At 40.6% G+C, this 57,671-nt stretch carries 47 protein-coding genes, 2 tRNA genes, 3 rRNA genes and 1 other RNA gene (1 of these 53 running past the window's edge); 11 read left to right on the top strand and 42 right to left on the bottom strand.

The window, feature by feature from the left end; translation table 11 throughout:
• Positions 1-664, bottom strand: the 5' portion of a protein-coding gene (locus TZ94_RS00340) for a glycosyltransferase (protein ID WP_036756316.1). The gene continues 167 nt to the left of window position 1, outside the view; only the first 664 of its 831 coding nucleotides appear in the window; the start codon lies at positions 662-664; the stop codon falls past the left edge of the window.
• A gap of 218 nt (positions 665-882) precedes the next feature.
• Between TZ94_RS00340 and TZ94_RS00335 the strand changes: the two genes are divergently transcribed.
• From TZ94_RS00335 to TZ94_RS00310, 6 genes are all read left to right on the top strand, one after another.
• On the top strand, positions 883-2,049 hold the full coding sequence (locus TZ94_RS00335) for a CynX/NimT family MFS transporter (protein ID WP_045613135.1): 1,167 nt from the start codon (positions 883-885) through the stop codon (positions 2,047-2,049).
• 376 nt (positions 2,050-2,425) lie between these two features.
• On the top strand, positions 2,426-4,483 hold the full coding sequence (locus TZ94_RS00330) for a retron Ec67 family RNA-directed DNA polymerase/endonuclease (RefSeq protein ID WP_045613215.1): 2,058 nt from the start codon (positions 2,426-2,428) through the stop codon (positions 4,481-4,483).
• Positions 4,484-4,691: 208 nt separating this feature from the next.
• A complete protein-coding gene (locus TZ94_RS00325) occupies positions 4,692-5,018 on the top strand; it encodes a PadR family transcriptional regulator (RefSeq protein ID WP_006149048.1) in 327 nt (108 codons plus the stop codon).
• Positions 5,005-5,598: a DUF1700 domain-containing protein gene (locus TZ94_RS00320; protein ID WP_045613133.1), complete on the top strand. Its 594-nt coding sequence runs from the start codon at positions 5,005-5,007 to the stop codon at positions 5,596-5,598. Before TZ94_RS00325 ends, TZ94_RS00320 begins: the two co-directional genes overlap by 14 nt.
• Positions 5,591-6,544, top strand: a complete 954-nt coding sequence (locus TZ94_RS00315) for a DUF4097 family beta strand repeat-containing protein (protein WP_045613130.1) — start codon at positions 5,591-5,593, stop codon at positions 6,542-6,544. Before TZ94_RS00320 ends, TZ94_RS00315 begins: the two co-directional genes overlap by 8 nt.
• A gap of 47 nt (positions 6,545-6,591) precedes the next feature.
• Entirely contained in the window at positions 6,592-7,596 is a 1,005-nt protein-coding gene (locus TZ94_RS00310; RefSeq protein ID WP_045613129.1) for a DUF6574 domain-containing protein, read from the top strand.
• Positions 7,597-7,752: 156 nt separating this feature from the next.
• On the opposite strand, the gene TZ94_RS00305 is transcribed toward TZ94_RS00310, so the two are convergent.
• The 10 genes from TZ94_RS00305 to TZ94_RS00260 all read right to left on the bottom strand — a co-directional run bounded on the left by TZ94_RS00305 (position 7,753) and on the right by TZ94_RS00260 (position 21,188).
• A complete protein-coding gene (locus TZ94_RS00305; protein ID WP_045613213.1) occupies positions 7,753-8,610 on the bottom strand; it encodes a DUF4299 family protein in 858 nt (285 codons plus the stop codon).
• 122 nt (positions 8,611-8,732) lie between these two features.
• Entirely contained in the window at positions 8,733-9,719 is a 987-nt protein-coding gene (locus tag TZ94_RS00300; protein WP_045613128.1) for a rhodanese-related sulfurtransferase, read from the bottom strand.
• 127 nt (positions 9,720-9,846) lie between these two features.
• Positions 9,847-10,536 (bottom strand): CPBP family intramembrane glutamic endopeptidase, encoded by a 690-nt coding sequence (locus tag TZ94_RS00295; RefSeq protein ID WP_045613211.1) that lies wholly within the window; start codon positions 10,534-10,536, stop codon positions 9,847-9,849.
• A gap of 157 nt (positions 10,537-10,693) precedes the next feature.
• Positions 10,694-12,187: an ABC transporter substrate-binding protein gene (locus TZ94_RS00290; protein ID WP_045613127.1), complete on the bottom strand. Its 1,494-nt coding sequence runs from the start codon at positions 12,185-12,187 to the stop codon at positions 10,694-10,696.
• 104 nt (positions 12,188-12,291) lie between these two features.
• Positions 12,292-13,212 carry a carbohydrate ABC transporter permease gene (locus tag TZ94_RS00285; RefSeq protein ID WP_045613126.1) on the bottom strand — a complete coding sequence of 307 codons (921 nt, stop codon included), beginning with the start codon at positions 13,210-13,212 and terminating at the stop codon, positions 12,292-12,294.
• A 13-nt stretch (positions 13,213-13,225) separates the two neighbouring features.
• A complete protein-coding gene (locus tag TZ94_RS00280) occupies positions 13,226-14,155 on the bottom strand; it encodes an ABC transporter permease (RefSeq protein ID WP_045613125.1) in 930 nt (309 codons plus the stop codon).
• Positions 14,156-14,357: 202 nt separating this feature from the next.
• Positions 14,358-16,238 (bottom strand): beta-N-acetylhexosaminidase, encoded by a 1,881-nt coding sequence (locus tag TZ94_RS00275; protein ID WP_045613124.1) that lies wholly within the window; start codon positions 16,236-16,238, stop codon positions 14,358-14,360.
• Positions 16,232-17,101: an ROK family protein gene (locus TZ94_RS00270; RefSeq protein ID WP_045613123.1), complete on the bottom strand. Its 870-nt coding sequence runs from the start codon at positions 17,099-17,101 to the stop codon at positions 16,232-16,234. Before TZ94_RS00270 ends, TZ94_RS00275 begins: the two co-directional genes overlap by 7 nt.
• An 84-nt stretch (positions 17,102-17,185) precedes the next feature.
• A complete protein-coding gene (locus TZ94_RS00265) occupies positions 17,186-19,831 on the bottom strand; it encodes an alpha-mannosidase (RefSeq protein WP_045613122.1) in 2,646 nt (881 codons plus the stop codon).
• 76 nt (positions 19,832-19,907) lie between these two features.
• Complete coding sequence (locus tag TZ94_RS00260) at positions 19,908-21,188, bottom strand: glycoside hydrolase family 125 protein (RefSeq protein WP_045613120.1); 1,281 nt, start codon at positions 21,186-21,188, stop codon at positions 19,908-19,910.
• Between the two features lie 171 nt (positions 21,189-21,359).
• Between TZ94_RS00260 and TZ94_RS00255 the strand changes: the two genes are divergently transcribed.
• Together TZ94_RS00255 and TZ94_RS00250 are read left to right on the top strand one after the other, a co-directional pair.
• Complete coding sequence (locus TZ94_RS00255; protein ID WP_045613119.1) at positions 21,360-23,447, top strand: GH92 family glycosyl hydrolase; 2,088 nt, start codon at positions 21,360-21,362, stop codon at positions 23,445-23,447.
• Positions 23,448-23,871: 424 nt separating this feature from the next.
• Entirely contained in the window at positions 23,872-25,320 is a 1,449-nt protein-coding gene (locus TZ94_RS00250) for an APC family permease (RefSeq protein ID WP_045613117.1), read from the top strand.
• Between the two features lie 118 nt (positions 25,321-25,438).
• Here TZ94_RS00250 and polA read toward each other — a convergent pair whose 3' ends face one another.
• From polA to TZ94_RS00205, 9 genes are all read right to left on the bottom strand, one after another.
• Positions 25,439-28,072, bottom strand: coding sequence for a DNA polymerase I (polA, locus tag TZ94_RS00245; RefSeq protein ID WP_045613115.1), 2,634 nt, complete (start codon positions 28,070-28,072; stop codon positions 25,439-25,441).
• 64 nt (positions 28,073-28,136) lie between these two features.
• Positions 28,137-29,258 (bottom strand): SH3 domain-containing protein, encoded by a 1,122-nt coding sequence (locus TZ94_RS00240; protein ID WP_045613114.1) that lies wholly within the window; start codon positions 29,256-29,258, stop codon positions 28,137-28,139.
• A 95-nt stretch (positions 29,259-29,353) separates the two neighbouring features.
• A complete protein-coding gene (locus tag TZ94_RS00235) occupies positions 29,354-29,620 on the bottom strand; it encodes a Veg family protein (RefSeq protein ID WP_006154753.1) in 267 nt (88 codons plus the stop codon).
• Complete coding sequence (dnaB, locus tag TZ94_RS00230; protein ID WP_045613111.1) at positions 29,617-30,975, bottom strand: replicative DNA helicase; 1,359 nt, start codon at positions 30,973-30,975, stop codon at positions 29,617-29,619. Before dnaB ends, TZ94_RS00235 begins: the two co-directional genes overlap by 4 nt.
• Positions 30,976-31,017: 42 nt before the next feature.
• Entirely contained in the window at positions 31,018-31,470 is a 453-nt protein-coding gene (rplI, locus tag TZ94_RS00225; protein WP_045613110.1) for a 50S ribosomal protein L9, read from the bottom strand.
• On the bottom strand, positions 31,467-33,314 hold the full coding sequence (locus tag TZ94_RS00220) for a DHH family phosphoesterase (protein WP_414308151.1): 1,848 nt from the start codon (positions 33,312-33,314) through the stop codon (positions 31,467-31,469). The genes rplI and TZ94_RS00220 overlap by 4 nt, the downstream gene beginning before the upstream one ends.
• 278 nt (positions 33,315-33,592) lie before the next feature.
• Positions 33,593-34,141: a ribosome hibernation-promoting factor, HPF/YfiA family gene (gene hpf, locus TZ94_RS00215; RefSeq protein ID WP_045613108.1), complete on the bottom strand. Its 549-nt coding sequence runs from the start codon at positions 34,139-34,141 to the stop codon at positions 33,593-33,595.
• 79 nt (positions 34,142-34,220) lie between these two features.
• Positions 34,221-34,883 (bottom strand): ComF family protein, encoded by a 663-nt coding sequence (locus tag TZ94_RS00210; protein ID WP_045613106.1) that lies wholly within the window; start codon positions 34,881-34,883, stop codon positions 34,221-34,223.
• Positions 34,880-36,178: a DEAD/DEAH box helicase gene (locus TZ94_RS00205; RefSeq protein ID WP_045613105.1), complete on the bottom strand. Its 1,299-nt coding sequence runs from the start codon at positions 36,176-36,178 to the stop codon at positions 34,880-34,882. The genes TZ94_RS00210 and TZ94_RS00205 overlap by 4 nt, the downstream gene beginning before the upstream one ends.
• Positions 36,179-36,233: 55 nt before the next feature.
• On the opposite strand from TZ94_RS00205, the gene TZ94_RS00200 reads away from it, so the two are divergent.
• Positions 36,234-36,869: a YigZ family protein gene (locus tag TZ94_RS00200; protein ID WP_045613104.1), complete on the top strand. Its 636-nt coding sequence runs from the start codon at positions 36,234-36,236 to the stop codon at positions 36,867-36,869.
• 143 nt (positions 36,870-37,012) lie between these two features.
• Positions 37,013-37,939, top strand: coding sequence for a cysteine synthase A (cysK, locus tag TZ94_RS00195; protein ID WP_045613103.1), 927 nt, complete (start codon positions 37,013-37,015; stop codon positions 37,937-37,939).
• A 53-nt stretch (positions 37,940-37,992) separates the two neighbouring features.
• Here cysK and TZ94_RS00190 read toward each other — a convergent pair whose 3' ends face one another.
• The 4 genes from TZ94_RS00190 to TZ94_RS00175 are packed head-to-tail and all read right to left on the bottom strand — an operon-like array spanning position 37,993 to position 41,156.
• Positions 37,993-38,229, bottom strand: coding sequence for an acyl carrier protein (locus tag TZ94_RS00190; RefSeq protein WP_045613102.1), 237 nt, complete (start codon positions 38,227-38,229; stop codon positions 37,993-37,995).
• 1 nt (position 38,230) lies between these two features.
• Positions 38,231-39,223: a phosphate acyltransferase PlsX gene (gene plsX / locus TZ94_RS00185; RefSeq protein ID WP_045613101.1), complete on the bottom strand. Its 993-nt coding sequence runs from the start codon at positions 39,221-39,223 to the stop codon at positions 38,231-38,233.
• Complete coding sequence (recO, locus tag TZ94_RS00180; RefSeq protein WP_045613100.1) at positions 39,220-39,990, bottom strand: DNA repair protein RecO; 771 nt, start codon at positions 39,988-39,990, stop codon at positions 39,220-39,222. The genes plsX and recO overlap by 4 nt, the downstream gene beginning before the upstream one ends.
• Positions 39,987-41,156 (bottom strand): pyridoxal phosphate-dependent aminotransferase, encoded by a 1,170-nt coding sequence (locus tag TZ94_RS00175; RefSeq protein WP_045613099.1) that lies wholly within the window; start codon positions 41,154-41,156, stop codon positions 39,987-39,989. The genes recO and TZ94_RS00175 overlap by 4 nt, the downstream gene beginning before the upstream one ends.
• 154 nt (positions 41,157-41,310) lie before the next feature.
• Between TZ94_RS00175 and TZ94_RS00170 the strand changes: the two genes are divergently transcribed.
• Complete coding sequence (locus TZ94_RS00170; RefSeq protein WP_045613098.1) at positions 41,311-42,321, top strand: YeiH family protein; 1,011 nt, start codon at positions 41,311-41,313, stop codon at positions 42,319-42,321.
• A 28-nt stretch (positions 42,322-42,349) separates the two neighbouring features.
• Here TZ94_RS00170 and TZ94_RS00165 read toward each other — a convergent pair whose 3' ends face one another.
• The 18 genes from TZ94_RS00165 to TZ94_RS00085 all read right to left on the bottom strand — a co-directional run bounded on the left by TZ94_RS00165 (position 42,350) and on the right by TZ94_RS00085 (position 57,485).
• Positions 42,350-42,787, bottom strand: a complete 438-nt coding sequence (locus tag TZ94_RS00165) for a CoA-binding protein (protein WP_045613097.1) — start codon at positions 42,785-42,787, stop codon at positions 42,350-42,352.
• A 142-nt stretch (positions 42,788-42,929) separates the two neighbouring features.
• Complete coding sequence (gene srtB, locus TZ94_RS00160; protein WP_045613095.1) at positions 42,930-43,772, bottom strand: class B sortase, LPKTxAVK-specific; 843 nt, start codon at positions 43,770-43,772, stop codon at positions 42,930-42,932.
• A gap of 77 nt (positions 43,773-43,849) precedes the next feature.
• Positions 43,850-44,488 (bottom strand): amylase-binding adhesin AbpA, encoded by a 639-nt coding sequence (gene abpA, locus TZ94_RS00155; protein WP_045613093.1) that lies wholly within the window; start codon positions 44,486-44,488, stop codon positions 43,850-43,852.
• A 273-nt stretch (positions 44,489-44,761) separates the two neighbouring features.
• Positions 44,762-45,730 (bottom strand): ribose-phosphate diphosphokinase, encoded by a 969-nt coding sequence (locus TZ94_RS00150; RefSeq protein WP_000010176.1) that lies wholly within the window; start codon positions 45,728-45,730, stop codon positions 44,762-44,764.
• 214 nt (positions 45,731-45,944) lie between these two features.
• Entirely contained in the window at positions 45,945-46,439 is a 495-nt protein-coding gene (locus tag TZ94_RS00145) for a beta-class carbonic anhydrase (protein WP_045613092.1), read from the bottom strand.
• Positions 46,440-46,601: 162 nt separating this feature from the next.
• Positions 46,602-47,297, bottom strand: a complete 696-nt coding sequence (locus tag TZ94_RS00140; protein ID WP_045613090.1) for a TIGR00266 family protein — start codon at positions 47,295-47,297, stop codon at positions 46,602-46,604.
• Between the two features lie 69 nt (positions 47,298-47,366).
• On the bottom strand, positions 47,367-48,728 hold the full coding sequence (radA, locus tag TZ94_RS00135; RefSeq protein WP_071788242.1) for a DNA repair protein RadA: 1,362 nt from the start codon (positions 48,726-48,728) through the stop codon (positions 47,367-47,369).
• A gap of 13 nt (positions 48,729-48,741) precedes the next feature.
• Complete coding sequence (locus tag TZ94_RS00130) at positions 48,742-49,257, bottom strand: histidine phosphatase family protein (RefSeq protein ID WP_045613088.1); 516 nt, start codon at positions 49,255-49,257, stop codon at positions 48,742-48,744.
• A 1-nt stretch (position 49,258) separates the two neighbouring features.
• Complete coding sequence (locus TZ94_RS00125; RefSeq protein WP_045613087.1) at positions 49,259-49,702, bottom strand: dUTP diphosphatase; 444 nt, start codon at positions 49,700-49,702, stop codon at positions 49,259-49,261.
• Positions 49,703-49,756: 54 nt separating this feature from the next.
• Positions 49,757-49,854, bottom strand: an RNA gene (ffs, locus tag TZ94_RS09375) — signal recognition particle sRNA small type.
• 32 nt (positions 49,855-49,886) lie between these two features.
• Positions 49,887-50,354, bottom strand: a complete 468-nt coding sequence (gene tadA / locus TZ94_RS00120) for a tRNA adenosine(34) deaminase TadA (RefSeq protein ID WP_045613085.1) — start codon at positions 50,352-50,354, stop codon at positions 49,887-49,889.
• 199 nt (positions 50,355-50,553) lie between these two features.
• Complete coding sequence (locus TZ94_RS00115) at positions 50,554-51,840, bottom strand: adenylosuccinate synthase (RefSeq protein ID WP_045613084.1); 1,287 nt, start codon at positions 51,838-51,840, stop codon at positions 50,554-50,556.
• A gap of 243 nt (positions 51,841-52,083) precedes the next feature.
• Entirely contained in the window at positions 52,084-52,317 is a 234-nt protein-coding gene (gene comW, locus TZ94_RS09990) for a sigma(X)-activator ComW (RefSeq protein ID WP_045613083.1), read from the bottom strand.
• A gap of 198 nt (positions 52,318-52,515) precedes the next feature.
• Positions 52,516-52,589, bottom strand: a tRNA-Asn gene (locus TZ94_RS00105).
• A 5-nt stretch (positions 52,590-52,594) separates the two neighbouring features.
• A 5S ribosomal RNA gene (gene rrf, locus TZ94_RS00100) occupies positions 52,595-52,710 on the bottom strand.
• A 77-nt stretch (positions 52,711-52,787) separates the two neighbouring features.
• A 23S ribosomal RNA gene (locus tag TZ94_RS00095) occupies positions 52,788-55,689 on the bottom strand.
• A gap of 125 nt (positions 55,690-55,814) precedes the next feature.
• A tRNA-Ala gene (locus TZ94_RS00090) sits at positions 55,815-55,887 on the bottom strand.
• A 50-nt stretch (positions 55,888-55,937) separates the two neighbouring features.
• Positions 55,938-57,485: ribosomal RNA gene (locus TZ94_RS00085) — 16S ribosomal RNA — on the bottom strand.
• The 16S, 23S and 5S rRNA genes sit together here with 2 tRNA genes alongside, the layout of an rRNA operon.
• Positions 57,486-57,671: the final 186 nt, after the last annotated feature.

Genomic DNA, 57,671 nt, shown 5'->3' with positions numbered 1-57,671 from the left:
GACCTCCACGTCGTTCAAACATCCCAGCTCCCACGCGCACCTTACATAGAATTTGATCCACATTTCCAGTTCGAGCTCCTGCACTAATCATATTGAGCCAGAGAAGATCATCTTCCATATAAAGGCCATCCTCATAGTTACCAGCCTTGAGCACCATTTCTTTTTTGAACATAACCGTCATATGATTAAAGGCACTTCTCATACGTTGGTAGGCAATGATATCCTCATGCTTAGTCGGTACACGACGGTAAGACACAATCTCGTCAGGTTGGTCGATAAACTCTGCGATATGACCACCTAGCAGGTCCAAGTTTTCTTTTTCCATCAATTCGAACTGTTGTTCGAAACGGTCTTCAACAGCAATATCATCTGTATCCATACGAGCAATGACGTCATATTGGCACTGTAAGACACCGTACTGAAGCGCTAAACCTAAGCCACGATTTTGCTCAAGTGGGCAACGTTTGATTGGAATACTTGACTGTGCTTCCAATTTCTCCAAAACTTGATACAGTTCAGGTGTCAGCGGACCATCTTCGACGATGACCACTTCGCTAGGTTTGAGCGTTTGATGTATGATACTCTCTACTGCCTCTTCCAGAAAGGCTGGATTTTCTTTAACATAGACTGACATCAGGACGCTAAATTTACGATTTTCAGACACAGTAGTTCTCCAATGTATAGATTTTCTTTCACTATTTTATCACAATTTTTCAGACTTTCCTATTTTTATTTGAATCCCAGAAAAAAACTAGTAAATATATTGTCCTTATTTTCTATGATTTCTATCGGCTACGTAGCGAATCACGTCAGGTCAACTTGACATCTTTAGGAAAAAAAATTAAAATAAGCTGTTATCAAAATCAGCTTATTGAGGTTCACATGAAAAAACGATCACTCTTTTTTATTCTAGGAATTATCTTAATTGGAGCGGTCTTAAGAGCTCCTTTCACAGCTTTACCAACTGTTTTGGGAGATATTGCCCAAGGTTTAGGCGTGGAAGTTAGTTCACTTGGTGTTTTGACCAGTCTCCCTCTCTTGATGTTTGCCCTCTTCTCCTCTTTTGCAACTCGTTTAGCTCAAAAAATTGGACTCGAGCATCTTTTCACCTATAGTCTTATCGTATTGACCATCGGTTCAGTGATTCGTATCTTTAATCTTCCTCTACTCTATCTAGGGACTTTACTCATCGGAGCAAGTATTGCAATCTTTAACGTGCTCCTTCCTAGCGCCATTCAGGCCAATCACCCACAAAAGATTGGCTTTCTGACAACCATCTATGTGACCTCTATGGGGATTACAACGGCTCTTGCTTCCTATCTCTCAGTCCCCATTACTCAGGCAACATCCTGGAAAGGCTTGATTCTCTGTTTATCCTTGGTCTGCTTACTAACTTTAGTTGTCTGGTTCCCCAATCATCGTCACAATCATTTTCTAAAAGGAAGTGAGAAAAAACAAAAAAAAGAGAATATCTTAAAAAACAAGGAAGTTTGGGCTATTATTGTATTCGGTGGACTTCAGTCCTTACTCTTCTATACCAGTATGACCTGGTTACCTACCATGGCAATCAGTGCTGGCTTATCTCACACAGATGCCGGTCTTTTAGCTTCGATCTTTTCTCTGACTAGTATCCCCTTCTCGATGACTATTCCAAGTTTAACGACTCGTTTGTCCAATCGTCACCGTCAAATCATGCTAACAGTCATCTCTATCGCCGGATTGCTTGGAATTGCCATGCTCTTATACCCGAGCAACAGCTTCCTCTACTGGTTAGTAGCGCATCTCTTGATTGGTACTGCCTGTAGCGCTCTTTTCCCTTATCTCATGGTTTGCTTCTCCATCAAAACTAGCTCGCCTGAAAAGACAGCCCAATTGTCTGGACTTGCCCAGACCGGAGGCTACATTTTGGCAGCTGTCGGTCCAACTCTCTTTGGTTACAGCTTTGACATCTTCCATTCTTGGATCCCAGCCGTACTGACTCTTTTAATGATTGATATCATCATGACAATCGCTCTCTTTATGGTGGATAGTTCGGATAAGATTCTTTAGTTTTTCAAAAATCCATCACCGCTATAAACAATACAAAGCCAGACATCTGTCTGGCTTTTTGTAAAATAATCTTTCCGAAATCAGATAAACAGTATTTGCAAAATGTCTATATTTATCTATAAAAAAATCTGTAGTAGATTAATAGATTATTTTATGTTAAAATAAAGTTGCGCATGATCAGATTTTTGACTTGTGTGTTCGCAAGTATTAACAAAAATGTTACCAGAGTGTTCAGCTCACTCCAGTAATCCCAAAACTAAGGCAAATAGGCTTCTTCTGGAAAAAGTTGCAGTATGTTTTATCTCTGCTAAAGGAAGATTTCTATACTGTCGTTCGCATAAGAGTTTTCATGCGCTTTTTTATTAAGGATAAGATAATGACTAAATTAAATCGATTAGAAACCAAGGATGACTTTGCAAGGCTTCTTGGTTTTAAAAACGCCAGATACATTAACTATTTATTATACATTATAAAGACAGATAATTTGTATGACTCTTTCACAATACCTAAAAAAAATGGTGGAGAGAGAGTTATACATGCACCTAAAAAGGAGCTAAAATTTCTTCAGAAAAAATTAGCTGATGTTTTATGGGAGTGTCACCTTGAAAGCATAGAATCTAAAAAAACTCTTCAGAAAAGATTGGCTGCTATCTTATGGGAATGCTACCTTAAATGTTTAAATTTTAATTATATAGAGAATAATTTAGCCAATGTTTTATGGGAGTGTTTTCTGAAAGTTTTGGAATTCAGACCTAAAGAAAAAAATCCTGTACTGTCTCATGCATTTGAAAAGGGTAAAAGCATTATAACCAACTCTCAAATGCATCGAAACAAGAAATATATCCTTAACATTGATCTGAAGGACTTTTTTGATTCTTTTAATTTTGGGAGAGTAAGAGGCTTCTTTATAAAAGATAGAGATTTCGCTGTTTCACCAGAAATTGCTACTGTAATCGCACAAATTGCGTGTTATCAAGGTAAGCTTCCACAAGGATCCCCGTCATCTCCAATCATCACAAATTTAATTACTAGAATTTTAGATTATCGGATTGTCAAAATTGCTAAAAAATATCGTTTTACATATTCTAGATATGCCGATGATATGACTTTTTCGACAAATCGTGAACTAAACTCTAATAAACTGAGAGCAAGCAAAGAATTAGATAACTTTTTAACTGAATTAGAGGAGGTAATCATCTCATCTGGTTTTGAAATTAATCCTAACAAAACACGATTGAGTAATAACATGCAACGTCAAGAAGTTACTGGACTGGTTGTCAACAAAAAGATAAATGTAAAAAGAGAGTACATAAAAAATACTCGCGCAATGGCCTTTCAATTATACAAAGATGAAGCTTTTGAAATAGATAAGAAACCAGGAACGATCAATCAACTAACAGGACGCTTTGCTTTTATTTTCCAAATAGATCAATACAACAACTACTTACTTTATAAAAAGTCCCTGATACAAAATAATCTGGATTCACAAAAATATTTATTAGGCAGAAACTCATCAAAAAAATCTGAATCGAAATATTATTGGAAGTATATCTTTTATAACAAAGATTTACGAAAAGAATTATTCTATAATAAAAAACATAATACTTATAATTTACCTAAAGAATTTTACAGTATAGGTAAGGAAGAAAAGAAAATGTACATGTCTCTATTTAACTCTAGAGAAAAAGAGTACAAGAAATTTCTATTTTATAAATATTTTTTCGAAAATGACAAACCTATAATTGTAACGGAGGGGAAGACCGATCCACGATATATTAAAGCAGCTTTAAAAAAACTTTATAAAAAATATCCAGAACTTATTCAAAAAGTAGGAAATAATTTTGTATTTAAAATTGAATTTCTAAATCATACTAATACGATAGAGTATCTTTTTAATGTTCCTGAAGGGGGAGAAGGATTTAAATATTGGTATAATTATTTTTCTGACAAAGAGGGGGTACAAATGAGTGATAATGAAAAGGTACTATATTTGAATTATATCGATTATTTTGAAAAGCTAACAAAAAAAAGTCCTAAGAATCCAACGATTTTTTTATTTGACAATGAGCCATCAGGTAATCCTCTTTTTAAATTTTTTAATTATGCTACAGATTTAAACGTTAGTAGCAATAATCTTGGTCAAGTTAGAGGTACATCATTTAATAGGATTACTAAGAAAAATAATTTGTATATAATGGCAACGCCATTATTATCTACTAGAAATAATGGAAATTCCTCTGATATTGAATATCTACTATTATCTCGTAATCCATCACCTATTTTAAAAGGGAAGACATTCTCCAAAGGTGGTGGTGCTAATCATTATGGAAAAGATATTTTTTCAAAGTATGTTCTAAAGAATTATAAGAAATTCGATTTTACTGAGTTTATTCCATTACTAGACGGCATAAGAGATAATATCCTAAATTATTAATCATGATTCTTGCTTATTTTTAAAATATTGACTTCTATCAAATATCAAATTTATACAAGGCATCCTCCAATCTTCTAGTTTTCACTAGGAGTTTTTTATATATAAAAATTTTACACATATTACTTGACAGGGCTTACAAATAGATGTATGATGTATGTGTAGAATAATTATATATAAAATTTTTACATACTAAAAAAGGAGGTGCCCCATGTATTTTCCAACATCAGCGGCCTTGATTGAATTTCTCATCTTGGCCATCCTAGAACAAGGGGATTCCTATGGTTATGAAATTAGTCAAACCATTAAACTCATTGCCAAAATCAAGGAATCTACCCTCTACCCCATCTTGAAAAAACTGGATACCAACCGCTATCTGACTACATACTCTCGCGAATACCAAGGTCGGATGCGGAAATACTACTCCTTAACAGAGATTGGGGAGGAGCAACTATTTGTACTCAGGGAAGAGTGGACACTCTACACTGACACTATCAACGGCATCATAGAAGGGAGCATTCGCCATGACAAGAACTGAATATTTGAATCAGCTTGAAGCCTATCTGATGAAGCTTCCTCAATCTGATCGCATCGAAGCCATGGACTACTTCAAAGAACTCTTTGATGATGCTGGTCCAGAAGGTGAGGAAGAGCTAATGACTAGTCTGGGAAGTCCTAAAGAGGCTGCCCATGACATCCTGACTACACTTCTTGATAAAAAAATCAACGAAGAAAATTCCAATAAGAACAACCGTCAGGTTTTACAAATCGCAATCCTCGCACTTCTGGTTGCACCTATTGGGATTCCAGTCGGTATCGGCATCCTCATGGCTATCATCGGGATTTTTATCGCTGCGGTTAGTGTACTTTTAGCCTTCTTTGCTGTATCAGCAGCTGGACTAATCCTAGGAGGCGTTCTCCTATTTGAAAGCTTCTACGTTCTGGCTGAATCGACATCTGCTTTTATGCTGATTTTTGGTGGAGGTTTGCTAGCTATTGGAGCTTCATCTTTAGTTCTGCTGGCGACTTCCTATGTGACCCGTTTCTTTGGAATACTAATCCTTCGACTTATTCAGTGGATTCTTAATAGAGGAAAGAGAGGTGAAAGTCATGCGTAAATTAACAAAAGGATTTCTTATCTTTGGTGTTGTTACTAGTATCATCGGTTTTGCCATGATGATCATCGGCATCCAAACCGATGGTGTCAGAAACCTCCTTGCAATGTCACAAAAACCAGTCTTTGAGAGCCGAATGGAAGAGCTCGTTTTTGATCAAGATATTGAAAATCTTAACATGTCACTGACAGAACATTCGTTAGTCATTAGAGAATCTAGCGATGACAAGATCCACATCCAGTATCATCCAACCTTCTCTGAAAAAGAAAATCTTCAACATTCTCTCAAAGAAAAAACTCTTGAGATTTCAGACACCAAGTCAACTACACGTCGTTCTGTGGGTTCTAGTATCGAGGGAATCCTATTTATCGCAAGCGGAGTCTCTAGACGTAATGATGAAGTCGTTCTATCACTACCGAAAGGAAGAGAATTAAAAAACCTAACAGCGCAGGTTAATCATGGTGTCCTTTCGATTGCCGATGTAAAACTCAGCAATGCCAAGATTCTGTCAAATGGCTTTCTTCTTCGTATCACTAATAGCGAAATCAAAAATAGCCAGCTGACCACAACTGGAATTGTCAATGTATTTGGAACAAGTCTAACAGATAGTCGCATCCAAGCAGACCATGAACATATCACTACAGACGATATCCAAGTGCACGGTAAGGTAGAGCTAAAGGCAAAAAAAGATATGGTCATCCAGTTATCCAAAAAAGAACTTGAGAGAATCAATCTTAACCTCTCATCTGAACACGGCGCTATTTATCATCGAACTCGAGAAGGAGTTCATCCTGTCCAGGGAAATCATGAAAATAAGGACGAAGAATTCTCCAATCCTTACAACGTAGAGAAAAAAGATACGCAAGATCTCCTCGTCGCAAAGGCAGGTCAAGATATCAACATTCCAGACGAACCGGATCGCTCACCCAATGCGAGAAATTATGAATAATAGTTAATCATTACTACTCAAACAAGAAATAAAAAGGAGGTCTCATCATGACTCAAGAATGGTTCGAAAGTGCTGATTTCGAGAAAACAGCCAACAATGAGAAAAAAGATAACCCATCTGACTCAGTCATTCCCCAAGAAGAGTTAAAAGAAAAAGAAGAGTTGCCAGTGGTTGAAGAAAGCCTTCAAGCCAATCCTGAAGAACAAGAAGCTGACCTAGAAAAAGTAGAGAATGGCGAACACGAAGAAATCGTAGCAAATACAGACAAGTCAGAAGAACCTGTAGAGACTGAAGAACATGAAGAACTGGCAACAAAGACAGACCAAGCAGAAAAACCAGTTAAGGAAGCACCTCAGCCTAGCAAATCTTTGGAAAGTCCATTTGTTCCAGATCCTGTCCCTACAAAAACTGCAATCTTCAAAGAAGAATTGGCTGATTTTTGGGTCTGGTTACAAGGTGCTCTTAAAGAGCCAACAGCAAGCATTGATACAGATAAAAAACATAGTTATAATGCCTTTACCCTGCTGACTATCTTTTCTGCTCTTAGTTTCTTCTGTGCGATTTATCATATCAAGCATAACTACTACGGCCATATGGCGGCTATCAACTCTCATGTCAGCGAGCAGTTCCCTTCACTGAATCTCTTTTCTATCTTCTCCATCTTGGTAGCGACAAGTTTATTCTTCTTTTCTATCCTTATGGGTGGATTTGTAGTTAAACGTTTTGTCAATCAGGACAATGACTGGACGCTGGAAAAAGCCTTGCAAGAGTACAGCAGACTCTTCGCCCTTCCTCTCCTGCTCACAGGTATTGCCAGTTTCTTTGCCTTCTTTAATAGTCTACGCTTTGCGGCTCTTCTCTGCCTCATTAGCATTGGTCTGGTACTTCTTGCCAACCTCTATATCATCTCCAGACCAAGTAAAGATAGCCAAACTGATCCCTTCTATCGCCTTCTCTTGGCATTTCTAGTTAACGGTGGTATCCTATTTCTCTTCTTCCTAGCAGAAATGACTCTAGTTTTTGAATATCTACGAATCCTAGCTTTTATGTAAGATAAAGGCAGCGAGAAAGAAAGATATTAGCTTTAGAAGATCATTACTATAAAATTTTAGAAACAAAAAAGCGAACAAGACAGAATTCTGATAATCAGAAAACTAATCTTGTTCGCTTTTTAACTTATATTTGGACTTTTACTCCAAATTTCTTTTTTATCTATTTACTAAGGCTTCAAAATCCTCTCCTGAAACAGGACCTACTTCTACTTGGTTAGCATCTAAGTCCTGATAAAGTTCTTTTGGCAAAGCTCCTAAAAAGGCTTGGTAATCCAGTCTAGCTACTGCTTCATAATCTTCTGGTTTTGAGCCATCCCCAGAGATTTTTACCAAATCAATCTCCCAAACAAGTTCCTTGCCTACCAATTGCTCAACGTAAGGCACAGGAACAACAGGACCTTTTGGCAAAATAGTCTTAACCCCCTGAGCCAAGTGATAGATGCCGTGGATCTTACCCTCACCATCTGGATAAAATTTCGCACTTGCAGGGTAGGCATCTGACTCTTGAACCTTTTTGACTAATGCTTCAAAACGTGCCACTCCATCTTCTTCCAAAAAGCTTTCTAAGTCCTTCTTATCAAAGTAAATAGTTGAAAGAATTCCTTGGCAGAAGGCCAAATGAGCATCCTTATCAGCTAGATAGTTTTTAATAGTTTCTTGGAAATAGTTTTCCAAATCAAAGTCTGACAATCCTTCAACTGCTTCACCAACCTTGCTAGACAAGGCTTGTAAGAGAGCTTCTACAATCTCCCAGTCAGCTCTTGTAATCAAATCAGGAATGATTACTTGATAGCCTTTTTGAGAATCTACATAACGAACTTTAAAGAGAAATTGAGACTTGCCTACGATTCCACACTCGATATACTCAAGGCGATTGAGGGGTTGACGGAGATAGACTGCATCATAACTATGTGACTCTAAGCCATCTACTAGGGCCAAGACTGACTTAGCTGTAAGAATCTCCTGTTGTCCTAAAATACTTTGTTTATTTGGAATAAAAAATGTTTTCACTATAAATAGTCTCCTTTGAAATCGTTTACATATAGTATACACCATTTTCCTGAAAGATGCAGAAACAAATTTAAGATTTTTTGGTCAAAAGCATAGAAAAACAGCCCGTCAGGACTGTCCTACTTTTATACAACTTCAGAATGATCCAAGTTCTCACCAATCGCTGCTAAACGCTCGATGACTTGATCTTGTGTCAATTCATGCTCTAAAACATAGCGATTGCGTGGGTGGACACGGCACTCGTGCGAACAACCACGGAGATATTTATCTTCGTTGTCTTCTGATGCCAAGATACGACGGTTACAGAATGGATTTCCACAGTTGATATAACGTTCACATGGTGTTCCATCAAACCAATCTTTTCCGACGATTGTTGGGTTGACATGGTTGACATCGACTGCAATACGCTCATCAAAGACGTACATTTTCCCATCCCAAAGTTCACCTTGAACTTCTGGGTCTTTTCCGTAAGTGGCGATTCCTCCATGCAATTGGCCAACATCTTTGTAGCCTTCACGAACCATCCAACCAGAGAATTTCTCACAACGGACTCCACCAGTACAGTAGACGACAACACGCTTGTCCATAAATTTTTCCTTGTTATCACGAACCCATTGTGGCAACTCGCGGAAATTGCGGATGTCTGGGCGGATAGCACCACGAAAATGACCTAGGTCATACTCGTAGTCGTTACGAGTATCAAGGACAACTGTATCTTCGTCTAGAAGAGCTTCTTTGAATTCTTTTGGAGACAAGTAAGCACCTGTTGTTTCAAGGGGATCAATATCTTCGTCAAAGTTTTCATCTTCTAAACCAAGGTGGACGATTTCCTTTTTGTAGCGAACAAACATCTTCTTGAAAGCTTGTTCTTCTTCCTCATCAATCTTGAACCAGAGGTCTTCCATACCCGGAAGGCTGTGAACGTAGTCCATGTATTTTTGCGTTGTTTCGTAATCACCAGAAACGGTTCCGTTAATTCCTTCGTCAGCGACTAGGATACGACCTTTCAGGCCGATTGATTTACAGAAAGCCAAGTGGTCAGCCGCAAATTGTTCTGCGTTTTCGATAGGAACATATTTATAGTAAAGTAAAACACGAATAGGTTTTGCCATAAGATTCTCTTTTCTAAGATTAAATTATCAGAATTTTTTATTCAACTACACCAGTATACTCCCCCAAGAAAGCGAATGCAATTTATTTGACCGAAAAATGAAAACAAGGCCTGAAAACAGGTCTTGTTTAGCTGAATATTCGATGAAGAAAAGTTATCAAAAATGGCAAGGTAGCCACAATATTATTGATAACATGAACGATATAACCGGGATAGATACTCTTGGTATAGCGAGTTAGACCCGCATAAAAGATTCCAAATGTCGCAAAAACAAGAATATCTAGTACACTGGGAAAGCTTGTAAAGTGAGGAAGAGCAAATAAAACCGAAGGAAGAATCAGATCAAGCCCAAATTTCGAATCTTTAAAGAAGGCATGTTGGAGCAATCCTCTATAAATCAACTCTTCCATCAGAGGCCCTAGAAAAAATAAGGATAGGTAGAGTCCCAACTCGGCAAAATTTGTCTCACTATAACCAATCAACACAGCCCAACCTTCATAGGTAGACTGAACATGTCTAGCCGTTTGGAAATTAAACGTTATATGAAGCACAGCTACGAGAATTGTCAGCACTGTATACCACAGCCATTTTTTCTTAGGAATAACAAAAAGATATCCATGACCTGTCTTGACTAATATCCATACCATCAGTCCGATGAAGACTAGACTGACAAGATTTCGAATCCAGAAAAAATTGCCAATTTGAGAAGAAAATTGCCAATAGCTTTGGATTATAAGTGTTAGCTGAGAAAGTCCATATACGAAAAATAAGTAGGATAAGATTGCACTGATTTTGAAAAGAGGATGGTATTTTTTCATATGTCTGTAACCTATTTTAAATGTAAGAGCAAAACTCTGAACAAAATGCAGATAATTATATGCAAATATTGAAAAAAGAATCACCACCTTATCTAGAAGACTCTAGACAAGGCAGTGATTGCAATTTTTAGGAATGAATACACGAAATCAATTATTCTTATGATTTTTTGCTTTTCAAGAATTCGTCGTATTGTTTTTGCATTTCATCCAATACTTTTTGATAAGCACCTTCAGATTTAAGTTTTTCCATCAATTCTGGAATAGCTTTTTCTGGGTCTACAGTACCAGTGTTGATAGCTGTATCGAATTGTTGCATAGTGTTAGTGATAGCTGAGATTTCAGATTTCACGTTGTCAGTGTTGAAGATGAATCCAAGCGCTGGAGATTCTTTTGCAGTTTCCAAATCTTTCTTAGATTGTGCAATTTGTTCATCTGTAACGTTTTCGTTGATGTAAAGAATCCAGTTGTTACCAGTGTTCCATCCTGACATATGAGTGTTTCCTTTGTATCCATCAAGGACTTTAACACGGTTTTCTTTACCTGCAACTTTTTCCCAGTTCTTGCCTTCTGGTCCATAAACAAGTCCGTTCAAGAGTTCTGGGTTAGTGTTCAAGAGGTTCAACACTTCCATTGCTTTTTCTTTGTTCTTAGAGTTGTTTGAGATTACAAAGTTAGCAACTTGAGTTGTTTGGTTTTTCTTGATGAAGTTAGTAAATGGTTTGATTTGGATATCTCTGTTAGCAACACGAGAAAGCAAGCTGCTACCGTAGTCAGCTGGTCCTACTGTTTCTTCGCGAACAAACCAAGTATCTTGAGTAAGGTCATATGAAGTTTCGCTTGTTGCTACGTCTTTTGGAATGTATCCTGCTTCATAGTATTTGTGCATAGTCTTCAAGTGTTCAACGAAACGAGGAACTTCGTAACGGTTTACGATCTTAGTAGTGTCGCCTTCAAGGTCGATGACGAATGGAAGACCATTTGCAACTGGGTAGTCAAAGTTTTCTGATGGGATAAAGTTTTTACCAACAGCGAATGGCATTACATCTGGAGCTTTTTCTTTGATTTGTTTCAATACTGGTTCAAGTGTTTCGTATGAAGTTACACCTGAGATATCGATTCCATATTTTTCAAGAAGTGGGCCGTTGAAAGCAAAGTTTTGTGAAGATGCAACGTTGGCTGCAACTGGAACAGAATAAATCTTACCGTTTATAGTGTTACCTTTGATGTAAGCTGGGTCAAGTGCTTTGTAAAGGTCAGCTCCTTCTTTCTTGTACAATTCTGTCAAGTCAGCATAAGCACCTTTTTGAGCGTTTACGACATAGTTATCTGCAAAGGCGATATCATAGTTTTCACCTGATGAAGTGATAACTGACATTTTCTTGCCGTAGTCACCCCAACCAAGGTATTGGATATCCAATTTAGCACCAACTTTTTCTCCGATGATTTTGTTTGCATTTTCTAGCAATTCATCCAAGTTATCTGGTTTGTCACCGATTTGGTACATTTTAATAACAGTCTTATCACCTGATGACGATGATGATGATTCAGCAGCTTTTTGGTTGTTTCCTTTAAGGTTACCACAAGCTGCAAGTCCAGCAGCCAAAGCTAGAAGGCTAGCTGAAGTAAAAGCATATTTTTTCCAGTTTTTCATGATAAAAACTCCTTTTTTTATTTTTAAATTTAAAACAATTTTAGTGATCTACTTTTCACAAGAAAAGTTAGATAGGGTAGAGAAAACTTGTTTCTCAGTGTCTCTTATTCTTTAACACCACCGATGGTTAAACCTTTTACAAAGTAGCGTTGGAAGAATGGATAGAGAATCGCAATCGGAACAGTCGCAACAACGACCATGGCCATACGACCTGTTTCTTTTGGTAAGGCAACAGCAAGTTGTCCTGACATACCAACTGACTTAGCAATGTAATCCATGTTGTTTTGAATTTGCATCAGCAAATATTGCAATGGATACAAGTTATCACTCTTGATGTAAAGTAGGGCATTGAACCAGTCGTTCCAGAATCCAAGTGCTGTCAAAAGTGTGATAGTCGCAATTCCTGGAAGAGAAAGTGGTAAACAGATTTGGAAGAAGATCCGAGCCTCACTAGCCCCGTCGATACGAGCTGATTCGAGGATTGCTTCTGGGATAGTCTTCTTAAAGAAGGAACGCATCAACATGATGTTGAATGGTGATAGAAGCATTGGAACAATTAAGGCCCAAATAGTATCACCAAGGTGAAGCAATTGAGTCACCACGATATAGCCTGGTACCAAACCAGCATTGAACAACATACTAAGAAGAGCAAAAACTGTAAAGAATTTGCGATACTTAAACGTTGAACGTGAGATGGCATAAGCGTAGGTTGTGGTGATGAATACGTTTGTTAATGTACCAACCACTGTCACAAAGGCTGAGATAAAGAGCGCTTGTAGAATCTTGTCCTTGAACTGAGCCAAGAACTCAAAACCATCTAAACCAAATTGTGATGGGAAGAAGCTATATCCATATTGAACGATACTCTTCTCATCTGTAATTGAGATAATGATTACAAAGATGAAAGGCAAGATACAAGAGAAGGCCAGCAAACCAGATATAATACTAAAGAAGATATCTGCTTTTTTGCTGAAGGAGTGTATGCCAACATTATCAATTTTTTCTTTTTGAATTTTTTTTGCCATATGCTCCTCCTTTCTAGAATAGTGCTGAGTTAGGATCAACACGTCTTGCAAGTAAGTTTGATAGGATTACGAGAATCAATCCGACGACTGACTGATAGAGACCGGCTGCTGATGCCATACCGATATCTGCTGTTTGGGTCAATCCGTTAAAGACATAAACGTCCAATACGTTTGTTACACTATAAAGCTGACCAGCGTTGTGAGGGATTTGGTAGAAAAGACCGAAGTCTGCGCGGAAGATGTTTCCGACTGCAAGGATGGTCAATACTGTCACAAGCGGTGTCAACTGAGGGATGGTTACGTTACGGATACGTTGCCATTTGCTAGCACCGTCCACTGTCGCTGCTTCGTAGTAAGTTGGGTCAATACCCATGATAGTTGCATAGTACATCACACTACTATATCCAAAGCCTTTCCAGATACCTAAGAAGAGAAGGAGGTACGGCCAGATGCTGATATCAGCGTAGAAGTTGATACCCTTCATTCCGAGAGCTTCTAAGGTATGGTTGATAAGCCCTTTATCGATATTTAGGAAAGCATCTGTAAAGAAACTGATGATAACCCAAGATAGGAAGTAAGGGAACAACATAGATGTTTGGTAGATTTTAACCATTTGCTTAGAGCGAAGTTCACTAAGGATAATGGCAATACCAACTGACACAACCAAACCGATAAAGATAAATCCAAGATTGTAAAGTACAGTATTTCGAGTGATGACAAAGGCATCTTTGGAACTAAACAAGAATTTAAAGTTATCTAGTCCGACCCATTTACTATTTATAATACTGTGGACGAATCCTTCACCAGTCATATGGTAGTCTTTGAAGGCAACCACATTTCCAAATACTGGGATGTAGAAGAATAAAATCAACCATAGTGTCCCTGGTAGAACCATTAAGAGAAAAATCCAATTATCTCTTAAAGTTTTTGAAAACTTGTTCATAATTTCCTCCCTTTTAATTTTCTAAAACTTCATAATCTCACATTTTTTAATCTTGATAACGTTTACAAAAATAGTATACTCTTATTTTTAGGACAGTTTAAACTACAAATTATAGAAAAAACTCCACAAATTATTTTATGTGGAGAACTTTTTTATATAAGAATAGGTTTCACGGGAAACTTTCTTCCTGAATAAAGTTTTTCTAGGTCGTATAAATAGTCGAAGCTGTCGCAATAGTATGCCACTGATTAGCCGTTGTGGCTGCGAAGTCCTTATCTGCGTAGAAGTCAGTAAATGGCAAGATGTCTACTTCTAGTTCGTCGATACGTGAGATAGAACCAGCCAGATAGGCTTCAATACGACTTTCTGCTCGCTTGATGCGTTGCAAGAGCCCACCCATACGGATATCTACTGTATCCAAGCCAAAGACCTTGTTTTCTTTCAACCATTGCTGACTAAAGAGAGCATGGAAGTGTTCAATCTGACTTCTGAGTTTTGGTAATTCTTCCCTAGCGATTTGTTGCAAGCTCTCTTTATCATCTGCTTGATAGGCTTGACGGATACGTCGTCCCACATCAACCTTGCCACTTAAAATAGCATTCAACTGAGCCTGAGTCTCAAAGAGATAGGCGTAAGCGCCCGCTTTTTCTTTGATAGCAGCAAGAGTCTCAGCTGCTTGGGCAAAGTGAGGTTTGTCCTGTTCAGGAGTCATGTGTTTGTCAAGAATTGGGCAGAGAACATCCTGATAAAAGACATAGCGGTTGGGGTTGATACCATGTATATTACCTGGTAGGTCTGGCAATAGGTTGGCAAGATCAAGTTGCATGAAGTCCTCAACGGATAGACCTGTATTGGTCTTGAAATGGGCAGATAGACGCTCTAAATCATTACGATAGCTGAGTTCCGCCCAGATTTGCAAGCTAGGCAGAATAGAGAACTGGGCTGTTTCTCCACCATTATCTGCCCAGCCAGTCACAATAACTTCCTTAATCTGATTGGCACGGCAAGCTTTATTGGCTTCAAGAGCGATTAGACGACTGAAATGATTGTGTGGTGTGAAGCCAATCCACTTCCAAGCACCACCTGCAAAGGCGATATCCTGGCTAATCTTGTGGTGATTATTAAAGTTACGGTTGTATTTTTCCTCGCTATCTTGGTAATAATCCCAGTAAACCAAGGTCACACGGTCTTTGAGACGGTCAAGGTAAACACGAGTTTCTTCTGGAATTTCCACCTCACGGTCGTACTGGCCATCTGCTGACATGAGCTTGAAGAACATATCGCTCCACATCTGGCAGTGGAAACCATACTTGTCTGCAATATCCAACACACGCTCCAAGTGTTGGCACATGAGGAGGCTACGATCAACCACACCGTTTAGGATAAGGTAACGTCCCAAACCAACCAAGTGGGCTTCGTCCATGCCGATATTGACCTTGCGTGTTTGTAGCTTAGACAAAGTGGCAAACATACCGTCAATCAGGTCATAAACCTTTTCTTCACCGATGAGGAGAATATCCTCTACATCGCGGAGTTCTTGCACTTCTTTGACGCCCCATTTGACAAAGGCTGACAAGTGGGCCAAGGTCTGGATGCATGGGACAAAGGTCATGTCAAACTGCTGGGCGTATGCTTCAATTTCCTGTAACTCTTCAGCTGAATACGCTCCACGGAAATAACCAAAGTAAGGTTGCCCCTCAATCTGATAGGTGTCTTCCATATAGAGCTCAAAGGTTGAATAACCCATGAGAGCCAAAACTTCAATCATCTGCTTGGCAGATGCAACATTTAGAACCGCATTACGGGAACAATCCGCCATGTAGGCTAAATCTTCATAAGCCGCTTGTTCTTCAATTTCTACCTTGTCCCCTTCTGCTAAAGCTGTTGCTAGCACAGATAAAGCACGGTAGAGTTGATGAGGTTTACGGTAGGTCAGTTGATACTGCCCCTTATCACCCTTGATAGAGATAGAAGCTTGGTCAGATTGAGCGACTGCCACCTCTACATCTGATAGAGAAATGTGACTTTTTAATACTTCGATAGCTTGCGCTTGTTTGGAACTAAGTCCTGTAAAACTTACCATTGGTTTTCCTCCTGTAACCAGTTGACAAGGGCACCGTAGAGATTGGCATCTGCCTGATAGGTGCAAGCTTGAATGACTGGCGCAATTGTATATTCTTCATATCTTTCCACAAAGGTGTCTACTGCTTTTTGCACACCTTTGATAAAATCTGGGTTTTGACTGATAGAGCCACCTAGGCTAATGACATCTGGGTCGATTAGATACTGGATATTGAGTAATCCTTGAGCTAGATTACGATTCATACGCTCAATGGCTTCTTGGCAAAGGGCATTGCCTGCTGCAGCCTCTTGGTAAACCTTACGTCCATCCCAGTCTGACTGACCTGATTTTTCAATCACATAATGAACCATGTTTCCTGTAGAAGCTAGTTGTGACCAGTTATTGAGTTTTTCTGCTGGTTCGATAGTTGTCATGTAACCAAACTCTCCACCCAAGCCATGGCGACCACGGTGAATTTTGCCATTGATAATCATAGCACCGCCAATCCCTGTGCCAATGACAACACAGGCTGCATTTTCAATCTCAGGATGAGCTAGCAGTTCACTAAGTCCAACACAGTTGGCATCATTTTCTAGATGGACAGGGAGTTGGTGATGAGCAAGGGTCTCATACCATGAAAAACCATGGATATAAGGAATGGCACTAATCCCCTCAATCACTCCTGTTTCTTGATTGACCGCTCCTGGCACACTCATGGCAATCCCACGATAGTCCTGTTCTGACAAGCGTTGGTCCAACCAAGCTAGCAAATCTTCTAAAGTTTCTGGAGTTGGGGTGCTGGTTTTATCTAAAATCTTTCCATCAGGAGTTAGACTAGCAAACTTAATGCCAGTCCCTCCGATATCAATCGTTGCAATGGTCATGGCTTTCACCTGCAAAAAGGAGCGAATCAGCAGTTGGTTCTTACTTTTTCGCTCCTCCTTTCTGTTTATGTTTACTTTTTGAAATTAAATTTCTTCTTTTTGAATGAGTTCTGTACGAATTTCCTGTGGCGCCAATAGTCCTGAATGGACTGGGTATGGGCGTTCCAGCAAGTCAAGAATGGTTTGTTGTTTTTCAGACACGCGGATATTTTCTTGACTCATGTTGTAGTAACGAAGAACGTAACCTTCTTCATTTTCAGCTACCTTAAAGGCTGTCGGACAGACTTGTGGAAAACTAAGAGCAGCATGGGTGAAAAGACTACCAGTAGCTGCAACACTTCCTTCTTGTTTTTCAACTTGAAGGGCTGTAAAAGGCACTTGGAAGGCTTTGGCACGACGGAAAGCAGAGAAGCGTTCGCCTGCTTGGTGACATTCTACTGCAAATTCAACTTCGATATCACGCAAGCACTGAGCTTCCGGCGTTGGAAAGTAACCCCAGTCACCGAGTTCGCCTGAAGCACGAAGAAGGGTTACAGCCATGGTGTCATCTCCAAGAATTTCATACTCGTGCAATCCTTTATTGGATACTGTCACTCCTTTAACATCATCATACAAGCTGACAAAGGCTTGTTGGTGTTGTGGATTTTCAGGATTTTCCCAAGAAGCTGCTGGTTTATTTGGTCTTTTCACAACTTCATAGATGCTTTCAGAATCATTGCTTGGACGAGTGTTATGAGTTTTCACCAAGAGACGGATGCGGTGATCCTTGGCTGTATTAGTAAAGCGAGTCTTGAAGCGAATCTGTGGATTGTCCACAAAGACGGTCATCTCAGTTTCAAGAGAAATAGTTGTCAACTCTTCTGAACGACCTGCATCTCGTTTCATGAACTCGATGATACCTCTTTGTTCTGCATCCAATTTTTCATCTGCACTGATTGGAATAGTCAAGTCATGTTTGAGCAATACCTTAGCATAGCGAGCATTGTTTTCTAGGACATCGTATCCCTTCAATTGAGCATAGATTGGATCAGTTCCTTTTGGTTGGAAGTAAATGTACTCGTTACCAATATCTCCACGGTCCTCGAATTGGATGAAATCTTCGTAGGCTTCGTTTGTAGTCTTGTCATAGACTGTGATTCCTTCATCTACACTCACTGTTACGAATGGGGTATCAATGACTCCGTTTTGGTAAATACCATCACGGTGATCTACTTGACCTTCGACCAATTGGAAACTTGCCCAAGAAAGCGGTGCAAGGTGGATTGGAATTGTCACGCGCACTTGGCGTGCAATATAGGGTTGGCGGAATTTATCCTTAGGCAAAGTATAGCCAAAACTTGCACCCAAGTCTTCAATCTTGGCTTCAAGGACATGGCCATCTAAATCTTCAACATGGTAATCTGGCAAGGTCACGGTTGCCATCTTCTTGTAACCTTCAGTCGGATGCAATTCTTTAAAATCACAAGTCACAACATCCACTACAACACTAACTGTATCAACCTTGTCATGTAAAGCTGTGTTGACAACGGTAAAGAGGTGGTCGCTTTGCGCTTCCTGAGTTGCTATTTTATGTTTCCATTCATTGAGAAGGTTTGTTTTGACGAATTTCCCAACTTGGTTGACCTTGGCAAAGCGAGTTTCCATTTCACGGTGAACTTCGTCAATACTACATCCGCAGATACTATCGTGTGGTGCATTTTGCAAGAGCACTTTCCAAGCATAGGTCAATTGATCCTTGTGGTTATGTCCACCAGTGATGATGGTTAATGGTTCTACTACTTGCTCAAGTAAGTTACTATTTTCCTGGAAGGCTTGTTTGAGATAAACACGTGAAGAAGAGGTATTGGCAAGGGTATACCAGCCATCCGTTTCCTGACTGGTCAATTCACCTGTAACTGTTGATAGGTGTTCAGGAAGTGCACTTTCGACAGCTTGAACGTATTCATCAAAGGAGCTATGAATAAAAGTCACGTCAGGGAAAAGTTCGTTCGCCACACGAATAGCTTCACTCAAGTTTCGTTGAACTGGTTGGTGGTCACAGCCGTTCATCATCAACCATTGGTTGGTCGATGCATAGTCACGAACATCTGCCAATTTTTGTTTCCAGAAAGCCAAGGCTTCGTCTTTATCTACTGGAATTTCGTTTCCGTTACTGTACCAGTTAGCAAAGAGAATACCGAGTACACGGCTACCGTCTGCACCTTGCCAGTACATTTCAGAAAATTGAGAAGTGAATTGCTCATCTTCGAGGACTTGGTTGTCAAATCCGATTGGTTTCACCCCGCGTCCAAAGGCTGCTACGTGAATACCTGATTTTTGAAGGATTTGAGGTGCTTGTCCCATATTTCCAAAGGTATCTGGGAAGTAGCCAATCTGCGTAGATTTGCCCCATTTGGCACATTCAGCTTGACCAATCAAGGTATTGCGGACATTGGCTTCACTGGAGATCAAATAATCATCCTGCAAGATATAGAAGGGACCAATCTTAAGCTTGCCCTCGTCAATATAACGTTGCACCTTGTCACGGTTTTCAGGGCGAATTTCTAAATAGTCATCAAGGACGATGGTTTGGCCATCCAAGTGGAAACTTTTGAATTCAGGGTCATTTTCAAAAAGATCAAAGAGATTGTCAAAAAGTTCCACCAATTGCATCCGGTGACTTTCAAAAGGTAGATACCACTCACGATCCCAGTGACTGTGAGAGATGATATGTACAACAACATTTTCCATGAGTAAAACCTCATTCTAACTTAAATTTAAAAATATATTTGTGATTCTTTACAAGAACCTATCGAGCTAAGGCTCATTAGCGAATATCTAGGTAATCCAAGACCAATTCGCAGAACATCATGTTGGCCCATGAGAACCATTCACGAGAGTAGAGAGTTGGATCATCTACGTGAAAGCTTTCATGCATGACACCTGTTCCGCCATCACAGGCAACTAGTTGGTCTAGCAAGTATTTTTTCTCAGCTTTATCTGTAGCTGTTAAGCCTTGGATAGATAGAGCAATCGGCCAGATATAACGATAGAAGGTATGTGAACTTCCGAGTCCACTTGCGTACTCTCCTTGGTAGAAATATGGATTTTCAGGGCTCAGGATAGTGCGACGAGTTGCTTGATACACTTCATCGTTAACATCACAGTAACCCAGATATGGAGCAGCCAACAAACTTGGTACGTTCGGATCATCCATGATGCTAGCATTTCCTAGACCGTCTACCTCAAAGGCATAGATCTTCTCGCCCTTACTATTTGTAGTGTAGGCGTAATTTTCGATTCCTTCTTGAATCTCAGCTTGGAGTCGTTTGGCATCAGCAATAATACTTTCGCCATCAGCTAGATTCAATTCTGCAAAGATTTCTTGCACATAACCCAAGACAACCACTGCAAACATATTTGACGGAATCAAATAGCTATACTGACAGCAGTCATCACTTGGACGAAAGGCTGACCAGGTCATCCCTGTCACAGCAAAGTCTGGGCCAAAGCCGTTATTGACCAAGGTATCTTCCTTACGATCGGTATCACGAACGAAGCGATACGGTGAGTTCTTGTGGTCTTGTTCAACCGTCCATAAATGAAGAATTTCCTTAGTCGCAGTGACAAAGGTTTCATCAAACTGGCTAGTCTCACCAGTTTCCTTCCAAAGGAGATAAGCCAATTGCAAGGGATAGCAAAGCGAATCCACTTCATACTTACGTTCCCAAATCCAGCCATTGAGGTCTGTGTGATCAGTCTCGTGATGACCCTTACAGTTCTCCTCAATATTGAAAGAGTTGGCATAGGGATCTTTGAGAATCAAGGTCATCTGTCGTTTGACCAAACCAGCAATGGTCTGACGCAAACGAGGGTCTCTTTTAGCTACATGAAGATAAGGTCTAAGCTGAGCAGTTGAGTCACGAAGCCACATAGCTGGGATATCCCCAGTTAGTACAAAAGTTGAGCCGTCTTCTAAGATTTCAACTGTATTATCCAAGGTGTCTGTATAGCAACGTTCAAAGACATCTACCCATTCAGGATGATCTTTAGCACGCTCTGCCACCTCATCTAGCCACTCTCTAACAATTTCTTTTGAATAAACCATAAATTATTTTGCCTCTTTCAAACAGATTTTCATTTTCAGTATATAGCTTTTAGTCCAGAAAATATATACACAAATGTTAGTCATTTCTCTACAAAATTGTTATATTTGAAAGTCATTTTCTAAAAGTCTCCTTTTTCTGATATAATGTAGAAAACTACTGAAGGAACTACTATGAAACCTATACTTGAAAGCATTGATACGCGTTTTGGAACAGCCAGTAAACACGCTTTTTCTCGAGGCAATACACTACCCTACACCGGAGTGCCATTCGGCATGAATTACTTTGTCCCCCAAACTAGTGACCAGGAAGGATCTTGGTTTTTTGATCCCCATCTTCCTATCTTTCAGGGTATTCGACTAACTCACCAGCCTAGCCCTTGGATTGGCGACTACTCTTGGCTCTTGCTGACACCAGTAACAGGAGAAATCAGCGGCGACTCGCTCTTCCATCGTCAGTCTTCCTATAATCTTGAGCGTGCTATTTTCAATCCTCATTACCTCAGGATTTTTTCAGAGCGTTACCAGATTGAAACTCACTTAAGTCCTACTTGCTATGGAGCTTCTATTCAACTAAGACAAACACAAGGCAAGAACCTCTCACTCTATGTTCATGCAGCTGATGATTTAACATTAGAGCAAGTGGATCATCGTACTATCGACATTCGACAAAGCGGATTAACGGAAACAAACAAAAGTCCCCTAGCCATGTTCACTGCCCTCACATTTTCAGTAGAAATCTTATCTATCAAGCAAGAGGGACAGGACTGGCGTATTGATTTGGCTGGAGTGGAAACTCAGGTTCAACTAGCGACTTCCTTTATTTCCAAAGAACAAGCCCTCTTTAATCTTCCTAAACAAGATTTTGAAGACACGAAAACAAACGCCAAAGCGAGTTGGGAAGATCTTCTAGGTCGTTTTGATGTCGTAGAAACTGGGCCAGTAGATCGAACATTTTTTGACCACTGCCTCTACAGACTTTTCCTTTTCCCGCAAACCTTTTATGAGGTGAATGAGCACCGTGAAAACATCCATATAGACCTAGCTTCAGGAACTATCAAGCCTGATCTACTCTTTACCAACAATGGCTTTTGGGATACCTTCCGTACTTCATTTCCACTCTTTGCCTTGATCATTCCAGAGCACTATCGTCAATTTCTCGAAGGCTTCCTCAATAGCTATCGTGATACTGGATATCTGCCTAAGTGGCTTGCACCTGACGAAAGAGGAATGATGCCTGGAACCCTGATTGATGGTCTGATTGCAGATAGTGCTTGTAAAGATATGGCGCCTGAACTTGAGGAGGAATTTCTCAAAGCTATGCTTGAAACTGCGACTAAGGCTGATCCAAAAGCTATCAACGGACGACACGGTCTGGCCCAATACCAAGAGCTAGGCTACCTATCCACAGACTATCACGAAAGTGTCAGTCACACGCTAGACTATGCCTACAGTGATTTTTGCATCTCTACTTGTGCAGCAAAATTAGGTCAAGAAGATCTAGCAAAAACCTATGCTCACTATTCTAAAAACTATCAGAATCTATTTGATCCTGAAACAGGCTATATGAGGGCGCGTGATGTAGATGGCAATTTCCGTCCTGACTTTTCTCCTTATAGTTGGGGCCGTGACTACGCTGAGTGTTCAGCTATTCAAGCCAGTCTCGGTGTTTTACATGATATTTCTGGCCTTAGTCAACTTATGGGTGGAAAAGAAGCCTTTAGCAACTATCTCTTAAAAGCTTGTCAAAGTCTCCCACTCTTTGAAACGACGGGTTATGGATATGAAATTCACGAGATGAGCGAAATGGCAACAGTGCCATTTGGTCAACTAGCCATTTCAAACCAACCAAGCTTCCACATTCCTTATCTCTTCCGCTACAGTAATTATCCTCAGTACACCAGTCTCTTAATCAAGACTCTCCGTCAAAAAGCCTTTCGAGCTGGCTGGGATGCCTATCCAGGTGATGAGGATAACGGTAGTCTCTCCGCCTGGTATGTCTGGTCTGCTCTCGGATTTTATCCAACCTGTCCAGGAAAAGCATCTTACGACCTTGGGATTCCACTCTTTGATCATCTACGTGTCTATCTGGCAGAAAAAGAACAGTGGTTAGATATTCACGCGCATCAAAATCATGAACACTTCTATTTTGTAAAAGACTGCCGACTGGATGAAAAAGAAGTTCAAAGTATTAGTCACCAGGATTTGTTAAACGCCCAATCTCTCGATTTTACTCTCAGTTGGCTACCAAACCATCAATAAACTAACCCCCTTTGTGTCTGACAAAGGGGGTTCTCTTTTATACAAAGTTATCCACAGGTTGTGAATAACATTCAACCCTTTTTCAAAAATCATTTTCAAGCATTTCCAAAATATCTTTCCAATTCTATTCTCTATGTTTTAGAATAGAAAGCATCCAACAAAGCTTGTTATATCAAGATTTATACTAGTTTATCATCTCTTATAATTCCTAAATTTCTTGCCACCTTCCAAACCATTGCTATAAAAATATTTTTGATAGGCTAACGTCGAGTTATCCACAAGTTGTAGATAATCTTTTTCTCAATCAACAAGCCCCACTCTCTATCTGTTAGCTATCCTTTACATTTTTTATAGTAAATTTTGAATTTTGTTAGGCGCTTTCAAAAAAACATGATATACTGAAATTATCAGAAAAGGAGACATTATGAAAAAAGATCAACACCAACTTAATTGGCTGATGGTTTCTCTGATCGCTTTCAACATGGTTTGGGGGCTAGGAAACGTCGTCAATAACTATTCTCAACAGGGAATTTCAGTCGTCGTATCTTGGGTTTTAATCCTCGCACTCTACTTTATCCCTTATTCTCTCATCGTTGGACAACTAGGTTCCACCTTTAAGGAAAGCGGAAGCGGTGTTAGTGACTGGGTTGAAAAAACATCAACCAAACGTTTAGCCTACTTTGCTGCTTGGACCTACTGGGTTGTGCATATCCCTTACCTCGCACAAAAACCTCAAGGAATCCTGATTCCGCTTGGCTGGGCCTTGCAAGGCAACGGTCAATTTCTAAAACAAATTGACTTCCACTGGATTGTTATTCTCTGCTTACTTATCTTTGGACTTTTCCTCTACCTTTCTACAAAAGGATTGGCGACTCTAAAAGTCATCGGTAGCTTGGCAGGAAGTGCTATGCTGATTATGTCTTTACTCTTTGTGCTTTTGGCTGTCGGTCTGCCTTTCATTAAACCAGACATCCAATTTGCGACACCGCACATGGACCAACTGAGCACCTACATTCCAAACTTTGATTTTTCTTATTTTACAACAATCTCACTATTGGTCTTTGCAGTTGGTGGTTGTGAAAAGATTTCCCCTTATGTTAATCAAACTCGCAACCCTGCAAAAGAATTTCCAAAAGGTATGATTGTAATGGCAATCATGGTGGGTCTCTCTGCTATCCTCGGATCAGTTGCAATGGGAATGCTATTTGATGGCAATAACATCCCTGAAGACCTCATGCGTAATGGTGCTTATCAAGCCTTCCAAATGTTAGGAAATTATTGGGGCGTTGGAAACCTCTTTGTCGTAATCTACGCTCTTACAAACATGGTCGGACAAATCGCGGCGCTTGCCTTCTCCATTGACGCACCATTACAAATCCTTCTCAATAACGCTGATGAAAACTACATCCCAAGTTGGCTTCGTAAACGTACTGAAAAAGGTGTCCTCATTAACGGTTACCTCCTTACAGGTGTCCTCGTTAGCCTTATCATCATCCTTCCAATTTTTGGTATTCAGGAAATTGACGGACTTGTAAAATGGATGACCAACCTTAATTCTATCGTAATGCCAATGCGTTATCTCTGGGTATTCCTTGCCTATATGATGCTCAACCGTGCGTGGAAAACATACAAAAATGCCGAATACAAGTTTGTGAACAATCCTAAGCTTGGCTTTGTTATCGGTACTTGGTGCTTCCTCTTCACTGCCTTTGCTTGTATCCTTGGTATGGTTCCAAAAATTAACTACGCTGAGAATCCAACTGCTTGGCAATTCTCTCTTCTTACGAACATCTTGACTCCAATTATTCTGATTGGATTAGGTGTGATTCTACCAGTACTTGCCAAAAAAGAACAAAAGAAACAAATCAAATAAATTCTACTACTAGCTAGATAAAATCGATTTTATCTTTGCTTGAAAGAATTTTCTCAGCAAAAATCCCCTTTGAACAGTAACGTTCAAGGGGATTTCTTTTTGTTTAATAGTCTATTTTTTACTTGGCCTCATACCAAGTTACGCCTTCATTTTCATCAGCAATGAGGGGCACACTGAGTTGAATGGCATCTTCCATGGTTTGTTTGACGAGTTTTTTGATGGCAGCTAATTCTGACTTAGGAACTTCAAGAACGATTTCATCGTGTACTTGTAGAAGCATCTTAGTCTGATAACCACCTTCTACCAATGCTTTATCCAGCTGAATCATAGCGATTTTGAGAATATCTGCAGCCGATCCTTGGATAGGTGAGTTGATAGCTGTCCGCTCTGCGAAACCACGAATATTAAAGTTGCGCGAATTAATATCTGGTAACTCACGACGACGTTTGAAGAGAGTCTCTACATAACCCTTATCACGCGCCTCACGAACCACTTCATCCATATAGTTTTTGATACCTGGGAAGCGTTCAAAGTAGGTATCGATGTAGGCTTTAGCTTCTTTACGGCTGATGCCTAGATTATTGGATAAACCAAAGTCTGAAATTCCGTAGACCACTCCGAAGTTTACAGCCTTGGCATTGCGACGGTCGTTTGGAGTTACATCCTCAGGACGTTCAATTCCAAAGACCCGCATAGCTGTCGAGGTATGGATGTCAGCTCCCTCTTGAAAGGCCTTAATTAAGTGTTCATCCTTAGAGATATGGGCCAAAACTCGTAGTTCAATCTGTGAGTAGTCCGAGCTGAGAAGTACGCTATCTTCCCACTCTGGTACAAAAGCCTTACGAATGAGGCGACCTTGTTCCAAACGAACAGGAATATTTTGCAAGTTTGGATCAACACTAGACAGACGACCTGTCTGAGTCAAATCCTGCACATAGCGGGTATGAATCTTACCATCCGCTAAAATCCAGTCCTGTAAACCAATCACATAAGTGGATTGAATCTTAGCAATTTGACGATAGTCAAGAATTTTCTTGACGATTGGTGCAATAGGAGCTAGACGCTCCAAGACATCTACTGCTGTCGAGTAACCTGTCTTGGTTTTCTTGGTGTATTCGAGTGGGAGCCCTAACTTTTCGAAAAGCAATTCCCCCAGCTGTTTTGGTGAGTTGATATTAAATTCCTCACCAGCTAGTTCATAAATCTCTTGCGTCAGCTTTTCGATGACGAGCTCATTTTCAGCTTGCATCTCAAGCAAGGTTTCTTTTTTGACCTTGATCCCAGCGATTTCCATCTTAGCTAGAACAAGGGCCAGAGGTTGCTCCATTTCATAGAGAAGGTCTAGTTGCCCATTCTCATTTAACTTGTCAAGTAAAACAGGCTCTGTCTCAACCAATACAGCAACCTTGCGAGCCAAGTGTTCCAAGAGTTTCTCTCGCTCTGGGATAGCTTTTTTGACACCTTTACCGTAGAAGGTTTCATCATCGACCAAGTATGTTTGACCGTAGAGACTAGCAATGGTTGAAATTTCATTATTCTCGACTGTTGATAGGAGATATTTTGCTAAGCGACTGTCAAAAGCAGGACCCTGCAAATTCAAACCAAAGCGATTTAAAAGGACTTTTGCTTTCTTAAAGTCATACACTTTCAGAGGTGTTTTTTCTAGAAAATCCTTAAGAATCGGATCCTGCAGAAGTTCCAGCTTATCTGTAGCATAGAGCTTGTCTCCGCATGACCAGGCCAAACCAACCAAATCATCTGTATGGTAGTTTTCCCCAAAGAGTTCAAAGTGAAAAATGGAGTCGGCGCTCAGCATATCTTGACTCACTTTATCCACCATAGTGAAATTCAAAATCTCAGCTTGGTTAGTCTGAGAAGCATTCAAGGCTTGTTTGAGCTGCTTAAAGCCCATCTCATCGTAGAATTTCCCAAGGTTTTCCACATCTGAACCGCTATAAACCAAATCATCCAGTCCAATCTCAATCGGCGCTTTCGTGTCGATGGTAGCCAGTGTTTTAGATAGGAAGGCTTGTTCCTTATCATTGACAAGATTTTCCTTCATCTTGGAAGCCTTCATGCTATCGATATTTTCATAAATGCCTTCAAGCGAGCCATGTTCTAACAAGAGCTTAATACCGGTCTTTTCACCAATCTTGGTTACGCCAGGGATATTGTCTGATTTATCTCCCATGAGAGCTTTAAGATCAATGAACTGAGCTGGTGTGATGCCCATCTTTTCCATGAGATATTCTGGTGTAAAGGCCTCAAACTCAGCTACACCTTTCTTGGAAATTTCAACCACGGTATGTTCATCTGTCAACTGGATCAAGTCCTTGTCTCCACTGACGATAGTTACATCAAAAGATTTCTTTTCAGCCAAGCGTCCCAAGGTACCAATGATATCATCTGCTTCATACTGGGCCAACTCATAATGACGAATCCCAAGATGGTCTAGCAACTCACGAATAAAGGGAAATTGCTCACGAAACTCATCCGGAGTCTTAGCACGGCCACCCTTGTAATCTGCATACATCTCTGTACGGAAAGTTGTCTTTCCTGCATCAAAAGCAACCAGGATATGACTAGGTTGGACTCGTTCCAATAGGTGATTTAGCATCAGGTGAAAACCATAGATTGCATTGGTATGTAGTCCATTGTCATTTTTAAAACGATCCAGTTGCTGGTAAAGCGCAAAGAATGCTCGGAAAGCAACTGAAGAACCGTCAATTAATAATAATTTTTTCTTGTCCATACACCCATTATAAAGGAAAGCAAAGAAAAATACCATTGCTAAGAGTTAGATTATAGGAGAAGGCTTATTGAGTTGATTTTTCTACTCGCGCACCATTACTGTCAACTTGGAACCCATCGATTGTCGTATCTACTGCCAATTTTCCAGATGAGTTTACGTAATAATATTTCCCTGAAACCTGAAACCACTGACTAGCCTTCATAGCACCTGAGCTTTCGAGGTAATACCAAATGCCCTTATCCTTTAACCATCCCGTCTGCATTTCTCCAGATGATTTCAAGTAGTACCACTTAGATCCGTCTTTTAGCCATCCTGTTCTCATGGCACCACTTGTTTGGAAATAGTACCAACTTCCGTCTATTTTTTTCCAACCAAGAGCCACTTTGTCATTTTCATAGTAGTACCAGATTGTCCCCTGTTTTTCCCATCCATTCTTAGAGGTTGCCGTTTTAATTAAGGGGATATAACGTCTATTCCCACTTCGTGACATATAACTAATCCATCTATAGCCATCCTTTTCAAGAGTTTGATCATAATGAACACTCATTCCAGGTTCATAGTAATCGATAATAGTAGATGTCAATGATGGCTGATTCATAATAGCTACTTTTTCTGTAAAGTAATGAGTTCCACTAGAAGCTAGTACAGATTGATTATTTCCTACACTAGCAGTCCTCACATCTTTAAAATGAATGAATCCAGTCATAGAACTTGCTTTTACTGTCCTACGATGATACGTTTCTGTGTAATCGTAATTGTACTCCTCGATTTCAATCATGTCTCCAATCACATTAGAAACCCAAGCTACGTGACCATGCGTTCCCCTCGTGCTCCAAGCAATAGCCCCAATCGCTGGTCTCTGATCCACACGATAGCCTTCTTTTTGAGCTCGATAGCCCCATTCCTTCGCATGCCCATAAGCAGCTGGTAGTTCAAACCCATTAACACTACTTAATCGAAAAGCAGCAAAAGATGTGCACTGTCTTGAGTATAGGCGCCATTTATCAATATTTTGATTTCCATTTTTATAATAATAGGGATAATCATCTCCACGTGCCTGTGAGCCATTGTTTACCTGATTAGCATGAACAGTTCCTCCACCAAACAAAAAAGCACCTGCTAGCAATAATGAAGCTGTTCCCACCGTCGTTCTCTTTAGAAAAGTTCCCTTTTTACTATATGTCATTCATTCTCCTTCGAATAGATAAATTTTTGAGGTTGACCTCATTTATATCATTCGAAAGAAAAATAAAAAAAGTGAGAAAACTCTCACTTTCAATCTTAATCCAAATAGTGAATCAAATTCTTTTCCGTTAAAATATCTGAATATGTGAACGATTCAACATAGACATTGGCTTGTTTGTCTCCTTCAACATTTCCAAATTCAACGATAAAGAGCGATGGATAAACTTCAATGAGTCTTCCTAAGCGATTCTTTTGGCGTTTACGACCATTTTCTAAGGTCATTTCTACGACTTGTCCTTCATGTGCCTTGATTTCCTCTTTGATTTTTTTCATCTTGGCTACATCTGTAAATGCATCTGTCATCTTTGTTCCTCTCTCTTCGAAATACTTGAAAATTTGTTATACTCTTTTTGGAAAATCAATTCTACCGTTCCGCGTGCCCCGCTACGGTTCTTCTCAATAATCACTTCTACTTTGTTATTTGGAAGGCCTTCCTCTTCTTCGCCACCACGCTCATAATAATCATCACGATAGAGAAAGGCTACGATATCCGCATCCTGCTCAATAGAACCGGACTCACGAATATCTGATAATACCGGTCTTTTATCTTGACGTTGTTCAACACTACGTGATAGCTGACTTAGCGCAATTACAGGTACCTTTAATTCCTTGGCCAGAATTTTCAACTGACGTGAAATCTCTGACACCTCTTGTTGGCGATTTTCTCTGCCTGTCCCAGTAATTAGCTGCAGGTAGTCAATCAAGATTAAACCAAGATTGCCTGTTTCCTGAGCCAATTTTCTAGCGCGTGACCGAATCTCTGTAATTCGAATCCCAGGCGTATCGTCAATATAAATGCTTGCTTTAGCAAGATTTCCCTGAGCAATGGTGTACTTACGCCATTCTTCCTCACTGAGTTGCCCTGTACGAATAGAGTGAGACTCTACCAGCCCTTCGGCAGCTAACATACGGTCAACCAGACTCTCTGCACCCATCTCGAGAGAGAAAATTGCAACGGTCTTGTCTAGCTTTGTTCCAATATTTTGAGCAATATTTAATGCAAAGGCAGTCTTACCAACCGCAGGTCGAGCAGCAAGAATAATCAACTCCTCCTCGTGCAAACCAGTTGTCATATGATCCAAATCTTGATAACCAGTTGCAATCCCTGTAATATCAGAAGTTTGTTGTGAACGAGTTTCTAGGTTTCCAAAATTAAGGTTTAGAATGTCTCGAATATTTCTAAACCCACTACGATTGGCATTCTCGCTGACATCAATCAAACCTTTTTCTGCACGCGCAATGATTTCATCTACTGGACTAGAGGCTTCATAAGCTTGATTGACTGATTCTGTCAATTTGGCAATCAAGCGACGAAGCATGGCTTTCTCTGCTACAATCTTTGCATAGTACTCAGCATTAGCAGAAGTCGGTACAGAGTTGATAATTTCAACAAGGTAGGATAGCCCACCAATATTTTGCAAATCACCTTGATTATCTAAAATCGTACGAACAGTTGTTGCATCAATGGCTTCGCCACGATCTGATAAGTCAACCATGGCCTGAAAAATCAAACGGTGAGCATACTTAAAGAAGTCTCGAGAGTCAATATATTCTCGAACAAACACGAGTTTACTCTCATCGATAAATATAGCTCCCAATACAGATTGTTCTGCCAAGATATCCTGGGGCTGAACTCGTAGTTCCTCTACTTCTGCCATCAGATTTCCCTTCCTTTTACAAAATAATTACTTAGATCTAGATTAGCCTTCTTTTACACGAAGATTGATGACGCTAGTTACATCCTGATAAATTTTTACTGGAACATCAATCAAGCCAACTGAACGAATTGGAGATTGGACTTGAATATGACGTTTATCAATTTTAATTCCAAATTGTTTTTGAAGTTCTTCCGCAATTTTCTTGCTTGTAATTGAACCGAAAGTTCGTCCGTCCGGACCAACTTTTTCAACAAACTCAACAATTGTTTCTTCTGCTTCAAGTTTCGCCTTAATTTCTTGTGCTTCTGCAAGAAGTTGGGCATGTGCTTTTTCTTCAGATTTTTGCTTACCACGCAACTCGCCAATTGCTTGAGAAGTCGCTTCTTTAGCAAGATTTTTCTTAATCAAAAAGTTTTGTGCATAACCTGTTGGAACTTCCTTGATTTCGCCTTTTTTCCCTTTACCTTTTACATCTGCTAAAAAGATTACTTTCATTCCTCTGTCTCCTTTTCACTAAGTTCATTAGAAATAATGGTTTTCAATTTATCACCTGCTTCTTGCAGACTCATATCTGTAAGTCGAGCAGCTGCCAGGTTGAAGTGGCCTCCGCCACCCAATTCTTCCATAATCCGTTGCACATTAATCTTACTACGACTTCGTGCAGAAATGGAAATATCCCCTTGGCGGTTTTTTGCAATAACAAAGCTAGCTTCAATACCTGACATGGCCAGCATCGTATCGGCTGCTTTACTAATCACTACAGTATCATATTCCTTAGTATCCTTGGCCTGAGCGACAAGAATAGAAGGTTGTACAGCCTGTCCTTGTAAGATGAGTTCATTCACCAATCGATACTCTTCAAAGTCAGTCGCCGCAAGTTCCTGGATCACAACACTATCACTACCACGTGTTCTTAGATAGCTCGCTACGTCAAATGTTCGGCTAGTCACACGAGAGGTGAAATTCTTGGTATCTAGCATCATACCGCCCATCAGAACACTTGCTTGAATACGACTCAATCGTGATTTCTTAGAGTTTTGGAATTGGATTAATTCCGTTACAAGTTCGCTTGCACTACTTGCTCCACTCTCGATATAGGTAATCACTGCATTGTCTGGGAAATCCTGATCCCGTCTATGATGGTCAATAACAATCGTTTGCGTGAATAAATCATAAAACTCTTTTGACAAGGTCAAGGCCGTCTTAGAGTGGTCCACCATTACAAGCAAAGAACGATTAGTAACCATCTCCATAGCCTGATTTAGAGTAAGGAGTTTTGTTACCCCCTCATTCTCTAGAAATTGAATGGCTCGATGAATATCCGGAGACATTTGTTCAGCATCATAGACTACATAACTTTCATCCAGGACATTACTAGAGAACAATTGCATTCCAACCGCAGAGCCCAAAGCATCCATGTCTAAGTTTTTATGACCAACAACGAAAACATGATCAACACTCTTCAATTTCTCAGAGATTGCCGTCATCATCGCTCTAGTACGTGTTCTTGTTCGCTTAATAGAAGCTGCAGAGCCTCCACCAAAATAAATTGGATTCTTAACTTCGTCATTCTCTTTTACGACAACTTGGTCTCCACCACGAACTTCTGCAAGGTTAAGATTTGATAAAGCAACTTTACCAATGCTCTCATGGTCTCCATCACCGTATGATATACCTATACTCATAGTTAACGGCAACTCTCTCTTTTTAGCTTCTTCACGGAAGGTATCAATTACAGAAAATTTATCCTGCATCAATTGCTCCAATACCGTATAGTCGGTAAACAAGTAAAAACGATCCATGGTCACTCTGCGAGAGAACATCTTATGTTTTCCAGTAAACTCTGCGACATAATTCGCAACAAAACTATTAATATGGCTGATATCTGATTCAGATGTTTCATTCTCTAAATCATCATAGTTATCTACCGAAATGACACCGATAACAGGGCGACTCGTAACCAATTCTACTGTGGCTTCATACTCTCCAGAAACATCAAAAAAGTAGAGTACACCTGAGTTTCTATCTAGGTGTACTGCATAACGTTTTTCTCCCACATTGGCATAAATTCCAGGTGAAGATATGGATGTTTTTATAATTTCTTGAACTTGAGAATAGTCAATTTCTCCATCTTCTGTTGTCAGCATTAACTCTGCATAGGGATTGAACCACTCAATCTCACTACTTTCCATGTTTAGTTTGACAACTCCCACCGGCATCTGTTCTAAGAGTGAACTTAAACTATCTTCCGCTTGATGGTTTACGTACTGGATTTGTTCAATTTCTGTTTTCTGATAAGATCTCTTCTGAAAATAAAATAGCAAAAGAAACACTACCATCAAGAAAAATAAGCATGTTATTGTGACTAGGTTATTTTGAAGAAAAACAACCAATACAGTCATAATTATAAAGGAAATCCCAACAAATAAATATATAAAAAAGGGATTCATTTCATTTTTTTTCATTACAAACCTCTTGCGCAATATTATACCATATTTGCACTGAAAAAGCGACCTTTAAAGAAGGAATAGCGCTTGTACTCAAATGTAGCATTCCTTAAAACAAAAGGTGGTTTACACTAGTGTAAACCACCTTTTTAGTCTAATCATATTAAGTGTTATGATTCTTTTACTTCAAGAAGGCCAATGTCTCCATCTTCACGACGGTAAATTACATTTGTTGTTTCATCTTCAACATCAATGTAAATGAAGAAATCATGACCCAATAAGTCCATTTGAAGAAGGGCTTCTTCGAGGTCCATTGGTTTTAAATCAATTTGTTTTGAACGAACTACTCTTGGCTGAGTAACATCTGACTCTTCAACCAAAGCATCTGTGAATAATTGGCTAGTTGATACTTTATTTCTGTTCTTGCGTTCGATTTTTGTTTTATTTTTACGAATTTGACGTTCAATCTTATCTGTCACTAAATCAATTGATCCATACATATCTTGAGAAACATCTTCTGCACGGAGAGTAATAGATCCAAGTGGAATCGTAACTTCTACCTTAGCAGTCTTTTCACGGTATACTTTCAAGTTTACACGTGCATCTAATTCTTGATCTGCTTGGAAGTATTTTTCGATCTTTTCGAGTTTAGAAACTACATAATCACGAATTGCTTCTGTTACTTCTAGGTTTTCACCACGGATACTATATTTAATCATATAAGTACCTTCTTTCTAAACATATTTGTTTTTCTACATTTATTATAACGCTTTCATAAAATTATTGCAATCTTTTTCCTCATCTTACGAGGGAAAATGTTCGAACCTCCTCCGCTCCTGCGTTCTCAAGCAATCTCTTCACACGATTAACGGTTGCTCCAGTAGTATAAATATCATCAATCAAAAGAATCTTCTTGGGAATCGTGACACCAGCTTTAATAAAAAATGGAAGTTTTGTGGCCAAACGTTCTGAACGATTTTTTGAAGAACTTGCTCTCTCGTCATTTTTTTCTAAAAAATCATGATAGGAGAGTCCTGTAGCTTCAATTAAACCCTCAACCTGGTTAAATCCTCTTTTGGAAAACCTTTCTGAACTTAAAGGTATTATAAGAAATTGAAACTCTTTGTATTTTTTTAATCTCTCCCTTAAAAGCGATGCGAAAATCTTTCTCAGAAGATAGTCTCCATCAAACTTATATCGACTAAAGTAATCCTTCATTGCTTCATTATAAGTAAAAATTGCTTCATGGCCTACGTCAATTCCCTCTTTACACCATAATTGACACTCTTGACACGAAGTTGACACTCCTATTTTGTAGCAGTTTGGGCAATGCTCTTCCCCGATCTTTTCAAAATTTAAGAAACATACTGAACAGAGTAAACTCTCCTCCTTTTTCAACAAAAGAAGACTACTGAAGGTTAGATTATTTTTTAAATGTTGTCCACAGAGTAAACAAGTCATAAGCCTGCCTCCTTGTTCATCAGTTTAATTTCTTTAATGGCATTCTTAATCGAACGATTCAATCCATCATGAAAGAAAATCAAATCTCCAGTTGGTCTATCCATGCTACGACCAACTCTCCCTCCAATTTGTATGAGACTTGATTTTGTAAAGAGACGATGGTTGGCTTCAACGACACATACATCTACACACGGAAAGGTAACTCCGCGTTCTAATATGGTTGTGCTTATCAATATGGTTAATTCTCTATCCCTAAATGCTTGAACTTGCTCTAATCGGTCTTCAGTAACCGAAGATACGAAACCAATTTTCTCATTTGGAAACTGCAACTGCAAGATTTCCTTTAACTTCTCTCCTTTTCTAATCTCTGAAGCAAAAATGAGTAATGGATAGCCCGATTTTCGTTGTTTTTCTATATAGCTTTTTAATTTGGGTGGTAGACGATGTTTTTCTAAGTAATTGTCCAATTCAGATAGCCAGACTGGTTTGGGAATTATTAAGGGGTTACCATGAAACCGCCTTGGTAGACTCAACCTTTTTAACTCTCCTAAGCGAACCTTTTTATCCAATTCATCTGTAGAAGTTGCTGTAAGGAAAATGCTGAGTCCTTTTTCCTTTACACAATTCTTTACAGCTTTGTAAAGCATCTTGTTGTCAACATAGGGAAAAGCATCAACTTCATCAACTATTAGTAAATCAAAAGCTTGATAGAATTTTAATAGCTGGTGAGTTGTTGCAACAACTAGAGGTGTCCGAAAATAGGGTTGAGACTCACCATGTAAAAGCGCGATGTCACAGGCAAAATCATTTTGTAGTCGCTTATGTAACTCCAAACAAACATCTATCCGGGGGCTCGCTAAACAAACTGCCCCACCATCATTAATGACTTTCGCCACAACTTGATAAATCATCTCTGTTTTCCCAGCGCCAGTCACGGCATGAACTAAAGTTGGCTGCTGACTTTCTACAGCTTTAAGTAATCCTTTTGATACTTTCTCTTGAAATGGAGTCAATTGTCCCTGCCATTTAAGAACCTCTTGTTTTGGAAATTCTTCCTGAGGGAAATAATATAAACTTTGATCACTCCTAACTCGCTTCATCAACAGACATTCTCGACAGTAGTATGCATCAATGGGTAATAACCATTCTTCTTGAATCACACTATCACATCGTTGACAAACTAGTTTCCCCTTCTCTTTTCGCATACTTGGAAGTTTCACTGCTAACTCACGCTTTGCTACACTTAATTCCTCTTCAGTAAAAAGACGTCCTAGATAAGTTGGATCTATTTTCATACTTCTTTATTCGTAAAATCTAGAACTTTATCCTATTTTTTAGTACAATAAAAATATGGAATGTAGAACAATTAAAGAGGACGGACAAGTCCAAGAAGAAATCAAAAAATCCCGCTTTATTTGCCATGCAAAGCGTGTCTATAGAGAGGAAGAAGCCCGCGCTTTCATTACTGCTATAAAAAAAGAACACTATAAAGCGACCCATAACTGCTCTGCTTTTATTATTGGTGAGCGCAGCGAAATTAAACGAACTAGTGATGATGGAGAACCAAGCGGAACTGCTGGAGTACCAATGCTAGGAGTGTTAGAAAATCACAATTTAACTAATGTCTGTGTGGTTGTTACTCGTTATTTCGGTGGTATTAAGCTAGGTGCTGGGGGGCTCATTCGCGCTTATGCTGGTAGTGTCGCCTTAGCTGTTAAAGAGATTGGAATTGTAGAAATTAAAGAACAAGCCGGAATTCAGATTCAAATGAGTTATGCTCAATATCAAGAATATGGCAATTTTCTTAAAGAACATAATCTCATGGAACTTGAAACAAATTTCACTGATCAGGTCGAAACTATCATCTTTGTTGATAAGGAAGATAAAGAAGCTATCAAAGCTTCTCTCATAGAATTTTTCAATGGAAAAATCACCTTAATTGATCAGGGGTTACGAGAGGTTGAGGTTCCTGTTAACTTAGGGTAAAATAAAGAATACTAGCTTATCATCTAATTTTCCTCATTTATATCTGATATAAAAAAATCCTATCGCCTCGATAGGATTTCTATATTTTACAAAAGTCAAAGTTAGCGTTATACTAGTAGCATCTTATATATAGAGGTGCTAATATGGCGATTTATAACAATATCACTGAACTTGTCGGTAGAACACCGATTGTTAAATTGAACAACATCGTACCTGAGGGTGCAGCAGATGTTTACGTAAAACTAGAAGCATTTAACCCAGGGTCATCCGTTAAAGACCGCATTGCTCTAAGCATGATTGAAAAAGCTGAACAAGAAGGTAAACTTAAACCTGGTTCTACTATTGTAGAAGCAACAAGTGGGAACACTGGTATCGGTCTTTCATGGGTTGGTGCTGCTAAAGGCTACAAAGTTGTCATCGTTATGCCTGAGACAATGAGTGTTGAACGTCGTAAAATCATCCAAGCATATGGTGCTGAACTCGTTCTAACTCCAGGAAGTGAAGGTATGAAAGGCGCTATTGCTAAAGCTGAAGAAATCGCTGCTGAACGTGATGGTTTCCTACCTTTGCAATTTATCAACCAAGCTAACCCAGAAGTTCACGAAAGAACAACAGGAGCTGAAATTCTAGCTGATTTCGGAGCTGACGGTTTAGATGCCTTTGTTGCCGGTGTTGGTACTGGAGGAACTATTTCAGGTGTTTCTCATGCTCTTAAAGCTGCGAATTCAAACATTCAAGTTTTTGCAGTTGAGGCAGACGAATCAGCTATCTTATCAGGTGAAAAACCTGGACCTCATAAGATTCAAGGTATCTCTGCTGGATTCATTCCAGAGACACTTGATACACAAGCTTACGATGGTATCGTCCGCGTAACATCAGACAATGCTCTTGCACTTGGTCGTGAAATCGGTGGAAAAGAAGGGTTCTTAGTAGGTATTTCTTCTGCTGCAGCTATCTATGCAGCAATTGAAGTCGCTAAAAAACTTGGAGCAGGTAAAAAAGTCCTTGCACTTGCACCAGATAACGGAGAACGTTACCTATCTACAGCACTCTATGAATTTGAAGTGTAATCTCCTAAATACACTAAATAGAAAAAGTAACATGCCAGGCATGTTACTTTTTCTTATGTTCTATTTTTAATAATTGCTAATACATCTGCGACGCTATTGAGGTTGTCGATTTCTTCATCACTAATTTCGATTCCAAATTCGTCTTCGATTGTTAAGATAAATTCCATCAAATCCACAGAGTCAGCATCCAAATCATCCTTCAAACTCAAGTTTTCGGTTACAACAAAGTCTTCCCCTTGACGTTCTTGGATAATCATAACAACACGGTTAAAAATTTCTTTATCTGTCATATTATTCTCCTGAAAATTCACGCGCAGTTTGTGCAACTACATCTGTCTCAAGCATGGTACGAATCTGACGAAGCGTACTGTATACAGCCTTAGCGTCACTTGAACCATGAGTCTTAACAACAGGCGCCTTAACGCCAAACAAGACGGCACCACCAACATCTGAATAGTTGAGCTGTTTTTTCAAACCTCTGAGATTATCCTTGAGGAGGAATGCACCGAGCTTGGCTCTAAGTCCACCACCTACAATGGCATTCTTAAGTAATCCCATGATCCCCATAGCAGTACCTTCAATAGCTTTGAGAACAGCGTTTCCCGTGAAACCATCGGTTACGACTACATCTGCAACACCATCCATCAAGTCACGTGCTTCCACATTCCCGACAAAATTCAAACTCTCGTCAGCTACTAATAAGTCATAGGCTTCCTTGCGTAGTGGATCTCCCTTACTGCTTTCTGTACCGTTGTTGAGAAGGCCAATACGGGGATTTGCAATGCCACGAACATTCTTGGCATAGAAGGAACCTAGAATTGCATATTGATGGAGGTGATGAGCTGTATTTTCGGCATTAGCTCCGAGATCCAGCATATCAAAACCCTTACCATCAATCGTTGGCAATGTTGACATAAGCCCAGGTCGGTCGATATTTTTGATACGACCAACGATGAAAAAACCTGCCGCTAACAAAGCACCTGTATTTCCTGCCGAGAGAACAGCGTCTGCTTCTCCGTCCTTGACAGCCTTAGCCGCCAAGACCATACTAGCATTTTTCTTTTTGCGGATAGCTTTTGTAGGCTCGTCGTCAGAGTCAATTTTCTCATCTGTATGAATAATGCTGACACGCTCTGCGGCTGTTAGATATTGTTTGATTTTACTTTCGTCTCCGTAAAGTTGAATCTCAATATCTGAAAAGTCAGCAAGGGCTTGGTTAACACCCTCAACGATGGCTTGTGGTGCGTAATCGCCACCCATTGCATCTACTGCGATTTTTTTCATTTGTCTTCCTCTTTCAGTAGTTGTCCCCAATCTGCTAGGGAATCAATAAACTTCTTTGATTTTAGGTGAATTCCAACATACTCTTCGTAAATCTGGTCCATAAACTTACGCAATTCTTGCTTGATTTCTGACTTAAGAGAAATGGTTTCTAAAGTTTCAAAATCAATAGCTTGAAATTGATTGAGCAGATAAGGAATATTAGGATTCAGATGACATCGTCTTTCATCCTCATGGTAATGTTCTGGACAAAGACAGCCTCCGTATTTGAAGGAAAAGTCAAAGGCCTGACCCACACGATGACAAAAAGTACACTCGTTAAAATTAAGGCTGATTCCGAAACGTGTCAAAATTTGAATTTCAAAAATATTGGTCAAAACTTGATAATCTAAGCCCTCTTCCATCAACTCCAAGGTCTTTTGCAAAAAAGCAAACAAAGGAGCATCTTCTTGATTATCCTGCAAACTCGCATCTGCCAAGGCCGCAACGTAAGTCGCATAAGCCATAACAAAGAGGTCACTATTGATTTTCGGGAAAGTCTTCACCTCGTGGTAATCCTCGATATAGCTGAGTCCATCATCGTTAACCTTTAAGAGAAAACGAGCCAGCACCAAGGGTTGAATGACTGGAGCAAGTTTAGATTTGCTAGCATGTTTCACAAAAAACATCCGTTTCCCAGCTTGCTCTGTAAAGATTTTGACCAGCTTATCATCCTCACGAAAGTTACGATTGTAGAGCACCAGGCCTTGACTCGTAATAGACTGAATCATGCTTCCTTCATATACTCCTCAAGTCGTTTTATAGCTTCTTTAATCGTTTCCATGCTGGCTGCATAAGATAGGCGAACATACCCTTCTCCGTACTGACCAAAGGCAGCACCTGGGATAAAGGCAACAGCCTTCTTATGAGCAAAATCTTTTAGAAAAGCAAAAGAATCTTGATTGTAACCTGCAGGAATCTTAGCAAAAATGTAAAAAGCACCATCTGGTTTGATAATCTCAAAGCCAAGGTCAGTCATCTTCTCGATAATGTAGTCTCGACGCTGGATATACTCTTTCTTCATCGGTTCTGCATCATCTTTACCAGCTGTTAAGGCTTCTACTGCAGCATGTTGCGCCATAGTATTCGCAGCAGTTACCAAGTACTGGTGACTCTTTATGAGTTGAGCTGTGAAGTTTGCTGGTGCAAAGATAAAACCTAAACGCCACCCTGTCATGGCATGGGATTTAGAAAGACCGTTAATGATAATGGCTTGATCTCTCAGCATGGTTCCCAAAGAGACATGATTTTCCCCTGTATAGGTCAATTCTGAGTAAACCTCATCACAGACTACGAAAATCTCATACTTACGTAGAACGTCTGCCAAGGCTTCTAATTGCTCGCGACTATAAGTGATACCAGTTGGATTAGCTGGATAGTTGAGAATGACAGCCTTAAGCTTGTCACCCTGCTCCAAAATTGCCTTTTCCAGCATTTCAGGAGTCAGAACAAAACCATTTTCAGTTGTATCAATCTCGACAATCTCTGCCCCAACTAGATTGACAATCGGCTCATAGCCAGGATAGGCAGGAGCTGGTAAGAGAACCTTGTCTCCCTCTTCTAAGATAGCTGTCAAAGTAGCTGATAAAGCCTCTGTCGCACCAATAGTGACTAGGATTTCATTTTCAGGATTATAGTCTAGCTGGTATTTTTCTCTTACAAAATTACTAGCCGCCTGACGCAAGGTCAGTAAACCGCTCATCCCTGTATAGTAGGATTGGTCTTGATCAATGGCTCGTTTTGCAGCCTCCTTGATATGATTTGGTGTTGTAAAATCCGGTTCTCCCAGTGTCAGACGTAACACTCCAGGAATCTCTGAAATAGCCTGGTCAAACTGACGAATCAAGGAAACTTGAATCTTATCTAATTGTTTATTAAAGCGCTTGGTTAAGTCCATAGATACCCTCCTTGATTAAAGAACATATATCTATTATACTACAAAAGCTCCTTGACCGCAAAAATCCATTTAGTTACAGCGTGCTTCCAACTTTCTATTTTACTTTTCTGATAGACAAGCTTATAATAAGAAGTGCTTATTTTCGGAGGTTTTTATGTCATTTCTATCAAAAAATTGGGCCGGACTTCTAGTCTGTCTTATCATTTCTATCATCTCTTGGTTTTTAGGAGGCTTCTTACCTGTTGTAGGAGCGCCAGTTTTTGCTATTTTTATCGGAATGATTCTCCATCCCTTTCTCACTTCCTATAAACAGCTGGATGCTGGTTTGACTTACAGCTCTAAAAAATTACTCCAGTACGCTGTCATCTTGCTTGGATTTGGACTCAATATCTCTCAAGTTTTCGCAGTTGGAAAATCCTCACTTCCTGTTATTCTCTCTACTATTTCTATTGCTTTAGTTGTAGCCTATCTTTTCCAACGCTTTTTTGACCTCGATACAAAGCTGGCTACCTTGATTGGAGTTGGTTCTTCTATCTGTGGAGGCTCTGCCATTGCGGCAACCGCACCTGTCATCCATGCTAAGGAAAAAGAAGTCGCTCAAGCCATATCTGTTATCTTTTTCTTTAATGTCATAGCTGCGCTTATCTTCCCGACCCTAGGAAGCTGGCTTCACCTATCAAACGAAGGTTTTTCTCTCTTTGCAGGGACAGCAGTCAACGATACTTCTTCTGTAACGGCTACAGCTAGCGCCTGGGATAGTCTATACAATACCAACACTCTGGAGGCAGCAACCATTGTCAAACTGACCCGTACCCTAGCTATTATCCCTATTACCCTCTTCCTCTCCTACTGGCAAAATCGTCAACAAGGAAATAGCCAAGGGGTAAAACTTAAAAAAATCTTCCCTGTTTTCATTCTCTACTTTATCCTGGCTTCTCTGCTAACGACTATCCTTACTTCCTTCGGTGTCAGCAGTAGCTTCTTTGCACCTCTCAAACAACTCTCTAAATTCCTCATTATCATGGCCATGAGCGCTATCGGTCTCAAAACCAATCTCATCACCATGATCAAGTCCAGCGGTAAATCTATTCTCCTTGGAGCCCTCTGCTGGATTGCCATTATCCTGACTAGTCTTGGCATGCAAATACTCATCGGTATTATCTAAGACAAAAGGTAGCCTAAAGGCTACCTTTTTATTGTTCAAGAATTAAACGTGTATGTTCTCTTTTGATGCAACGATTCATCACAATATCATCACATCCTCCAGCACGCAAGATTTCTTCCGCTTCTAGACTTTCAAGTCCTAGTTGCGCCCAGAAAATTTTAGCATCCGCCTTGAGAAAATCTCTTGCCACGTCTGGTAGAAACTCACTACGACGATAGACATTAACGATAGCGACAGGGAAAGGAATTTCAGATAGACTGGCATAAGCCTTTTCTCCCAAGATTTCCCCACCTGCAGCCTTAGGGTTTACTGGTATGATTTTATAGCCACGAGCCTGCATTTCCTTTGTCACTCGATTGCTAGTTGTTTCCTCACGGTCAGACAAGCCCACTACTGCTAGAGTTTTACTGGTTTCTAGATACTGACGGATCACGCCATCACTTGGATTGATAAATTCTTGAGTCATAAAAATCCTCCTTTTTCATCAGTATAGCATATTTTGAAAGGGTTTGCAGAAATTTACTATAAAAACAAAAATCAAAAAATCCTCCCAAAATTAAACTATTTCATCTAATTTGAGGAGGATTCATAAATTTTTTATTTATAGATTATTCTCTTGTTGGTTTATACTGAAGGCTTTCTCCATGTTGTTTGACAAAGTCACTCATCTCTGAGTCAGGAATTTGTCGAAGGTAGAGATTAGCACGAATCGTATCATCTTCTTCACGACAAGTAGAAAGGACAAGATATTTATCCTTAGCTGATACCTTAACATTTGGTTTCTTAACCTCTGCAGTATCATAAATAGTAGTTAGCTGTTTCTCAAAATCCGCATCATCATCAAAAGAAGTACGGTAAAAAGCTGTTTCTTCTGGAACAATAATCATGGCAACAGCTTCATAATAATACTTTCTCTCTGGAGTTTCAATGACAACATAAGGGTGTGCATCAAAATATTCTTGGCGACTGAAATAGTTCACATCTTTAAACATACGATGATCAGGAACTTTACTACCACGAGCGTGACCAAATAACCAAGTCAATCGATCACTAAAGTCCTTCTTGTTATCAGCGTCCATAAAGACTGCCCCCATTAAAGGCTCGTTAACACCATCAAAGCGCTTATCTAAATAAGTCGCATTATCCGTTGTTTGAACAACTGGTTCATCCAACTGTGTGCCAGGAATATATACATAACCAACTGTTTCAGAGTTTGTTGCAAGTAAACCTTTAAATTTATTAGCAAGATATTCCTTTTCTTCTGCGCTAGCAGTATAAGCTTGCTTTGGCGCTTCCTGAGTAACGGTAGTCTCAGTCGGCTTATTCCCACTTGATTCTGAGAAGCTGTTATTATATATAAACAAGGCTCCCAAAGCAACGATAACTACTGCAGCGATAGAAGCAATTATTTTAGTAATTGGTGTTTTCTTTGTTCTAGAGTGTCCACTCATTTTTTATACCTCGTTATTTACTAAAAAAATCACTGAAACAAAGTTTCAGTGATAGTATACTTCACCAAATAAATAAATTATTTAGCAGCGTGTGTTTTAGGAAGGGCTTTTTGACCTGCTTTTGCAGAAGCTCCAGCTTTTTTAGCAGCTGCATCTGCTTTTTTAGCTTGGTCTACAGCACCTGGTTTACCATCTTCTGGTTTAGTTGCTGCTTGATCAGCTGCTGCTTGATCAGCTGGTTGTACTGCTTGATCAGCTGCTACACCATGGTTAAGAGCTTTATCTTCTGCATCACGCATTTCACGTGTTTTATTGTCTTGAACGCCAGTTGGATCGTTCCAGTATTTACCTTCAGCATAAGCAGTGTCACGGTATGCATCTTGAAGACGAGCTACATATTTGTTACGTACTACATTACGTGCTTCAGTACGAGCTTCCTCTACTTTTGCTACGTATGAACCGTAAAGGTGACCTGAACCATAAGCTTCAAGCGCTTGTTTAGCTGCAACAACAGCTGCATCTTTTTCAGCTTCAGCGTTAATTTCAGCTTCGTGTGCTGCTACTTGTGTATTTGCTTCGTCAGCGATATCACGTTCTGAAACGTAGTGTTTTTGAATCAATGCATTTGAGCTATATGAGTTGTCAGATGCAAATGCTGGAGCTGCTGCAGAAAATACTGCAAGAGCTGCTACTGATGATAATAAAACTTTCTTCATTGTTTTATCTCCTCTTTAATTTTAAAATTTAATTTATAAGGACAACCCTTATTACATCAAATTATATCATATAAATCTAAGTTGTCAAGCTTTTTTTAAAATAAATTTATTTTTTTCTGGTAAAAAATAAGTAAAATTCATTCTAGTTTAAAAAATCAAATAATATTCTTGAAACAATTGATACAAAAATATTTAAACTCCGAACAATACAGACTTCTGTGTTCGATAGGGTTCTGAATTTATAAGCGTTTTTTTATTTCCTCAACTGTAAATTTAAATAGTCTTCTCGATACTAAACAATGGAGAAAGAGGACGTTTTTCGTGGATACGGATGATTGCATCGCCTAAAAGATGAGCGATAGAGATTTGCTCAATCTTATCAATCAAACGTTCCTCTGGTAGGTAGATAGTATCCAAAACAACCAATTTTTTAATGGCTGATTTCTGGATGTTGTCCATAGCTGGCCCTGAAAGAACTGGGTGCGTACAGCTTGCATAAACTTCAACAGCTCCTGCCTCAGCAAGTGCATCCGCTGCATGACAAATAGTCCCAGCTGTATCAATCATATCGTCAATCAAGATACAAGTCTTGCCTTCTACCTTACCAATGATGTTCATCACTTCGCTAGTGTTCATTTTGTCTACGCTACGGCGTTTATCGATAATGGCAATTGGAGTTTTCAAGAACTCTGCTAATTTACGAGCACGAGTTACCCCACCATGGTCTGGACTGACAACAACATAGTCAGAACCAACCATACCACGGCGCTCAAAGTAATCCGCAATCAAAGGAGCACCCATCAAGTGATCAACAGGAATATCAAAGAATCCTTGAATCTGTGCCGCGTGCAAATCAATCGTCAACAAACGATCCACTCCAGCCACTTCAAGCATATTTGCAACGAGTTTTGCAGTGATTGGTTCACGCGCTCGAGCCTTTCTATCCTGACGCGCATAACCGTAGTAAGGCATCACAACGTTGACAGATTCTGCACTAGCACGCTTCAAAGCATCAACCATAATCAAAATCTCTAGTAGATTGTCGTTTACAGGTGAGCTAGTTGATTGTAAGATAAAGACATGTTTCCCACGGATAGATTCTTCGATGTTAACTTGAATTTCTCCATCTGAAAATTGACGAACAGTCGATTTTCCCAATTCTATTCCAATCTCTTGCGCTACACGCTCTGCCAATTCTCTATTTGAAGAAAGGGCAAACAGCTTTAAATCAGAAAAAGACATGATTTCCTCCAGTATTTATGTATCACTTGTGTTTTTTCACAACATTTTCCATCTACCATTGTAGCGCTTTTTTCTTGATTTTTCAATAAAAAATAAGACAAGAGTAGACATTTATCCTCTTGTCTTATGCTATTTTATATTAGTGATAGTAAAGCAAAAATTTATCTATTTTAGCATCCTATTTCTGCCTACGAGAAGCACTTTCACATAAAAATTAGTATACTTCGCTCATTCTTCCTGTGTCCACATCGTAAACAGCTCCTGAAATTATGACATCATCTGGGATCAATGGGCATTCCCGAAGCAATTTCATATCCTCACGCACACTTTCCTCGACATCTTGGAAAGGAAGAAAGTCTTTGCCAGATACATCAACCCCCAATTCACGTTTTAAATGCTCTTGGAAGTCCTCGTTATTGAAGGTTTGGGCACCACAGTCTGTATGGTGAAGTACCACAATCTCTCTTGTTCCCATCTGTTGTTGGGAAATTACTAGGGAGCGAATCATATCATCTGTCACACGGCCACCCGCATTCCGTAAAATATGGGCATCTCCCAGAGCTAACCCTAGAGCTGGCGCAACGTGTAGACGCGAATCCATACAAGTTACGATTGCAACCTTGGTCTTGGGTTTAATGGATAAATGCAAATCTCCATGTAGTTCTACATAAGCTTGATTGGCTTTTAAAAAATTTTCAAAATAGGACATGACAACTCACTTTCTAGTCTGCCAGATAATTTGAACACCAAATTATTTATCTCCTATCTTACCATCTTTTCTTTGTCTTGTCAGCTGTCAACTTTCATATAAAAAAACTGGGACAGATACATCCAGCGTCTAGCTTGGGTTTCTGTCCTAGTTTTTTAAATATTATGAACCTTTTTGGATATACTTGTTAAGTGAGCCTGCAAAGCTTTGAAGATTGAGACTTTGTACATAGACCTCACCAGTCCCTCGGAAGGTGTTCACCACTCCTTCCCCTGTACCGATAGATTGCCAGAAGCCATTTTCTAGGTGAATATCATAGTCCAAAGACTGGCTCCAAGCCACCACATGAGCATTATCAATCGTTACTTCTTGGTTTTGCAGTTCAATTTTTTTAATCGAACCAAAAGCATTGGCCAAAAGAGTTCCTTGACCTTGAGTAGTCATCACAAAGAAACCGCCTTGCCCTCCGAACAGAGCTTTCCCAATAGATTGGCGCTCCATTGTATAGAAAGCTGTACCATCAAGAGCTAGAAAGGCTCCATCATTCAATCGATATTGCTTTTCACCTATCTCAAGAGCAATCACTTGACCAGGAGTATCTGGTGCTAAAGCAAGATTCCCGTTGTCAGACTCAGCAACAGCTTGGGTGATAAAGGTACTTTCACCAGAAACCATTGAACGCCCTACAGCTTTGACAAAACGTCCCAATCCAGATCCGCTAGCATTGAGCTGGGTATTGAGACTTACATTGGGTGTATGGTAGACCATGCTACCGCGCTGAATAAAGACCGTTTCTCCTTGATTGAGCGATAACTCTACCAAAGGAAATTGCATTTGACTATCCATAGAAAATTTCATCAGAAATTCCTCCTTTTTTTATAAATGTTAACAACAAAATAATTTGCAATCTAATACCGAGTAAAACGATTAAGAAAATACTTTTTTCAAGACTTCTCCGATAGTTGTCACTCCAATCACCTGAATTTCCTTAGGTGGCTTGATACCTGTCAAAGAATTTTTCGGTACATAGATTTTTGTAAATCCAAGTTTAGCAGCTTCATTGATTCGTTGTTCGATACGATTCACGCGTCGAATTTCTCCAGTCAGACCTAATTCTCCTACAAAACATTCCTGAGGATTGGTTGGCTTGTCCTTATAACTTGACGCAATAGCAACTGCTACAGCGAGGTCAATGGCAGGCTCATCTAACTTGACACCACCAGCCGATTTAAGATAGGCATCCTGATTTTGCAAGAGAAGACCTGCACGTTTTTCCAAAACAGCCATAATCAGGCTTGCACGATTGAAATCAAGACCAGTCGTAGTACGTTTAGCATTTCCAAACATAGTCGGTGTCACCAAAGCTTGAACCTCCGCCAAAATCGGACGTGTCCCTTCCATAGTCACAACAATTGATGAACCAGTCGCCCCATCCAAGCGTTCTTCCAAAAACACTTCACTAGGATTAAGAACTTCAACCAATCCACCTGATTGCATCTCAAAGATTCCAATCTCATTGGTCGAGCCAAAACGGTTTTTGACCGCTCTTAAAATACGGAAGGTATGGTGGCGCTCCCCTTCAAAGTAAAGTACGGTGTCCACCATATGTTCCAACATACGTGGGCCAGCCAAGGTTCCTTCTTTTGTCACATGCCCCACGATAAAGATGGCGATGTTATTGGTCTTAGCCAACTGCATGAGTTCAGCCGTTACCTCGCGTACTTGAGAGACTGATCCCTGCACCCCTGAAATCTCAGGAGACATAATGGTCTGAATCGAGTCGATGATAAGAAAATCTGGTTGGATACGCTCCACTTCTGCCCGCACACTCTGCATATTGGTTTCTGCATAGAGATAAAACTCACTGTCGATATCACCCAAGCGCTCTGCACGGAGTTTGATCTGTTGAGCAGACTCCTCCCCACTAACATAGAGAACTGTTCCTACTTGAGATAACTGGGTTGATACTTGTAAGAGAAGGGTTGATTTTCCAATCCCTGGATCTCCACCAATGAGGACAAGACTTCCTGGCACCACACCGCCACCAAGCACTCGGTTAAATTCCTCCATCTCAGTCTTAGTTCGATTGACATTGATAGAAGTCACCTCAGCCAATTTCATAGGCTTGGTTTTCTCACCTGTCAAGGACACACGCGCATTTTTGACTTCTGCGACCTCAACTTCTTCTACAAAAGAAGACCAGGCTCCACAGTTTGGACAGCGGCCTAGATACTTGGGTGAATTATATTCACAATTTTGACACACAAATGTCGCTTTTTTCTTTGCTATAATAAACCTCTTTCTAAATCTCTATCTCACACTCAATCACTTGGCAAAAATCAATCTTCTCGTCTGGCACAAATTGACGCATGAGCATTCGATGAGTGACAACAACGACTGTCTGATAGTCTCGATACTTGCCCATAGATTCTAGAAACCGAGACCTCATTTCCTCAGCTGTCTCATATTGAATAGGACTATTAGGCGGTAAGGATCCATTATTTCCTAGAAACAGAGTACGAGCTTTTTCAAAATTCTCTACGCCACTTTCATAGACTTGCCATTCATGCAATAATGGTTCCACTCTCAAAGGAAGTCCAATAGCACTAGCAAGATAAGAAGCCGTTTCTAAAGCTCGCGTCACTGAAGAAGCTACTAGCAAATCAGCTGATTGGAACAAGGGATTTTGGCAAAGGTCCTGAGCCTGTTTCCTTCCCTTCTCAGATAAGGGAGCTAGATCCATTCCAAATCCGGAATAAGCATGCTCCTCTAACACACGATAATCTGGCTCCCCATGACGGACAAAGATAATCTTCATCTTAGTGTCCTGTCGAACCAAATCCACCAGTCCGCACGCCGTCTGCTTCATCTCCATCCGCAATCAAGAAAGGTGCAAAGACAGCCTGAACCACACGTTCCCCAACTTCAAGAATCACTTCTTGGTCAGTAATGTTTTTCATCTGAGCAAAGATATGGCCTTCATTTCCTGGATTTCCATAATAGTCTCCATCAATGACTCCCACAGAGTTGATCAAGACCAAGCCCTTCTTACGAGGATTTGATGAACGGTCATAAAGATAGAGGACCTCAGTTGGTTGCATATAGGCTTTAACACCCGTTGGGACGAGAACAATCTCTCCAGGAGCAATCACCGTACGTTCAGCAACTTTTAGATCGTAACCAGCTGCATGTGCTGTCTCACGCTTGGGTAACAAAGTTTCATCTGTAAAACTAGAAACTAATTCAAAACCACGAATTTTCATATTTTCCCTCTTTTTAAATCTTATATTCTAGGCTATTTTATCTTATTTATTCGAAAAAAGCACGAAAAAAGAGCACACAATCCACATCGCTTAGGGCTGCTGGATTCCTCCCCTGACCCGCTTCACGCAGAACTGTTGCTCCACTAGCTATTATACCACATTCCCTTCTGTTTTTAAAGAGAAATTATTTTTTCCGTCGATTTCGGAAAAAGTCCTGCATAATCCCCGCACACTCACTCTCTAAAATGCCTGTCTCAACGTCCACACGATGATTGAGTCTCTCATCCGTCAAGATATCATACAAGCTTCCAGCAGCGCCAAATTTCTGGTTTTTAGCCCCGTAGACCACGTTCGGAATCCGTGCGAGCCCAATTGCCCCACTACACATGACACAAGGCTCAATGGTCACAAAAAGCGTACAATCAAGCAAGCGCCAACTCTCTTCGCTCAGATTAGCATTCTCTATAGCCATAATTTCTGCATGCATGACTGCACGTTGCAATTCCTCGCGCGCATTATGGCCTCTCCCTATGATTTTACCGTCCTTGACAATCACGCAACCAATCGGGATTTCATCATGCTCTAAGGCGATTTCTGCCTCCTTTAAGGCCTCTCTCATAAAAGCTTCTTTTTCTTCAAGTGTATAATCCATCTCTTCTCTCTTCCTAGCTATCAATTCTATCATTATATCACGTTTTTGAAGACAAAAAAAGCCACCGAATGCGGTGGCTTTATAGGGAGATTATTATGAAAAAGAAAAGTTTAGGAAATTTGTTACAACAAGTTAGGAGGTCTTCTTGTAACTGTCTATAGTATATCCGACCTGTCTTAAACAAATCTTAAAAAATCTCCTATGACCAAACACTTTCTAAAATATTAGTCTGTTCACGACCAGGACCTACTGAGAATGTTGAAATACGCACACCCACCAATTCGCTAACACGACGTACATAGTTACGTGCATTTTCAGGAAGGTCTTCCAAAGTACGTACTCCAGTAATATCTTCATGCCAACCTGGTAGCTCCTCGTAGATTGGTTTACAACGTTTCAATTGTTCAAGACTAGCAGGGTAATAATCAATACGTTGACCATCAAGATCATAGGCCACACAGATTTTTACTGTATCCAAACCACTCAAAACATCGATAGAGTTCAAAGAGAGATTTGTGATGCCAGACACACGACGGCTATGGCGCATAACAACTGAATCAAACCAACCTACACGACGCGGACGACCAGTGGTTGTTCCATACTCATGCCCCACTTCACGGATACGATCTCCAACTTCATCAAATAGCTCAGTTGGGAAAGGACCATCACCAACACGACTTGTGTAAGCTTTACATACACCTACAACCTTGTCAATCTTGCTTGGACCTACTCCAGAACCAATTGTCACACCACCAGCAACAGGATTTGAGGAAGTAACAAATGGATAAGTTCCTTGGTCAATATCAAGCATAACGCCTTGAGCCCCTTCAAAGAGAACACGTTTACCATTATCAAGCGCATCGTTCAAAATAACAGAAGTATCTGTCACATATTGCTTGATTTGTTGGCCATACTCATAATATTCTTCAAAAATATCATCAAATGAAATAGGTTCGCTATCATACAATTTTACAAATTGACGATTTTTCTCAGCAAGATTGCGTTCTAAACGTTCACGGAAAATCTCTTTATCCAAAAGATCTGCGATACGGATACCCACACGAGCTGCCTTGTCCATATAAGCTGGACCAATTCCTTTAATTGTAGTACCAATCTTATTATCACCCTTAGCTTCTTCTTGCAAGCGATCTAACTCGATATGATAAGGCAAAATAACGTGCGCACGATCAGAAATACGTAAATTATCTGTTGTAACCCCTTCTTCATGGAGATAAGACAATTCTTTTACAAGAGACTTTGGATTTACAACCATTCCGTTTCCAATTACAGAGATTTTTTCTGGGAAGAAAATTCCAGAAGGAATCAAGTGTAACTTAAATTTTTTTCCATCAATCACAATCGTGTGACCTGCATTGTCACCACCTTGGTAACGAGCAATCACCTCTGCATTAGCTGAAAGAAAATCAGTAATTTTTCCTTTACCTTCATCACCCCATTGGGTACCTACAACAACAACTGAAGTCATAATAAATTTTCGTCTGAGCCTAAAGGCTCGTCCTTTCTCATATACATGGCGGGACTCTCACCCACAATTATATCTTACAATTTATTATAAGAAAAAAACCCCATTTTATCAAGAATAAACACTAGAAAAGATTAGGGTTTTCCTTTGATTTTAAAATAAATAAAGTAAAAATTTAAGATTATTCTATATATTTTTTATTATATATAAATTAACGTTCGTAATAAATGAAAATGACTATATCTACTAACAATAATTGAATGTTTGTCCAAGTAAATGATTAAGATAGATACGATAAGCTGCCCTAAAATGACAGAGAATAAAGTCTTTCTCATCCTTTATTCTGAAACGAACTAAATAATAAAGTAAGAATTTTAAATGAAACGATTCCCAATCATCATTAGACTGAAAAAGTAACGCATATTCCCCTTCAATCTGTTTGAGAAAAATAAAACAATGATCATAATACTTTTGAAGCATATAAAAAACCTTTCTTATTGATAAAACTAGTCTATCAGAAAGGCTAATTAAAAAGATAATTAATCCTATATAATAAAAATTTCAAGCTAAGCGAACTTCAAATAAACGAAAGAAGTAAGAATAGATGAAAAAAGGTTCATAAAAAAATTTATACGTATACTGAAGAAACAAAAAAACGTTCCTTAGAACGTTTAAAAACTCCGCCAGTAGGACTCGAACCTACGACATCATGATTAACAGTCATGCGCTACTACCAACTGAGCTATGGCGGATAAAAGCTAAGCGACTTCCATATCTCACAGGGGGCAACCCCCAACTACTTCCGGCGTTCTAGGGCTTAACTTCTGTGTTCGGCATGGGTACAGGTGTATCTCCTAGGCTATCGTCACTTAACTCTGAGTAATACCTACTCAAAATTGAATATCTATCAAATTCCAAGAAAACCTTACGCTTTCATATTCTCAGTTACTTTGGATAAGTCCTCGAGCTATTAGTATTAGTCCGCTACATGTGTCGCCACACTTCCACTTCTAACCTATCTACCTGATCATCTCTCAGGGCTCTTACTGATATAAAATCATGGGAAATCTCATCTTGAGGTGGGTTTCACACTTAGATGCTTTCAGCGTTTATCCCTTCCCTACATAGCTACCCAGCGATGCCTTTGGCAAGACAACTGGTACACCAGCGGTAAGTCCACTCTGGTCCTCTCGTACTAGGAGCAGATCCTCTCAAATTTCCTACGCCCGCGACGGATAGGGACCGAACTGTCTCACGACGTTCTGAACCCAGCTCGCGTGCCGCTTTAATGGGCGAACAGCCCAACCCTTGGGACCGACTACAGCCCCAGGATGCGACGAGCCGACATCGAGGTGCCAAACCTCCCCGTCGATGTGAACTCTTGGGGGAGATAAGCCTGTTATCCCCAGGGTAGCTTTTATCCGTTGAGCGATGGCCCTTCCATACGGAACCACCGGATCACTAAGCCCGACTTTCGTCCCTGCTCGAGTTGTAGCTCTCGCAGTCAAGCTCCCTTATACCTTTACACTCTGCGAATGATTTCCAACCATTCTGAGGGAACCTTTGGGCGCCTCCGTTACCTTTTAGGAGGCGACCGCCCCAGTCAAACTGCCCGTCAGACACTGTCTCCGATAGGGATCACCTATCCGGGTTAGAGTGGCCATAACACAAGGGTAGTATCCCAACAACGTCTCCTTCGAAACTGGCGTCCCGATCTCATAGACTCCTACCTATCCTGTACATGTGGTACAGACACTCAATATCAAACTGCAGTAAAGCTCCATGGGGTCTTTCCGTCCTGTCGCGGGTAACCTGCATCTTCACAGGTACTAAAATTTCACCGAGTCTCTCGTTGAGACAGTGCCCAAATCATTACGCCTTTCGTGCGGGTCGGAACTTACCCGACAAGGAATTTCGCTACCTTAGGACCGTTATAGTTACGGCCGCCGTTTACTGGGGCTTCAATTCATACCTTCGCGTTACCGCTAAGCACTCCTCTTAACCTTCCAGCACCGGGCAGGCGTCACCCCCTATACATCATCTTACGATTTAGCAGAGAGCTGTGTTTTTGATAAACAGTTGCTTGGGCCTATTCACTGCGGCTGACGTAAAGTCAGCACCCCTTCTCCCGAAGTTACGGGGTCATTTTGCCGAGTTCCTTAACGAGAGTTCTCTCGCTCACCTGAGGCTACTCGCCTCGACTACCTGTGTCGGTTTGCGGTACGGGTAGAGTATGTTTAACGCTAGAAGCTTTTCTTGGCAGTGTGACGTCACTAACTTCGCTACTAAACTTCGCTCCCCATCACAGCTCAATGTTATAGAACTAAGCATTTGACTCAGTTCACACCTCACTGCTTAGACAGACACTTCCAATCGTCTGCTTTAGTTAGCCTACTGCGTCCCTCCATCACTACATACTCTAGTACAGGAATATCAACCTGTTGTCCATCGGATACACCTTTCGGTCTCTCCTTAGGTCCCGACTAACCCAGGGCGGACGAGCCTTCCCCTGGAAACCTTAGTCTTACGGTGGACAGGATTCTCACCTGTCTTTCGCTACTCATACCGGCATTCTCACTTCTATGCGTTCCAGCGCTCCTCACGGTACACCTTCGCCACACATAGAACGCTCTCCTACCATACCTATAAAGGTATCCACAGCTTCGGTAAATTGTTTTAGCCCCGGTACATTTTCGGCGCAGGGTCACTCGACTAGTGAGCTATTACGCACTCTTTGAATGAATAGCTGCTTCTAAGCTAACATCCTAGTTGTCTGTGCAACCCCACATCCTTTTCCACTTAACAATTATTTTGGGACCTTAGCTGGTGGTCTGGGCTGTTTCCCTTTCGACTACGGATCTTAGCACTCGCAGTCTGACTGCCGACCATAATTCATTGGCATTCGGAGTTTATCTGAGATTGGTAATCCGGGATGGACCCCTCACCCAAACAGTGCTCTACCTCCAAGAATCTTTATGTCGACGCTAGCCCTAAAGCTATTTCGGAGAGAACCAGCTATCTCCAAGTTCGTTTGGAATTTCTCCGCTACCCACAAGTCATCCAAGCACTTTTCAACGTGCCCTGGTTCGGTCCTCCAGTGCGTCTTACCGCACCTTCAACCTGCTCATGGGTAGGTCACATGGTTTCGGGTCTACGACATGATACTAAAGCGCCCTATTCAGACTCGGTTTCCCTACGGCTCCGTCTCTTCAACTTAACCTCGCATCATATCGTAACTCGCCGGTTCATTCTACAAAAGGCACGCTCTCACCCATTAACGGGCTCGAACTTGTTGTAGGCACACGGTTTCAGGTTCTATTTCACTCCCCTCCCGGGGTGCTTTTCACCTTTCCCTCACGGTACTGGTTCACTATCGGTCACTAGGGAGTATTTAGGGTTGGGAGATGGTCCTCCCAGATTCCGACGGGATTTCACGTGTCCCGCCGTACTCAGGATACTGCTAGGTACAAAGACTATTTTGAATACGAGGCTCTCACTCTCTTTGGCTGATCTTCCCATATCATTCTTCTATAATCTTTGAGTCCACATTGCAGTCCTACAACCCCGAAGAGTAAACTCTTCGGTTTGCCCTCCTGCCGTTTCGCTCGCCGCTACTAAGGCAATCGCTTTTGCTTTCTCTTCCTGCAGCTACTTAGATGTTTCAGTTCACTGCGTCTTCCTCCTCATATCCTTAACAGATATGGGTAACAGGTAGTACCTGTTGGGTTCCCCCATTCGGAAATCCCTGGATCATCGCTTACTTACAGCTACCCAAGGCATATCGTCGTTTGTCACGTCCTTCTTCGGCTCCTAGTGCCAAGGCATCCACCGTGCGCCCTTATTAACTTAACCTTACTTTTTTGACCTTTCAGTCATAAACTCTTATTAATACTACAGCGTTTTCGGTTTATTTTCTTGTTACTATTTGATATAGATATTCAATTTTCAATGTGCATTACTTGGTGATCTCTCACCAATGGAGCCTAGCGGGATCGAACCGCTGACCTCCTGCGTGCAAAGCAGGCGCTCTCCCAGCTGAGCTAAGGCCCCACAAGACCTCTCAAGACTAAACAAGACCAATGTGCATTCCTTATCCTTAGAAAGGAGGTGATCCAGCCGCACCTTCCGATACGGCTACCTTGTTACGACTTCACCCCAATCATCTATCCCACCTTAGGCGGCTGGCTCCAAATGGTTACCTCACCGACTTCGGGTGTTACAAACTCTCGTGGTGTGACGGGCGGTGTGTACAAGGCCCGGGAACGTATTCACCGCGGCGTGCTGATCCGCGATTACTAGCGATTCCGACTTCATGTAGGCGAGTTGCAGCCTACAATCCGAACTGAGACTGGCTTTAAGAGATTAGCTTGCCGTCACCGACTTGCGACTCGTTGTACCAGCCATTGTAGCACGTGTGTAGCCCAGGTCATAAGGGGCATGATGATTTGACGTCATCCCCACCTTCCTCCGGTTTATTACCGGCAGTCTCGCTAGAGTGCCCAACTGAATGATGGCAACTAACAATAGGGGTTGCGCTCGTTGCGGGACTTAACCCAACATCTCACGACACGAGCTGACGACAACCATGCACCACCTGTCACCTCTGTCCCGAAGGAAAACTCTATCTCTAGAGCGGTCAGAGGGATGTCAAGACCTGGTAAGGTTCTTCGCGTTGCTTCGAATTAAACCACATGCTCCACCGCTTGTGCGGGCCCCCGTCAATTCCTTTGAGTTTCAACCTTGCGGTCGTACTCCCCAGGCGGAGTGCTTAATGCGTTAGCTACGGCACTAAACCCCGGAAAGGGTCTAACACCTAGCACTCATCGTTTACGGCGTGGACTACCAGGGTATCTAATCCTGTTTGCTCCCCACGCTTTCGAGCCTCAGCGTCAGTTACAAGCCAGAGAGCCGCTTTCGCCACCGGTGTTCCTCCATATATCTACGCATTTCACCGCTACACATGGAATTCCACTCTCCCCTCTTGCACTCAAGTTAAACAGTTTCCAAAGCGTACTATGGTTAAGCCACAGCCTTTAACTTCAGACTTATCTAACCGCCTGCGCTCGCTTTACGCCCAATAAATCCGGATAACGCTCGGGACCTACGTATTACCGCGGCTGCTGGCACGTAGTTAGCCGTCCCTTTCTGGTAAGATACCGTCACAGTGTGAACTTTCCACTCTCACACTCGTTCTTCTCTTACAACAGAGCTTTACGATCCGAAAACCTTCTTCACTCACGCGGCGTTGCTCGGTCAGACTTCCGTCCATTGCCGAAGATTCCCTACTGCTGCCTCCCGTAGGAGTCTGGGCCGTGTCTCAGTCCCAGTGTGGCCGATCACCCTCTCAGGTCGGCTATGTATCGTCGCCTTGGTGAGCCGTTACCCCACCAACTAGCTAATACAACGCAGGTCCATCTGGTAGTGGAGCAATTGCCCCTTTTAAACAGCTATCATGCAATAACTGTTGTCATGCGGTATTAGCTATCGTTTCCAATAGTTATCCCCCGCTACCAGGCAGGTTACCTACGCGTTACTCACCCGTTCGCAACTCATCCGCTCGGTGCAAGCACCAAGCTTCAGCGTTCTACTTGCATGTATTAGGCACGCCGCCAGCGTTCATCCTGAGCCAGGATCAAACTCTCATTAAAAGTTTGAGTTCTCACTCATTTCTGTCACTGACAGATTTATTGTTTTTTCATTGTTCAGTACTATAACCTTCAGTTATAGTGCCCTGCACATTGGTTCGTCTTGTTCAGTTTTCAAAGGTCTTTGTCGCGCTTGCGACAACTATATTAGTATATCACAGTCAGTTTTCTCTGTCAACAGGTTTTTTT

Origin of the sequence: Streptococcus infantis, from assembly GCF_000960085.1 — a bacterium.
GTDB lineage: Bacteria > Bacillota > Bacilli > Lactobacillales > Streptococcaceae > Streptococcus > Streptococcus infantis_C.
This window is presented reverse-complemented; position numbering and strand designations above follow the sequence as displayed.

Excerpts from the sequence above, each read along its gene's own strand:
- TZ94_RS00275 (WP_045613124.1), bottom strand. The coding sequence starts at position 16,238 with ATGGTAAGTTTTACAGGACTTAGTTCCAAACAAGCGCAAGCTATCGAA.
- dnaB (WP_045613111.1), bottom strand. The coding sequence starts at position 30,975 with ATGGCAGAAGTAGAGGAACTACGAGTTCAGCCCCAGGATATCTTGGCA.
- cysK (WP_045613103.1), top strand. The coding sequence starts at position 37,013 with ATGGCGATTTATAACAATATCACTGAACTTGTCGGTAGAACACCGATT.
- TZ94_RS00325 (WP_006149048.1), top strand. The coding sequence starts at position 4,692 with ATGTATTTTCCAACATCAGCGGCCTTGATTGAATTTCTCATCTTGGCC.
- TZ94_RS00170 (WP_045613098.1), top strand. The coding sequence starts at position 41,311 with ATGTCATTTCTATCAAAAAATTGGGCCGGACTTCTAGTCTGTCTTATC.
- TZ94_RS00315 (WP_045613130.1), top strand. The coding sequence starts at position 5,591 with ATGCGTAAATTAACAAAAGGATTTCTTATCTTTGGTGTTGTTACTAGT.
- TZ94_RS00115 (WP_045613084.1), bottom strand. The coding sequence starts at position 51,840 with ATGACTTCAGTTGTTGTTGTAGGTACCCAATGGGGTGATGAAGGTAAA.
- TZ94_RS00145 (WP_045613092.1), bottom strand. The coding sequence starts at position 46,439 with ATGTCCTATTTTGAAAATTTTTTAAAAGCCAATCAAGCTTATGTAGAA.
- TZ94_RS00165 (WP_045613097.1), bottom strand. The coding sequence starts at position 42,787 with ATGACTCAAGAATTTATCAATCCAAGTGATGGCGTGATCCGTCAGTAT.
- srtB (WP_045613095.1), bottom strand. The coding sequence starts at position 43,772 with ATGAGTGGACACTCTAGAACAAAGAAAACACCAATTACTAAAATAATT.
- TZ94_RS00330 (WP_045613215.1), top strand. The coding sequence starts at position 2,426 with ATGACTAAATTAAATCGATTAGAAACCAAGGATGACTTTGCAAGGCTT.
- abpA (WP_045613093.1), bottom strand. The coding sequence starts at position 44,488 with ATGAAGAAAGTTTTATTATCATCAGTAGCAGCTCTTGCAGTATTTTCT.
- TZ94_RS00265 (WP_045613122.1), bottom strand. The coding sequence starts at position 19,831 with ATGGAAAATGTTGTTGTACATATCATCTCTCACAGTCACTGGGATCGT.
- polA (WP_045613115.1), bottom strand. The coding sequence starts at position 28,072 with ATGGACAAGAAAAAATTATTATTAATTGACGGTTCTTCAGTTGCTTTC.
- TZ94_RS00295 (WP_045613211.1), bottom strand. The coding sequence starts at position 10,536 with ATGAAAAAATACCATCCTCTTTTCAAAATCAGTGCAATCTTATCCTAC.
- TZ94_RS00240 (WP_045613114.1), bottom strand. The coding sequence starts at position 29,258 with ATGACATATAGTAAAAAGGGAACTTTTCTAAAGAGAACGACGGTGGGA.
- TZ94_RS00260 (WP_045613120.1), bottom strand. The coding sequence starts at position 21,188 with ATGGTTTATTCAAAAGAAATTGTTAGAGAGTGGCTAGATGAGGTGGCA.
- TZ94_RS00210 (WP_045613106.1), bottom strand. The coding sequence starts at position 34,883 with ATGACTTGTTTACTCTGTGGACAACATTTAAAAAATAATCTAACCTTC.
- recO (WP_045613100.1), bottom strand. The coding sequence starts at position 39,990 with ATGATTCAGTCTATTACGAGTCAAGGCCTGGTGCTCTACAATCGTAAC.
- TZ94_RS00255 (WP_045613119.1), top strand. The coding sequence starts at position 21,360 with ATGAAACCTATACTTGAAAGCATTGATACGCGTTTTGGAACAGCCAGT.
- TZ94_RS00140 (WP_045613090.1), bottom strand. The coding sequence starts at position 47,297 with ATGAAATTTTCTATGGATAGTCAAATGCAATTTCCTTTGGTAGAGTTA.
- TZ94_RS00250 (WP_045613117.1), top strand. The coding sequence starts at position 23,872 with ATGAAAAAAGATCAACACCAACTTAATTGGCTGATGGTTTCTCTGATC.
- TZ94_RS00235 (WP_006154753.1), bottom strand. The coding sequence starts at position 29,620 with ATGACAGATGCATTTACAGATGTAGCCAAGATGAAAAAAATCAAAGAG.
- plsX (WP_045613101.1), bottom strand. The coding sequence starts at position 39,223 with ATGAAAAAAATCGCAGTAGATGCAATGGGTGGCGATTACGCACCACAA.
- TZ94_RS00175 (WP_045613099.1), bottom strand. The coding sequence starts at position 41,156 with ATGGACTTAACCAAGCGCTTTAATAAACAATTAGATAAGATTCAAGTT.
- TZ94_RS00205 (WP_045613105.1), bottom strand. The coding sequence starts at position 36,178 with ATGAAAATAGATCCAACTTATCTAGGACGTCTTTTTACTGAAGAGGAA.
- TZ94_RS00150 (WP_000010176.1), bottom strand. The coding sequence starts at position 45,730 with ATGTCTTTTTCTGATTTAAAGCTGTTTGCCCTTTCTTCAAATAGAGAA.
- TZ94_RS00285 (WP_045613126.1), bottom strand. The coding sequence starts at position 13,212 with ATGGCAAAAAAAATTCAAAAAGAAAAAATTGATAATGTTGGCATACAC.
- TZ94_RS00320 (WP_045613133.1), top strand. The coding sequence starts at position 5,005 with ATGACAAGAACTGAATATTTGAATCAGCTTGAAGCCTATCTGATGAAG.
- TZ94_RS00190 (WP_045613102.1), bottom strand. The coding sequence starts at position 38,229 with ATGACAGATAAAGAAATTTTTAACCGTGTTGTTATGATTATCCAAGAA.
- TZ94_RS00300 (WP_045613128.1), bottom strand. The coding sequence starts at position 9,719 with ATGGCAAAACCTATTCGTGTTTTACTTTACTATAAATATGTTCCTATC.
- hpf (WP_045613108.1), bottom strand. The coding sequence starts at position 34,141 with ATGATTAAATATAGTATCCGTGGTGAAAACCTAGAAGTAACAGAAGCA.
- comW (WP_045613083.1), bottom strand. The coding sequence starts at position 52,317 with ATGCTTCAAAAGTATTATGATCATTGTTTTATTTTTCTCAAACAGATT.
- tadA (WP_045613085.1), bottom strand. The coding sequence starts at position 50,354 with ATGGATTATACACTTGAAGAAAAAGAAGCTTTTATGAGAGAGGCCTTA.
- TZ94_RS00310 (WP_045613129.1), top strand. The coding sequence starts at position 6,592 with ATGACTCAAGAATGGTTCGAAAGTGCTGATTTCGAGAAAACAGCCAAC.
- rplI (WP_045613110.1), bottom strand. The coding sequence starts at position 31,470 with ATGAAAGTAATCTTTTTAGCAGATGTAAAAGGTAAAGGGAAAAAAGGC.
- TZ94_RS00290 (WP_045613127.1), bottom strand. The coding sequence starts at position 12,187 with ATGAAAAACTGGAAAAAATATGCTTTTACTTCAGCTAGCCTTCTAGCT.
- TZ94_RS00125 (WP_045613087.1), bottom strand. The coding sequence starts at position 49,702 with ATGAAAATTCGTGGTTTTGAATTAGTTTCTAGTTTTACAGATGAAACT.
- TZ94_RS00270 (WP_045613123.1), bottom strand. The coding sequence starts at position 17,101 with ATGACCATTGCAACGATTGATATCGGAGGGACTGGCATTAAGTTTGCT.
- TZ94_RS00200 (WP_045613104.1), top strand. The coding sequence starts at position 36,234 with ATGGAATGTAGAACAATTAAAGAGGACGGACAAGTCCAAGAAGAAATC.
- TZ94_RS00280 (WP_045613125.1), bottom strand. The coding sequence starts at position 14,155 with ATGAACAAGTTTTCAAAAACTTTAAGAGATAATTGGATTTTTCTCTTA.
- TZ94_RS00335 (WP_045613135.1), top strand. The coding sequence starts at position 883 with ATGAAAAAACGATCACTCTTTTTTATTCTAGGAATTATCTTAATTGGA.
- TZ94_RS00220 (WP_414308151.1), bottom strand. The coding sequence starts at position 33,314 with ATGGTAGTGTTTCTTTTGCTATTTTATTTTCAGAAGAGATCTTATCAG.
- TZ94_RS00130 (WP_045613088.1), bottom strand. The coding sequence starts at position 49,257 with ATGAAGATTATCTTTGTCCGTCATGGGGAGCCAGATTATCGTGTGTTA.